The 57,671-nt window shown below is 70.6% G+C and carries 40 protein-coding genes, 1 pseudogene and 2 riboswitches (1 of these 43 running past the window's edge); of the genes and pseudogenes, 22 read left to right on the forward strand and 19 right to left on the reverse strand.

Annotated features, from left to right (window positions below; all coding sequences use genetic code 11):
- Nucleotides 1-164 precede the first annotated feature (164 nt).
- The 4 genes from IE286_RS19360 to IE286_RS19375 form a co-directional block, all read right to left on the reverse strand.
- Nucleotides 165-1,820 (reverse strand): M4 family metallopeptidase, encoded by a 1,656-nt coding sequence (locus IE286_RS19360; protein ID WP_189798035.1) that lies wholly within the window; start codon nt 1,818-1,820, stop codon nt 165-167.
- A 692-nt stretch (nt 1,821-2,512) separates the two neighbouring features.
- Nucleotides 2,513-3,157 carry a maltokinase N-terminal cap-like domain-containing protein gene (locus tag IE286_RS19365; protein WP_189798036.1) on the reverse strand — a complete coding sequence of 215 codons (645 nt, stop codon included), beginning with the start codon at nt 3,155-3,157 and terminating at the stop codon, nt 2,513-2,515.
- Nucleotides 3,158-3,432: 275 nt separating this feature from the next.
- Nucleotides 3,433-5,289, reverse strand: coding sequence for an ABC transporter ATP-binding protein (locus tag IE286_RS19370; protein WP_189798037.1), 1,857 nt, complete (start codon nt 5,287-5,289; stop codon nt 3,433-3,435).
- The gene (locus tag IE286_RS19375) at nt 5,286-7,175 is read right to left on the reverse strand and encodes an ABC transporter ATP-binding protein (protein ID WP_189798038.1); all 1,890 of its coding nucleotides are present in this window, start codon (nt 7,173-7,175) and stop codon (nt 5,286-5,288) included. Before IE286_RS19375 ends, IE286_RS19370 begins: the two co-directional genes overlap by 4 nt.
- A 424-nt stretch (nt 7,176-7,599) precedes the next feature.
- On the opposite strand from IE286_RS19375, the gene IE286_RS19380 reads away from it, so the two are divergent.
- The 4 genes from IE286_RS19380 (at nt 7,600) to IE286_RS19395 (ending at nt 10,913) form a co-directional block, all read left to right on the forward strand.
- Nucleotides 7,600-8,844, forward strand: coding sequence for a L,D-transpeptidase (locus IE286_RS19380; protein ID WP_189798039.1), 1,245 nt, complete (start codon nt 7,600-7,602; stop codon nt 8,842-8,844).
- Nucleotides 8,845-8,935: 91 nt separating this feature from the next.
- Nucleotides 8,936-9,703: an enoyl-CoA hydratase/isomerase family protein gene (locus tag IE286_RS19385; protein ID WP_189798040.1), complete on the forward strand. Its 768-nt coding sequence runs from the start codon at nt 8,936-8,938 to the stop codon at nt 9,701-9,703.
- 295 nt (nt 9,704-9,998) lie between these two features.
- Entirely contained in the window at nt 9,999-10,496 is a 498-nt protein-coding gene (locus tag IE286_RS19390; protein WP_189798041.1) for an ATP-binding protein, read from the forward strand.
- Between the two features lie 204 nt (nt 10,497-10,700).
- The gene (locus IE286_RS19395) at nt 10,701-10,913 is read left to right on the forward strand and encodes an EF-hand domain-containing protein (RefSeq protein ID WP_125496237.1); all 213 of its coding nucleotides are present in this window, start codon (nt 10,701-10,703) and stop codon (nt 10,911-10,913) included.
- A gap of 87 nt (nt 10,914-11,000) precedes the next feature.
- Here IE286_RS19395 and IE286_RS19400 read toward each other — a convergent pair whose 3' ends face one another.
- The 11 genes and pseudogenes from IE286_RS19400 to gcvT form a co-directional block, all read right to left on the reverse strand.
- A complete protein-coding gene (locus IE286_RS19400) occupies nt 11,001-11,555 on the reverse strand; it encodes a glycoside hydrolase family 25 protein (protein WP_189798042.1) in 555 nt (184 codons plus the stop codon).
- Nucleotides 11,556-11,697: 142 nt separating this feature from the next.
- A pseudogene (locus IE286_RS27285) lies at nt 11,698-12,119 on the reverse strand (His/Gly/Thr/Pro-type tRNA ligase C-terminal domain-containing protein); the annotation flags it as partial.
- Nucleotides 12,120-12,212: 93 nt separating this feature from the next.
- Nucleotides 12,213-14,552 (reverse strand): UvrD-helicase domain-containing protein, encoded by a 2,340-nt coding sequence (locus IE286_RS19415; RefSeq protein WP_189798045.1) that lies wholly within the window; start codon nt 14,550-14,552, stop codon nt 12,213-12,215.
- Entirely contained in the window at nt 14,549-21,271 is a 6,723-nt protein-coding gene (locus IE286_RS19420; RefSeq protein ID WP_189798046.1) for a DEAD/DEAH box helicase family protein, read from the reverse strand. Before IE286_RS19420 ends, IE286_RS19415 begins: the two co-directional genes overlap by 4 nt.
- A complete protein-coding gene (locus IE286_RS19425; RefSeq protein ID WP_189798047.1) occupies nt 21,268-26,757 on the reverse strand; it encodes a hypothetical protein in 5,490 nt (1,829 codons plus the stop codon). The genes IE286_RS19420 and IE286_RS19425 overlap by 4 nt, the downstream gene beginning before the upstream one ends.
- Entirely contained in the window at nt 26,754-29,930 is a 3,177-nt protein-coding gene (locus IE286_RS19430) for a DEAD/DEAH box helicase (RefSeq protein ID WP_229863172.1), read from the reverse strand. Before IE286_RS19430 ends, IE286_RS19425 begins: the two co-directional genes overlap by 4 nt.
- 110 nt (nt 29,931-30,040) lie before the next feature.
- The gene (locus tag IE286_RS19435; RefSeq protein WP_229863174.1) at nt 30,041-31,210 is read right to left on the reverse strand and encodes a serine/threonine-protein kinase; all 1,170 of its coding nucleotides are present in this window, start codon (nt 31,208-31,210) and stop codon (nt 30,041-30,043) included.
- 124 nt (nt 31,211-31,334) lie between these two features.
- Nucleotides 31,335-32,702, reverse strand: a complete 1,368-nt coding sequence (locus IE286_RS19440) for an L-serine ammonia-lyase (RefSeq protein WP_189798048.1) — start codon at nt 32,700-32,702, stop codon at nt 31,335-31,337.
- 99 nt (nt 32,703-32,801) lie between these two features.
- Complete coding sequence (glyA, locus tag IE286_RS19445) at nt 32,802-34,070, reverse strand: serine hydroxymethyltransferase (RefSeq protein ID WP_189798049.1); 1,269 nt, start codon at nt 34,068-34,070, stop codon at nt 32,802-32,804.
- 14 nt (nt 34,071-34,084) lie between these two features.
- The gene (gene gcvH / locus IE286_RS19450) at nt 34,085-34,465 is read right to left on the reverse strand and encodes a glycine cleavage system protein GcvH (protein ID WP_189798050.1); all 381 of its coding nucleotides are present in this window, start codon (nt 34,463-34,465) and stop codon (nt 34,085-34,087) included.
- A 110-nt stretch (nt 34,466-34,575) separates the two neighbouring features.
- Nucleotides 34,576-35,703: a glycine cleavage system aminomethyltransferase GcvT gene (gene gcvT, locus IE286_RS19455; RefSeq protein WP_189798051.1), complete on the reverse strand. Its 1,128-nt coding sequence runs from the start codon at nt 35,701-35,703 to the stop codon at nt 34,576-34,578.
- 47 nt (nt 35,704-35,750) lie between these two features.
- A riboswitch (glycine riboswitch) is annotated at nt 35,751-35,865 on the reverse strand.
- Nucleotides 35,866-35,977, reverse strand: a riboswitch (glycine riboswitch).
- A gap of 171 nt (nt 35,978-36,148) precedes the next feature.
- On the opposite strand from gcvT, the gene IE286_RS19460 reads away from it, so the two are divergent.
- The 10 genes from IE286_RS19460 (at nt 36,149) to IE286_RS19505 (ending at nt 47,338) form a co-directional block, all read left to right on the forward strand.
- Nucleotides 36,149-36,853: an AAA family ATPase gene (locus IE286_RS19460; protein WP_189798052.1), complete on the forward strand. Its 705-nt coding sequence runs from the start codon at nt 36,149-36,151 to the stop codon at nt 36,851-36,853.
- A 39-nt stretch (nt 36,854-36,892) separates the two neighbouring features.
- A complete protein-coding gene (locus IE286_RS19465; RefSeq protein ID WP_189798053.1) occupies nt 36,893-37,681 on the forward strand; it encodes an enhanced serine sensitivity protein SseB in 789 nt (262 codons plus the stop codon).
- Between the two features lie 173 nt (nt 37,682-37,854).
- Nucleotides 37,855-38,610 (forward strand): enhanced serine sensitivity protein SseB C-terminal domain-containing protein, encoded by a 756-nt coding sequence (locus tag IE286_RS19470; protein ID WP_189798102.1) that lies wholly within the window; start codon nt 37,855-37,857, stop codon nt 38,608-38,610.
- Nucleotides 38,611-38,951: 341 nt separating this feature from the next.
- Nucleotides 38,952-39,959: an ABC transporter permease gene (locus tag IE286_RS19475; protein ID WP_189798054.1), complete on the forward strand. Its 1,008-nt coding sequence runs from the start codon at nt 38,952-38,954 to the stop codon at nt 39,957-39,959.
- A gap of 69 nt (nt 39,960-40,028) precedes the next feature.
- Entirely contained in the window at nt 40,029-41,816 is a 1,788-nt protein-coding gene (locus IE286_RS19480; protein WP_189798055.1) for an ABC transporter substrate-binding protein, read from the forward strand.
- A gap of 134 nt (nt 41,817-41,950) precedes the next feature.
- Entirely contained in the window at nt 41,951-42,949 is a 999-nt protein-coding gene (locus IE286_RS19485) for an ABC transporter permease (RefSeq protein WP_189798056.1), read from the forward strand.
- The gene (locus IE286_RS19490; protein WP_189798057.1) at nt 42,946-44,043 is read left to right on the forward strand and encodes an ABC transporter ATP-binding protein; all 1,098 of its coding nucleotides are present in this window, start codon (nt 42,946-42,948) and stop codon (nt 44,041-44,043) included. The genes IE286_RS19485 and IE286_RS19490 overlap by 4 nt, the downstream gene beginning before the upstream one ends.
- A 14-nt stretch (nt 44,044-44,057) precedes the next feature.
- On the forward strand, nt 44,058-45,548 hold the full coding sequence (locus tag IE286_RS19495) for a dipeptide ABC transporter ATP-binding protein (protein ID WP_189798058.1): 1,491 nt from the start codon (nt 44,058-44,060) through the stop codon (nt 45,546-45,548).
- Nucleotides 45,549-45,703: 155 nt separating this feature from the next.
- Nucleotides 45,704-46,360 (forward strand): trimeric intracellular cation channel family protein, encoded by a 657-nt coding sequence (locus IE286_RS19500; RefSeq protein WP_189798059.1) that lies wholly within the window; start codon nt 45,704-45,706, stop codon nt 46,358-46,360.
- A 117-nt stretch (nt 46,361-46,477) separates the two neighbouring features.
- A complete protein-coding gene (locus IE286_RS19505; RefSeq protein ID WP_189798060.1) occupies nt 46,478-47,338 on the forward strand; it encodes a thioesterase family protein in 861 nt (286 codons plus the stop codon).
- A 210-nt stretch (nt 47,339-47,548) separates the two neighbouring features.
- Here IE286_RS19505 and IE286_RS19510 read toward each other — a convergent pair whose 3' ends face one another.
- Nucleotides 47,549-48,175, reverse strand: coding sequence for a TetR family transcriptional regulator (locus IE286_RS19510; protein WP_189798061.1), 627 nt, complete (start codon nt 48,173-48,175; stop codon nt 47,549-47,551).
- 120 nt (nt 48,176-48,295) lie between these two features.
- Here IE286_RS19510 and IE286_RS19515 point away from each other — a divergent pair, with 120 nt between their 5' ends.
- The 3 genes from IE286_RS19515 to IE286_RS19525 all read left to right on the forward strand — a co-directional run bounded on the left by IE286_RS19515 (nt 48,296) and on the right by IE286_RS19525 (nt 50,082).
- Nucleotides 48,296-48,460, forward strand: coding sequence for a hypothetical protein (locus IE286_RS19515; protein ID WP_189798062.1), 165 nt, complete (start codon nt 48,296-48,298; stop codon nt 48,458-48,460).
- Nucleotides 48,461-48,536: 76 nt separating this feature from the next.
- Complete coding sequence (locus IE286_RS19520) at nt 48,537-48,803, forward strand: DUF4190 domain-containing protein (protein WP_189798063.1); 267 nt, start codon at nt 48,537-48,539, stop codon at nt 48,801-48,803.
- A gap of 109 nt (nt 48,804-48,912) precedes the next feature.
- Nucleotides 48,913-50,082: a cysteine desulfurase family protein gene (locus IE286_RS19525; RefSeq protein ID WP_189798064.1), complete on the forward strand. Its 1,170-nt coding sequence runs from the start codon at nt 48,913-48,915 to the stop codon at nt 50,080-50,082.
- Between the two features lie 3 nt (nt 50,083-50,085).
- Here IE286_RS19525 and IE286_RS19530 read toward each other — a convergent pair whose 3' ends face one another.
- Entirely contained in the window at nt 50,086-50,742 is a 657-nt protein-coding gene (locus IE286_RS19530; RefSeq protein WP_189798065.1) for an N-acetylmuramoyl-L-alanine amidase, read from the reverse strand.
- Nucleotides 50,743-50,802: 60 nt separating this feature from the next.
- Here IE286_RS19530 and mnmA point away from each other — a divergent pair, with 60 nt between their 5' ends.
- Entirely contained in the window at nt 50,803-51,933 is a 1,131-nt protein-coding gene (gene mnmA / locus IE286_RS19535) for a tRNA 2-thiouridine(34) synthase MnmA (protein ID WP_189798066.1), read from the forward strand.
- A 134-nt stretch (nt 51,934-52,067) separates the two neighbouring features.
- Here the strand turns inward: mnmA and IE286_RS19540 are convergent, their stop codons facing one another.
- Complete coding sequence (locus IE286_RS19540) at nt 52,068-52,847, reverse strand: alpha/beta fold hydrolase (RefSeq protein ID WP_189798103.1); 780 nt, start codon at nt 52,845-52,847, stop codon at nt 52,068-52,070.
- A gap of 56 nt (nt 52,848-52,903) precedes the next feature.
- Nucleotides 52,904-53,227: a DUF427 domain-containing protein gene (locus IE286_RS19545; protein WP_189798067.1), complete on the reverse strand. Its 324-nt coding sequence runs from the start codon at nt 53,225-53,227 to the stop codon at nt 52,904-52,906.
- A gap of 256 nt (nt 53,228-53,483) precedes the next feature.
- Here IE286_RS19545 and IE286_RS19550 point away from each other — a divergent pair, with 256 nt between their 5' ends.
- The 4 genes from IE286_RS19550 to ligA form a co-directional block, all read left to right on the forward strand.
- Nucleotides 53,484-54,023: an LOG family protein gene (locus IE286_RS19550; protein WP_189798068.1), complete on the forward strand. Its 540-nt coding sequence runs from the start codon at nt 53,484-53,486 to the stop codon at nt 54,021-54,023.
- Nucleotides 54,024-54,038: 15 nt separating this feature from the next.
- Nucleotides 54,039-54,737, forward strand: coding sequence for an SDR family oxidoreductase (locus IE286_RS19555; RefSeq protein WP_189798069.1), 699 nt, complete (start codon nt 54,039-54,041; stop codon nt 54,735-54,737).
- 104 nt (nt 54,738-54,841) lie between these two features.
- Nucleotides 54,842-55,849, forward strand: coding sequence for a methionine synthase (locus IE286_RS19560; protein WP_189798070.1), 1,008 nt, complete (start codon nt 54,842-54,844; stop codon nt 55,847-55,849).
- A 15-nt stretch (nt 55,850-55,864) separates the two neighbouring features.
- Nucleotides 55,865-57,671, forward strand: the 5' portion of a protein-coding gene (gene ligA / locus IE286_RS19565; RefSeq protein ID WP_189798071.1) for an NAD-dependent DNA ligase LigA. It continues 389 nt past the right edge of the window; the window shows 1,807 of its 2,196 coding nt (coding positions 1-1,807); it begins with the start codon at nt 55,865-55,867; its stop codon lies off the right edge, out of view.

Consider the following 57,671-nt stretch of genomic DNA (forward strand, 5'->3'; position numbering starts at 1 on the left):
TACCCCAGCCGAGCGTCTACGTGATCTACTCACCACCTGAAACCAAGTGGTGTTGCGACGACCCCTTGAACCCAAGCTCCCGGGGGCCGCGTGGCCGTCACTCCTCACACGTGGCCGTCACCCGTCGCCCCGGGGGGGCGGGCCGCACGTGCAGGTGAGGCGGTTCAGCTGACGTTGACCGCGGACCAGGCCGCCGCCACCGCCTTGTACTCGGTGCTGCTCGAGCCGTACAGGTCCGCGGCCGCGTTGAGGGTCGCGGTGCGGGCGCCCTTGTAGTTGGTGGTGGACGTCATGTACTCGGTCAGCGCCTTGTACCAGATCTGCAGCGCCTTGTCCCGGCCGATGCCGGTGACCGTGGAGCCGTCGTACGTCGGCGAGTTGTAGCTCACGCCGTTGATCGTCTTGGCGCCGCTGCCCTCGCTGAGCAGGTAGAAGAAGTGGTTGGCGACACCGGACGAGTAGTGGACGTCCTTGTTGCCGAGGCTGGAGGACCAGTAGTCGGCCGAGGCGCCGTCCTTGCTGGGCTTGTCCATGTAGCGCAGCGGGCTGCCGTCGCCGTTGATGTCGATCTGCTCGCCGATCAGGTAGTCACCCGGGTCGGACGGGTTGTTCGCGTAGAACTCGACACCGGTGCCGAGGATGTCGGAGGTGGCCTCGTTCAGGCCGCCGGACTCACCGGAGTAGTTGAGCCCGGCCGTGACGGAGGTGACGCCGTGGCTCATCTCGTGGCCGGCCACGTCCAGCGCGGTCAGCGGGTGGGTGTTGCCCTGGCCGTCGCCGTAGGTCATGCAGAAGCAGCTGTCGTCCCAGAAGGCGTTGACGTAGCCGCTGCTGTAGTGGACGCGGGAGTAGGCCGCCTTGCCGTCGTTGCGGATGCCGTTGCGGCCGAAGGTGTTCTTGTAGAAGTCCCAGGTCTCCTGCGCGCCGTAGGCGGCGTCGGCGGCGGCCGTCTGGTCGGAGGAGGAGCTGGAGGCGGTGCCGGTGCCCCAGACGTCGTCGGCGTCGGTGAACAGGGTGCCGGTGCCGGAGGTCCTGCGGGCGAGGTTGTAGGTCTTGTGGCCGCCGCGCGAGGTGTCGTACAGCTGGTACGTCGAGCCCGACTTGTAGGTGCCGAGCGTCACCGTGCCCGAGTACAGCGTCTTGCCGGTGCCGGTCTTGATGCCCTGGTACTCGTAGAGCTTCTCGCCGGTGGCGGCGTCGGTGATGACGTGCAGCTCGTTCGGGGTGCCGTCGTCCTGCAGGCCGCCGACGACGGTCTCGTAGGCGAGGACCGGCTTGCCGGTGGCCGCCCAGATGACCTTGCGCGGAGCCTGGTCGGCGGTGGTCTGCGCGGAACCGGCGTCCTTGGCCAGGCTCACGGCCTGCTTCTCGGCGGTGGCCGCGGCGACCTTCGGGGTGAGCGAGGCGATCTTGATGGACGCGTTGGTCGCCTTGGTGACGCCCTCGGTCCTGCCGGCCGGGGAGGTGTGCACGACCAGGTCGCCGCCGAGGACGGGCAGGCCCGCGTAGGTGCGCTCGTACCGGGTGTGCACCGTGCCGTCGGCGTCTCTGACGACGTCCTTGGCGACCAGCTTCTCCTCGGACCCCAGGCCTATCTGCTGTGCGGTGTCGGCGGCCTGCGCCTGCGCCTGCTGCAGCAGGGAGGTGCGGGCCGCGGCGGACAGAGCGGTGGGAGCGGCGGCCGGCGTGCGGACCTCGGAGGCGGCCGTGGTCTGGGCCGAGGCGCTCGCGGCCACACCCGTGCTCAGCAGGGCTCCGGCGGCGACGGCGGTGGCGATGGCCAGCGTGGTGCGCTTGTGACGCGCGTAGCGGGGAGTCACACAAGCTCCTTCTGTGGGGGAGTCCGGCCGGCGTGGGGCACCGGGCCGGAGCGGATGTCAGGTTGCTGTGCTCGTGCGGCGGGTGCTGGAAGAGTGGCACCGCAAGCGTGTTCATGTCATGACCCCCTCGTGATGTTGGCCGAAAATGGTCTGTCCGACATGTGTTTCAAACATGTGAACGGGCGGCGTTTCGGGAGTCGTCACGGGCCGGTGGCCCAGTGTTCGCACAGTGTTTGACGACTCGTCGGCAAGCCGTCCGTCGGTCACGGAAACGTCCGTGTCCTGGCCGGACTTCGCAGCCCACACCGCGGATCGGCGCCGTACGGGACCGCGTGCCGCGGGGTGGTGAACGCGCCGGGCCGCAAGCGCGCCCGGTGGAGTTCGGCCGCCGGACGTCAGCCGCCGGGCGGGATTGGGCCGGGCGAGGAGAGGTGGGACAACTGGCGCGCCGTAAGGTTGCGTTCCGCAGGGAACGTTGGCCGGAAACCGTTCGTTGACCGGGAGTGCATGTCCGCTATACGGACCGGCACGGGACCGCTCCCGCCGGGCGCGTCCCGTGCCGCTCGTGCCGCCCGTCCGTCTCCCGGGCACCGGCCGCCGCGCCCCCTGCCGCCCCGCCCGGGCGGGCTTTCCCGGCACCACGGTGCTGGTGCCGTCACGGGCAGCGGCTCACGCGCCGTCCGGCCGTTGTGTCAGCGCAGGACGAAGAACACCCCGTGCACGCGGGTGCCGTCGGGGAGGGCCCAGGCGCCGGTGACGTGGCCGGTGGCCCCGGCCGGCGCCGGAACGGGGTGCTCGGCGGCCGGCCGCAGAATGCGCAGCACCCGCAGGACGGTGCCGTCCGGGGCCGTCAGGTCGGTGTGCTCGGCGGTGTCCGTGGCGGTGAACCCGGCCGGCAGCGGGCCCGTGCCGGTGAAGGAGCGGGCGACCTCGTGGTCGGGAGTGTTGCTGATGCTTTGCGCCTGAGGCTGGGCGCGGCCCTCGATCAGGGCCGTCACCTGGGCCACCAGGACCGGGTCGTGGCAGCCGTCGTAGATCCAGCGCCGGCCCAGGACCCCGTGCTCCGCGGTGCCGAGCAGTGCGTGCCCGGCGCCGTCGAGCGGGGCGCCGCGGTAGGTGAGCGGCACCAGATAGGTGGTGGGCTCGGCCGTGGAGGCGTCCTCGACGACCATGAACTCGATCCCGACCTCGCCCTCCGGGTCGTCGAGACGGAAACCGCCGGCCTTGGTGAGCTTCGGCTGCGCCTTGTCGCCCCGGTACCACGGGCGGGAGGGCAGCCAGGAGGCGAGCAGCTCCAGCTTGGTGGGCTGCAGGGTGGTCTTGTGGATGACGGACATGTCCGGTGCTCCTCGTCGGTCAGCTGCGGTCGTATCGCTTCGTGCGGAACCCTGTCACGTCCGGCCGCGGGGTGTGTGCCACGGGCCGGGCGACGGCGCGCTCTCGTCGCCGCTGTGCGCAGCCGCTCGTTCCGGATTGCCGCCACCCGGCCACGCCGTCACTCCCGAACTCCCCCGCTCCGGAAGTCCCTCACTCCGGAAGTCCGTCACTCCGGAAGTCCGTCACTCCTGATTCCGTCGCCTTGGAACTCGGTCGCTCCGGAGCGTCAGGAGAGTCACGCCAGGCTGTCCCGCCACGCCCGGTGCAGTCCCGCGAACGGGCCGGTGCCGGCGATCAGTCCGGACGGTGAGCCGTCCTCGACGATGCGGCCGTGCTCCATCACCAGCACCCGGTCGGCGATCTCGACCGTGGACAGCCGGTGCGCGATCACCACCGCCGTGCGGCCCCGCAGCACCGTCGCCATCGCCTGCTGCACGGCCTGCTCGCCCGGGATGTCGAGCGAGCTGGTCGCCTCGTCCAGGATCAGCACCCCCGGGTCGGCGAGCAGCGCCCGGGCGAAGGCGACGAGTTGGCGCTGGCCGGCGGAGATGCGGCCGCCGCGCTTGCGGACGTCGGTGTCGTAGCCGTCGGGCAGGGCGGTGATGAAGTCGTGCGCGCCGATCGCCTTCGCGGCCTGCTCGATCTCCTCCCGGCTCGCCTCGGGCCGGCCGATGGCGATGTTGTCGGCGACCGTGCCCGAGAACAGGAACGCCTCCTGCGTCACCATGACCACCCCGCGCCGCAGCTCCGGTGTGGCGAGGTCGCGCAGGTCCACCCCGTCCAGCAGCACGCGGCCCTCGGTCGGGTCGTAGAACCGGGCCAGCAGTTTCGCCAGCGTCGACTTGCCCGCGCCGGTGGAGCCGACCACCGCGACCGTCTGCCCGGCCGGGATGGTCAGGTCGAAGCGGGGCAGCACCTCGCCGCCGGTGCGGTAGCCGAAGCGGACACCCTCGAAGACCACCTGACGGCCGGGCAGCCGCGAGCGGGCCGGCGGCAGCGGACGCGGGCGGGCCGGTTCCGGGACCGAGGGGGTCTGCGCGAGCAGGCCGGCGATCTTCTCCAGGGAGGCCGCCGCCGACTGACAGTAGTTGAGGAACATCCCCAGCCGGTCGATCGGGTCGTACAGCCGGCGCAGATACAGCACCGCCGCGGCGAGCGACCCCAGCGCCAGCGAACCGTCCGTCACCCGCCAGGCGCCCCACAGCACGATCCCCGCCACCGCCGTGTTGGCCACCAGCCGAGAGCCGACCACATAGCGGGCCATCTCCAGCAGCGCGTCCCCGTTGGTGCGTTCATGACGCCGGTTCAGCTCGCGGAACTCGGCGTCGTTGGCGGCCTCGCGGCGGAACGCCCGCACCGGCCGGATGCCGTTGACCGTCTCCACGAACTTCACGATCACCGCGGCGATCGCCGTGGACCGCTCGCGGTAGACCCGCGCGGCACGCCGCCGGTAGCGCCGCACCAGCAGCGTCAGCGGGCCGAACGACGCCACCGCGACCGCGCCCAGCCCCACGTCCAGCCACAGCAGCAGCACCGAGATGGACACGAAGGACAGCGCGATCGTGACCAGTTCCTGCAGGCCTTCGTTCGTCAGCTCCCGCAGCGACTCCACGTCCGTGGTGGACCGGGAGATCAGCCGGCCCGAGGTGTAGCGCTCGTGGAAGTCCACGCTGAGCGCCTGCGCGTGCCGGAAGATGCGGCCCCGCAGATCCAGCAGCACGTCCTGGCTGACCCGGGCGGAGGTGACGGTGAACGCCCACTGCAGGGCGCCGGAGGCCGGTGCGCACAGCAGAGCGCCGGCCGCCACCGCGACCAGCGGCCCCGTGTCATGGCGGCGCAGCGCCGGGACCGCGGTGTCGATCGCATACGCCACCAGCAGCGGGCCTGCCTGCACCGCGGCCTGCTGGAGCAGCAGCAGGACGGTGGCCAGGGCGACCCGGGCCTTCCTCGGCGCCAGCAGCGAGCGCAGCAGGGCGGCCGTGGCGCCGGGCGGAGCGGGCAGCACGTCCCGGTCGAAGGGGTTGCCGTCCTGCCCGCCCGGTGCGCCGCCGGTGCCCGCGCCGGCCGGGGCGGGCGTCGTCGGGGCCGTCATCGCGCCTCCTTCGCCGGCCGTCCTCGGCCGGTACCGTCCGGCTGCGCCCCCGCCCACGGCCGGCCCGACATCAGACGGGCGTACTCGGCGTTGGTGCGCAGCAGTTCGTGATGGGTGCCCACGGCGGCGATCCGGCCCTGCGACAGCAGGGCGACCCGGTCGGCCAGCAGCACCGTGGACGGGCGGTGCGCCACGATCAGCGCGGTGGTGCCCGCCAGCACGTGGCGCAGCGCGGCCTCCACCGCGGCCTCCGTGTGCACGTCCAGCGCGGACAGCGGATCGTCCAGGATCAGAAAACGCGGGCGGCCCACGACGGCACGGGCCAGCGCCAGGCGCTGACGCTGCCCGCCCGACAGGCTCAGGCCCTGCTCGCCGACCTGGGTCGCCGTGCCCTGGGGCAGCGTGTGCACGAAGTCCGCCTGCGCCACGGCGAGCGCACGGTGCAGCTCGGCGGTGCCCGCGGTCCCGTCGCCGCCCATGAGGACGTTGTCGGCCACGCTCGCGGAGAACAGCGTCGGCTCCTCGAACGCGACGGCGACCAGGGCGCGCAGCTCCTCGCGGGGCATGGCGGTGATGTCCCGTCCGTCCAGGGTGATGCGGCCCTCGGTCACCTCGTGCAGGCGGGGCACCAGCGCGGTCAGGGTGGTCTTGCCGCTGCCGGTCGCGCCCACCAGGGCCACGGACTCGCCGGGCCGGATGTGCAGGTCGACGCCGTCGAGCAGCGGCGGGGAGCCGGGCGGGGCATCGGGGTAGCGGAAGCGGACGCCCTCGAACCGCAGGCCCGTGGCGGCCGGTGACGCCCGCACAGCACGGCTGCGGCATCCGCCCGTCGGCACCGGCGTGCGCCCGCCGGCGGCCTGCTGATCCTCGGTGGGCGCGTCCAGCACCTCGAAGTACCGTTCCGTCGCCGTCGCCGCCTCCTGGCACATCGCCAGCAGGAAACCGATGGACTCCACCGGCCACCGCAGGGCCAGTGCCGTGGACAGGAACGCCACCAGCGTCCCCGCCGACAGGGTGCCGTCGGCGACCTGGACCGCGCCCACCACCAACGTGGCGCCGATGGCGGTCTCCGGCAGGGTCACGATCACCGCCCAGATCGTCGCCAGCAGACGGGCCTTGCGCAGTTCCGTGCCGCGCAGCCGCCGGGACAGCTGCCGGAACGCGCGGGCCTGGCTGCGGTGCCGGCCGAAACCCTTGACGATGCGGATGCCGAGGACGCTCTCCTCGATCACCGTCGTGAGGTCACCGACCTGGTCCTGTGCCTGCCGGGCCGCCCGCGCGTACCGCTTCTCGAACACGGAACTGAACGCGACCAGCGGGACGGCGGGCGCCAGCATCACCAGCCCCAGCGTGAAGTCCTGCAGCAGCATGACGACCACGCCCACCACGATCGTCACGCCGTTGACCAGCAGGAACGTCAACGGGAAGGCGAGGAACTGGCGCAGCAGCATCAGGTCGGTGGTGCCCCGGGACAGCAGCTGCCCCGACGCCCACCGGTCCAGGAAGGCCACCGGCAGCCGCTGCACATGCGCGTACAGCCGGGCCCGCAGATCCGCCTCGACGCGGGCCAGGGGGCGGGCCACCAGCCACCGCCGCACCCCGAACAGCAGCGCCTCCGCGACCCCGAGCAGCAGCAGATACAGCGCGCCCAGCCACACCCCGGCCGTGTCCCGGCCGGCGACCGGGCCGTCCACCAGCCACTTCAGCACGAGCGGGATCACCAGCCCCACGCAGGAGGCGATGATCGCGACGAACGCCGCGGTGAACAGCCGGACGCGCACGGGCCGGACGTGGGGCCACAGCCGCAGCAGGGCGCGGACGGCCGAACGGCCGGTCGGCTCGTCGGGGCGGCGGTCCGGGGGCGGGGAAGGGGGTGGTGTGGGCATCAGGGGTGAGCGTACGGTCCGTCGGCTACCGCTCACACCGGATTTTCCGGCCCGCCCGCGCACCGTCGTCCACGGTCCGCGGGGCGGGTCAGGCCGAGGCGGCCGTGCGGTCTCCCCGGTGTTCTGCCCACCGGGCCACGCCCCCTCACGTCGCACGGGAGCGGGTCGGTCGCCGGGCGGCCCGCACGGCACGCGGCGGGGCGCACCGGAGTGCGCACGAGGCGCGTACGCGACGCTCCCGCGCAGCACGGAGCCGGCCGGGCGCCGACGCGCCGGCCAACGGACGCGAGCGGTCCCGAAGTTGGGACACAACAGTGACAATCGCCGGACGCACCGGCTCTGACCATGCGGTTACCATGCGTATGCGTGTGTGACACACGCCGCGGGGATCCGGGCCGGACCCGCTCGGGGAGGGAGAGTCGACGTGAACGTGCGGCCGATATCGGGGGCGTCGGTTGACGCGAACGTCCGGCGTGGACGGCGGAGCATCAGAAGTCTGCCCGCACTGGCCTGTGCGGCGCTGCTGCTCACGGTCACCGCGTGCGGCGGCGCCGGCGGCTCGGGGGCCGGACACGGCAAGGGCAAGGCCGCCGCGAGCGCGGCGAGCAAGCAGTCGCAGGCCGTCGTCACGATAGCGCCGAAGGACGGGGCACGGTCCGTCGACACCACGGGCGCGCTCAAGGTCACCGCGAGCAAGGGCACGCTCACCCAGGTCGTCGTCAAGGACGCCAAGGGCACCGAGATACCCGGGCGGACAACCGGCGGCAGCTCCTGGACGCCCTCCACCCACCTGGCGGCCTCGACCCGGTACACGGTCCACGCAGTCGCCCAGGACTCCGCCGGCCGCAAGGTCACCCAGGACACCAGCTTCACCACCCTGACGCCGAAGAACACCTTCGTCGGCGTCTTCACCCCCGAGGACGGCTCCACGGTCGGCGTGGGCATGCCGTTCTCGCTCCGCTTCACCCGGGGCATCACCCACCCGGAGGCCGTCGAGCAGGCCATCCGGATCACGACCGAGCCGAAGGTCGAGGTCGCGGGCCACTGGTTCGGCAACGACCGCCTCGACTTCCGCCCCGAGCACTACTGGAAGCCCGGCACCAAGGTCACCGTCGAGCTGAACCTCGACGGCGTCGAGGGCCGCCCCGGCGTCTACGGCAAGCAGTCCAAGACCGTCTCCTTCACCATCGGCCGCAGCCAGGTGTCCGTCGTGGACGCCGCCAAGCACACCATGAAGGTGATGCGGGACGGCAAGGTGATCAAGACGATCCCGGTGACGACCGGCAAGCGCGGCTACGACACCTGGAACGGCAAGATGGTCATCAGCGAGAAGCTCCGGGTGACCCGGATGAACGGCGAGACGGTCGGCTACGGCGGCGAGTACGACATCCCCGACGTCCCGCACGCCATGCGCCTGACCACCTCCGGCACCTTCATCCACGGCAACTACTGGGGCGGCGGCGCCTTCGGCCACTACAACGCCAGCCACGGCTGCGTCGGCCTGCGCGACGTGCGCGGCGGCAACGACCCCGACGCGCCGGCCGCCTGGTTCTTCAGCCACTCGCTCGTCGGCGACGTGGTCGAGGTCAAGAACTCCCACGACCGGACCGTGTCCCCGGACAACGGGCTCAACGGCTGGAACATGTCCTGGGCCGAGTGGAAGAAGTGAGCCGCGGCCGAAGACCGTGCGGGCGACGGGCCCGGTGCTGTGACGGACGGCACCGGGCCCGCCCGCGTTAGTGGCCGTTAACCTGCTTGCCATGACCGTAACTCTGGAAGTCGCCGAGGGCGTCGGCACGCTGCGCCTGGACCGCCCGCCCATGAACGCGATCGACATCGCCACCCAGGACCGGCTGAAGGAGCTGGCCGAGGAGGTCTCCCGCCGCGACGACGTGCGGGCCGTGGTCCTCTACGGCGGCGAGAAGGTGTTCGCGGCGGGCGCGGACATCAAGGAGATGCAGAGGATGGACCACACGGACATGGTCCTGCGTGCCCGCGCCCTGCAGGACTCCTTCACCGCCGTGGCCCGCATCCCCAAGCCGGTGGTCGCCGCCGTGACCGGCTACGCCCTCGGCGGCGGCTGCGAGCTGGCGCTGTGCGCGGACTACCGCATCGCCGCCGACAACGCCAAGCTCGGCCAGCCGGAGATCCTGCTCGGCCTCATCCCCGGTGCGGGCGGCACCCAGCGGCTGGCCCGTCTGATCGGCCCCTCCAAGGCCAAGGACCTCATCTTCACCGGCCGCCACGTCAAGGCCGACGAGGCGCTCGCCCTGGGCCTGGTGGACCGGGTCGTCCCGGCCGCCGAGGTGTTCCAGGAGGCACACGCGTGGGCCGCCCGGCTCGCCCAGGGGCCGGCGATCGCGCTGCGCGCCGCCAAGGAGGCGATCGACACCGGGCTGGAGACCGACATCGACACGGGTCTGGCCGTCGAGCGGACCTGGTTCGCGGGCCTGTTCGCCACCGAGGACCGCGAACGGGGCATGCGCAGCTTCGTCGAGCAGGGACCGGGCAAGGCGAAGTTCCGCTGAACCGTTGCCGGCACCACGACGAAATCGCGCCAAAAAAGCCTTGCAATTGACACGGTGTCTGACCCGCGTCCCCCGCAGAAGCGGACCGTCCGGCACGGCCCGCCGCTGCGCGACCTCGTCCGGTGAGCCGTCTCGCAGCCACCGGCCCGGACGTCGGTGCAGGTCGCGGCGGGTGACGCGGGCATCCGGCGTCCGAAGGCGCCCCCCGAGCGCACGTGGCCGAACACCGGCGCTCGAGGGGCGCATTCCGCTTGAACGGCCACCGTGCCTGCCGTGTCCCGTCATGATGGGGAGCATGGCGGGGCTGGAGAGCATCGAACAGCCGCGGGGGCATGCGGCCGCGGCACGGTGGTCGCCCGGGACGGAGGACGAACGGGCGCTCACCGCACTCAACCGGTACGGCAATCCGGCGGAGCAGGAGATCTCGCTCCCGTCCCGGCCCCAGTCCGCCGCCACCGCGCGCCGCCTCGTCCAGGCCGTCGTCTCGCGCCAGTGGGGGCTGGCCCCCCGGCTGACGGAGGACGCGGTGCTGCTGGTCTCCGAACTCGTCGGCAACGCCGTCCGGCACACCGGTGCGCGGGTCTTCGGACTGCGGTTGCGGCGCTCCCGCGGCCGGCTGCGCGTGGAGGTGCGCGACCCCTCCCGCGCGCTGCCGTGCCTGCTGCCGGTGTGCGAGACGGACGTCAACGGGCGCGGCCTGCTGCTGGTGTCGAAGCTGGCCGACCGCTGGGGCGTGGACCTGCTGCCCCGGGGCAAGACGACCTGGTTCGAGATGCGGGTCGCGGACCGCTGAGCGCCGCCCGCCGAACCGGCGCTCGGCGAGTGCCGCAGCAGCCCGCACTGCCGTCCCTGGCACTGAGCCGTACTCGTCCCGTCGCCGTCGCCCCTCTTCCCTCGGCCGCCGCACCGCCGGTACCACCGGACCGTTAATCTGACCTGCTGTGCGTACGACAACCGGACGCGCAGCAGATCAGAACCGACGACAAGGGGCCGACCCGTGGCGGACATCGAGGAAGCACGCAAGCAGTTCCAGCGGATCGACGCGGACGGCGACGGATTCATCACTGCCGCCGAGTTCAAGTCCGCCCTGGCCCAGGGGGGCGACTGGCACGTCACCGACACGGTCGCCGAGGCCGTCATCGCCAGCCGCGACCTCAACGGCGACAAGGTCCTGTCCTTCGACGAGTTCTGGGCCTACCTCAACAAGTGACCCGCGGCCGAGCCGCACGCACGAGGGCGCCCGCCGGCCCGGCAGGGCGCCCTCGCCCGTGCGGCCGCACGGTCGGCCGCACAAGAACTACTTGTTCGCCCACTTGAGCAGGGCGTCCTTGCTGGCGAAGTTCGCCACGTTCTTGTCCAGCGGGTCGTCGGTGTACTGGTGGAAGCGCCACGAGGCCTTGATGCGCGGCTTGCCGGCGGTGACGTAGTCGGCGATCCACAGCCCGTCCCCGGCGTAGGACGTGGTGTCGATGTTCAGCCAGAAGTGGCGGTTGCAGTACAGGATCACCCGGTTCTTCGGCCGCAGTTGCTTCACCTTGCGGATGAAGGCGTCCTTCTCCGCGTTGCTCGCGTGGGTGCCCTCGCCGGTGGTCTCCCAGTCGACGGCGAGGATGTCGCCGGCCTTCTCCGGGGCGTGCGAGACGAAGTACTCGGCCTGCGCGGTGATGTTGCCCGGCCACAGGAAGTGGTAGAAGCCGACCACGAGCCCCGCGTCCCGGCCGTGCTTGGTCTGCGCGGTCAGCCGAGAGTTGACGTAGGAGCGGCCCTCCGTCGCCTTGATGAAGACGAAGGAGAGGCCGCTCGTGCTGTAGTCGGAGGACTGATAGGCACTCACGTCGATGCCGTGCAGCATGGGAACTCCCTCTGATGCCGTGGGGGGAGGAGTCGTCGCTTGAGTTCTGCCCCGCGTCCCCGGCAGCTGATCCTCCACAACGTCCGAACTTGTGCGTCAACGAGTCCCCGCACGGGTGTCACGGGCGGCCGGACATAGCCGCTCAGCAGGCGCGCGCCAGGACCGCCACGTTGCCCGGCTGGTCCTCGCTGCCGGGCACCGAGCCGTCCGCAGCGACCAGGCACCGCACTGACACGCCCAGCCCGGCGAGCCTCTCCTCGCCCTCAGGACCCAGCGCGGCCCAGGGCATGCGCGCCCACCCGGCGCGCGGCCTCGGCCGCCTCCTCGACCGTGGTCATCTCGACGGTGCGGCTCTCCCGGTGCTCCCGGGACTGCGCCAGCAGCAGCGCCTGGTCCTCCTCCAGGATGCCGGGCAGCAGCGCGGCCACGGCCTCGACCCGCACCGGTTCTTGCCGCCGGGGACACGTCGGGCCAGCGTCTCGGTGCCGTTCTTCACCTCGCGCGGCCCCACCTCGATCCGGATCGGCCCCCCTTGAGGTCCCAGCCCACGATCCGGCATCCGAAGACGCGGCCCCGGATCCGGCAGCCGCCTCCTCAGGTGTCCGGCCATGCCGTGTTTTCCGGCGCCCACGTACAGCCCGCATTCTCTGTCGCTCCCTATTCACCAAGGCCAGAGCTTCTCTGTTCCTGCAAGGGCAGGAAAGGGCTGGGCCTGCCGTGCCACGAGATGCGCAATGCGTCGCGGGCACGCGTGGCGGCCACGAAGAGCTGATTACGGCTCTTCTTGAGTTCGCGTTCATACCGCTTGGGGTCGCTTGTCTCGTACTTCTCGACAACTGCAGTGCGTGGGAGGATGCCGGCGCTCGCGCCGACGATCGCTAGTTTCTGGTATTCGAGCCCCTTGAAGCGGTGCATCGTGCCGATGTGGACCTCGCCGCTGCCCTGTGGGCCGTCCTTGGTGAGGGTGGCCGTGGTGATGCCATGCTTGAGCTCCAGGTCGGCAGCGACGCGGCCGGCCATGTCGCCATCAGCGACACAGACCGCCATGGTGCCGCTGGGGTCACGTACGGTGCCGTCCTCGGCGGGGTGCATGATTTCCTCGCGCCACCTCTTGAGGGCCTCGGCGAGCTGGGTGATCTCGTCGGTCCAGTCGTCGCAGGCAACGTACTCGGGGGCCGGGCCGTGCAGCAGAGAGTGGTAGCCGTTGAGGGTCTCGGTGCCGTCGTCGAGGTCGTCGTAGGTGACTCCGCGGACGACCTTGGCGGCCTGGTCGAGGATCTCTTGGGTGGTGCGGTAACTGAGGGTCAGTTTCGAGGAACGGCCGCGGATGTTGATGCCGACTGTGGACAGGGTGACCTGCCGGTCATAGATCCGCTGGTGGGTGTCGCTCGCGATGAACAGGTCGTTCGAACCGGGGGCGACCATGGCGCGCAGCATCTTCCAGTGAGCGGGGCTGAGGTCCTGAGCCTCGTCGACGACGATGTGCCGGTAGCGGTGACGCAGGTAGCGCATCGCGGAGCTGTTGTCGTCGAGGTGGGTCAGGTCACCACCGCCGATGTCCTCCTTGCGTTCGGCCCGGAGCTGAATCTTGCGGGCGCGTTCCATCTCGTAGCGGGCTGCCCGCTCGGCAGCCTGCGCCCAGGTCTCACGGCCCAGCCCGTTCAGGCGCAGGGTGAACTGTTCGAGCAGCTTCCAGATGACGGCGCGTTCGGGACGGCTGAGGGCGCGCCCCATACCGGCGCGGCGGGCCTTGAAGTAGTCCTGGCGGGTGGCAAGGGACTGGCCGAGGACGATCTGTTCCCATTCGTCGAAGAGGAACTCGGCGTCCCAGCGCTGCTCGTCGTGTTCGAAGAGGACTTCACGCAGCACGTCCAGGGCCGCGTCATCGGTGATCAGGCTGCGCTGTGAGCCAGGGGCCGAGTTCTCGTTGAGGACGCTCTGGGCGAGCTGGTCGATGTGCTTGATGTCGACCCGGCTCAGCAGCGCCGGATCCATGAGCGAGGTGAGCCGGGAGCGCAGGTCGGCGGTGAGGTTCTTGGTGTAGGTCGTCAGCAGGATCGGCTTGCCGTGGCCGGGTGGCAGAGCGGCGGCGAGACGGGCGACGCGGTGCAGGGCGACGATGGTCTTGCCCGTGCCGGGGCCACCGCTGACGCGGGCGGGACCGCTGTAGTTCCGCTCGACGATCTTGCGCTGGGTGGGGTGGAGATAGACCTTCCAGGCGCGGAAGTCGCCCTCGGCGAGGACGTTGCGGATGTCGTCGTCGACTGTGGTGACCGCGGTGCGGGTCAGGGCTGCCGCCATGTCGTTCTCGAAGCCAGGTTCGAGTTCGGTGGAAGCAGGCTGGGTGATCTCGCGTTCGACTTCCTCGACGGACATGCCGGAGCCGAGCCCGGTGAGGACCTCGGCGGTCAGGCGCGGTGCACCGGCGATGAGTTGGTCGAGTTCCTCCTCGGTCGTGACGGCGAGTGCGAGGTCGATGAGGGCGTCGGCGACACCCAGCCGGCGCAGGTCCTCAGGGGTGCAGACGAGAAGTGGTTCGGCAGGGGTCGGCGGTTGATCTGCTACGACGGGCGCGGGTGTGGGCTCCGCCGCGGGTGCGGCTTGCTCGTCCGGGGCCGGAGTGAGCTGGAGTCCCGCCCGCTGAAGGACACTTTGGCCGACTACACCGAGGTCGACGAACTCGATCTCACCAGTGATCCGGTTGATGGCGACGCTGAGCTCTTCGTAGACGTCCTTGCGGTGGCGGACGGCGACGATCAGCCACTGCTGCACGCCGTCGGCGCCGACACCGGCACGAGCGAGAAGGGCCCGGTAAGAGCGGTCGATCTTGGCGCGGAAGATGCGGCCGTCGCCCTTGAGGGGCCTCAGATCGAGGCTCGGATGATCGGGGTCACGGCGGAACTGGTGACAGAAGTCGTAGAACTTCGTCTTGACCGACGAGTCCATCCTGTAGAGCTCGTTTTCGGCCTTCTGGTAGAGGCTGAGACGTGCGGTCATCGTGCGGCACTCTGTTCGTCGGAGGCGGGGCGGGTAGTGGCGTCGGGGAGAGTGGCCAGGAGAGCGTCGAGGTCGGCGAGCCAGTCGTCGGCCGAGCGGATGGTGAATCCGGCGTTGCGGTAGGCGCGCCAGGTCTTCTCGCTCTCGTCGTCGTCCTGGTCGTACGGCTCGGCCATGACGGCGATGCGCAGGTCGCCGTGGTCCCAGGCGAAGTCGGCGAGCCAACCGCGTTCGCCGAGCTCGTAGCCGTATGCGGGGGCCTTCTTGCCGCCGTCGGCCAGGGCATGGGCGAGGCGGGTGAGGGGAGCGTCGGGTTCGTCCTCGTCGAGGTATACGAGGATTTCCCGGTCCCACAGCAGATCCCGCAGCGCCGCTTCGAGGGGTGTGTCGCTGGACGCCTCCACGGGGGACATCTGCGCGGGCACGGGCAGTGGCACGGGTCCGCCGGTGCCGTACCGCACAATCAGGGACTCGAGTTCGCCGACTCCGCCGAAGGCCTTGAGTATTGCGGTGTCGAAGCGACCCGCGGTTGCGGTGGTCAGCTGGACGCCGTCACCGCCGTCGTGGGCGAGGAACTGCAGGATGTTGGACCACTGGAGCCAGGCGCGCCACCGCGTCTTGTGCTCGGGTGTGCCGAGCTGGTCGGGCTCTGTGTCGTCCAGGCAGGCCAGGGCGGTCCAGTAGCCGGTGGCAGCGTCGACCAGAAAGGCGACGGGCAGACCGGACTGGTCGCGGGTCTGGAACAGGTTGAGCGTGCCGGTGCCCTGGACGGGTACCGGGGCGATGCCGTCGGCGCGGCCCCAGGCGCCGAGAAGCAGGTCGAGCATCCGGCGCGTCTGGTCTGGGGTGCCGTTGCCGACGAGAATCTCCTGGCCGGTTCCGAGGAGCCCGCCCACCACGGCTGCCGCCCGCTTGCCCCAGGCAACGTCGTCGGGGTTGCGCAGGTAGGCGAGGAGCATGCTCATCGGGTCGGTGAAGGCGGTGGAGGCGAGGTCGTCACCACCACGCTCGGCGTAGAGCTGCTTGGCTACGTCCTGCGCACTGGCCGGGTAGGGCGGCCAGACCGGCTCGGCCGGCTCCCGGTCCGCCGACGACTCGGACGTGTTCGTGAGTCGTTCGAAGGCGTCGAGGTCGTCCCAGGTGAGCTGGAAGACGGTACGCCCCTCGGCCCGGAGCCGATTGCGTTTGTCGGCATCTCCGGCAAGCCGGTTGTGGCGCCGGGTGGCGTGGAAGCGGTGTCCGTCGAGATAGACGGTGATCTTCTGCTTGGGCCCGTCAACGCGTTCGAAGGTGAAGTCGGTACGAGTGTAGCCCTCGTTGCGCTGGGCGGTCAGACGCCATCCGTGCACGGTGCCGACCTTGTTCAGACGCAGATAGGCACTGTTGTCGCCGCTCTCCTCCAGTACGGCGTCGGCGCGCTGTCCCGCCCACCCGCGCAGGGCCTTGAGGAAGCGTGCTTCGAGGTCGGACTCGACCTGTCCGTCCAGCCCGATCTGGTCGGTGTTGCCGACCGGTTCGGTGTCCCAGGCGTCGGTCTCGGTGCCGAGAAGTTGATCGAGGATCTCCAAGGCGGCCTGGCGGGAGACCCGCTCGATGTGCTGTTCGTCGGCGTAGCGATAAAGGCAGCGGTGGCAGGCCGGCCCGCCTTCTCCTTCGCAGGGGCACTCCAGGAGGAGCCGGCGCGCCCCTTCGAGCACCTGCCGGAAATTCGCGGGGTCGGTGAGCCGGTCGAGGTAGCCGGTGCCGTGCGGAAGACGGTCGTACAGGACGAGGAAGTGCCGCTTTTCCGCGGTGTCACGATCCGGCATGGTGGCGAGGGTGGTGTCGAGGTGCTGTGGGTCGCCGCCGAAGGCATCGTCCACGCCTAGACGCAAGGCAGCCTGGAAGGAGTGGACCTTCTCGTCGACGAGCACGGTCGCCGCGGGCAGCAGGATGCGCAAGGCTTCGGTCTCCAGCTCGTGAGCGAGCAGGACCGGCTCCTGGGGTACGCCTTTCTTGCCGCGCCGCAGCGGGCACCACGGGGTGTGGTGCTTGAGGTCCCGCCGGCGATTGGCGGAATTGTCCACGGCATCGCGGTCGTCGTCGAATACCGGACGGCCGTCGGCGCTCGCGGCCCCGCAGGCGGTACACACATGGAACGGAGCGATACGTACGCGCCGCCCGGCGAGCTGGTCGCTGTCCTGGGCGCCTACGCTGAGCGGTCCCGTGTTGACGCGGCGGATGACAGCCCGGCGGGTGTAGTCGACGCCGAAGATCTCCTTGGTGTGCCGCCACGACTTGCCCACTGCGAAGTGCTCGGGATCGATGTCCACCATGTCGACGACTGAATAGAAGCGGTGATCGCGCTCGTCGCTCTCGTCGCCGATCCTGGCGTCCTCACGCTTCTCGCGGGCTGTGACGACACGGGGCTGGACGATCTGCCACAGACAGCCGGAGTCAGCGATGCCCGCCTCCCCGCAGCGCGGGCAGGGCGCCGTGTCGGCCTCGGCGTTCTCGGTGCGGACATAGCCGCACGAGGGGCAGAAGCGCCAGTAGCGCCAGTCCTGATCACCACCGGTGACGATGTCGATACCGGTGATGCGGTGCTTGTAACCCTCGGCGTAGAAGGTGTTGCCGGGGGCCAGCTCCGAAAGGGCGTAACCGCGCGGCCGGTCGTAGGAGAAAGACTTCGACTTGTAGCGGACGCGCCCCTCTGACGTGCTGCCCTCAGGCCAGAAGACGGTGGAGTGCAAGGTGGTCGTGGCATCGAGCAGCGCGTAGTTGGGCAGCAGACCGAGGTCGCACAACACGGTTTGGGCGGGCCGGCGCTGACGTTCGGCGCCCTTCCGGGACAGGGCTCCCAGCTCGGCCTCCAGCTCCGCCTTCGTACGCGCCTGATCGTCGTCGCCCTCCTTGAGCTCGTCGATCGCGGAGCGGATGGCTCGGATACGCGTGCGCAGCTTCTGGTTTTCGCGCTCCCACTCGCGTTCGGCCTTCTCGATCGTGCTGCGGATGCGGCGCACAGCGTACTTCTTCAGCTCCTCCTTGGCGGTGTCGTCCACGCCGGTCGGGAAGAGCGCAAGGAAGTCTGCGACGAGTTCCTCGCCGTGGGCGAGGGCGGCCTCGGTGAAGTCGGCCAGGTAACCGGAGGGACCGAACAGTTCATCGACGCGACGCGGCAGTGCGGCGAGCGGTCTGCCGTCCTCGCGCAGCAGACGGCCGCGAGCCGCGAGGTCGAGGAGGTGGGCGGTGTACTGACGGCGCAGGATTTCGATGGCTGACAGGTACGAACCAGGCGGCACGATCCGGCCGTCGATCATGTCGCGTGGCCGGTCGAGGAAGTACAGGTCGCGCCGGGAGCGGTCGGGGATGGTCAGCAGAAAGGCGTTGCCGGTGCGACGTCCGGCACGGCCCGCCTGCTGGGCGTAGTTGGCCGGCCGCCGCGGCAGGGCACCGAGGACGACGGCGGAGAGGTCGCCGATGTCGATGCCCATTTCCAATGTAGGTGTGCAGGACAGCACGTTGGGGTCGTTGAAGCCCTCGCCGCTGCGGAAGGCCTCCTCGACGCGTTCGCGCTTGCCGCGGGAGAGCAGGCCGGTGTGCTCGGCGGTGATGACCTGGTAGGTACCCGCTCGCCGATACAGGCTGCGGTAGTAGTCGTCACGGTAGTCGCGGTCCCGGTCGTGCCGGTCGACGGTCTCCAGCCACCGGTCACCGGCGACCAGCCGCCCGTTCGTGCAGCGGTACGCCTGACAGGGCTGATCGTGGTACTGCGCCAGCAGCGAGGGGTGGACCGTCTGCTCCCAGAAGCACTTCGGGCAGCGTACGTACGCCACGTTGACCTGCGAGTCCGACAACAACTGAAGTCGCACGGCGCCAGGTTGGAGGCCGTACAGCCGGGCAGTCGTATCGCCGGGGGTGCGTGCCGCGAGCAGTCCCGCATCGGTGAGTCGAGGCAGCAGCCGCACCCAGAACTCGTCGGCCTGTTCACGGGTCATGTCGAAGCAGCGCTGCGCCCAGGTCTGGTACCAGGACAAACGCCCGGCGGCGAAGTCGAACTCGCTGCCCTGCTTGGGGCGCGCGAGCAGGAAGGTCGGCGCGGAGACGCCCTTGGGGAACGCCTTCATGCCGCGCGGGCGGCCGCCCCAGATGTAGTAGCGGCTGGTGCCCGCCTCGTCGAGAAACCTCTCCAGCCACCGGTGCCCGACCGCTCCCCGCGTGCGCAGCCGTTCCACCAGGCCGCGCAGGAAGGCCAGATAGCGGGCGTCGTCGTGTTCGGTGAGGGCCAGTCCACGGTGCGTGGCTTCTTCATGAGCGGCGCGTACGATCGCCACGGCCTCCCGCTCGTCAGGGATGTCAACCCAGGCGGCTGCAGTGCGGGTCAGTTCGAGGGTACGGCCGTTGCGGGACCGGTGGCCGAACTCCATCACGGCCTCGAATGCGAACCGTTCACCGATCAGGTCCCAGGTCTTCTTGTCTCCGCCACGGCCCTTGCCCGACAGCAGACGCGCCACACCCGTGTCGTCGTGCAGGTCCGGAGGGACGACCGCGGCGAGCGTCTCGCGATCAGTGGTGGCCGCGACGACGTCGGCGACGAGATCGTTGAGCGCGCTGGGTCGCTCCTCGCTCAAGTGCTTGGCGAACAGTGCCCGCAGGGAGAACGTGTACGAGCGGGAGGCGACGAATCCGGCCCGGTGCGCGGCGTCCTGCACCGAGTCGTTGAACATCAGCGTCTTGGTCTCACCCTGCTCCTTGTCCATCTCCCCGCCGGTGAACAGCTGGGTGACGGACGCGGCCGCGAGCGCGGCGGCTCCGGTACCGAGAAAGCGGATCGCGTTGTGCGTGCCGCACGCGGGGCACCAATCGTCCTTGGCGGCACGTTCCGCGGTGTCGCCGAGCTGCACGAGGACGAATGCCGAGTCGGGACCGGCAGGCTGAGGGTTGCCCTCGTCGTCGTAGTCGGCCCGGGGGTCGGGCAGACGCAGACGCCGCGAGGGCCCGTCGAGGACCATCAGCACACCTGCGCCGCCGGTGGTCAGCGACCTCTGCGCCGCCGGGGCCATGGCTGTACGGCCGTTGCCTTCACGGGCCTCGCTGTCGGTGGCCGCCACCAAGGTGCGTACTTTGGCCTTCTCGGCGGTGACGGTGGCGCGGCGGATCTTGTGAGCCTCGAACTCCAGCTCCTCCAGGTCCGACTCCGGAGCCAGAACCGACCATCCGGATCGCCCGCACTCACGGCAGTACACGGCGGGCAGGAAGATCCTGGTGTCGCGTGAGGTGGTCGTGTCCGGCGTGGTACGCAGTCGGCTCTGAGCCCCGGTGGTGTCCCAGGCGAACTCTGCTTTCGGCCACGGCAGTACACCACGCAGCACGCGTGTGACGGACCGCGCCCACTGGTGCACCTCGACCTGCACGAGAGGACGGCTGAGCGCGGCCGGTGCGTCCGGGTCACGTGCCACGGACAGCAGTGCGACGAAGCGGGCGAGCGCCAGGGCGGCGATCTGCGGCCGTGTCGTGATCGCCTCGTCCCAGCTCTTGGCCCCGCTGCGGCGCATCACGTCGAGCACCTCGTCGTACGTGCGCACGGTCCCGTCGAAGGCCTTCAGCACCGCGTACGTGAGCCGGTTGCGCTTGAGCGTGGCACCGAGGGTGACCGGATCGGCCGTACGGGTTCCGGTGACGGCCTCGGCGAGGTCCGCGAGCGCTTCGGGACCGGAGGCGGGATCCGGCAACGCGGTCAGCGTCTCGGGGGGCGTGGCCTGGCCGGGCAGGAACTTCGCGTCCGGGATCGACGCGTCGAGCATGAACTCGTCGACCGTCAGCCGGTCCTCCCCGATGATCGCGTCCTCGGTGAACTCGGTGCCGAAGACGTTGGTGGCCACGGAGAGAAGCCGGCGCACTCCGTCCTCGTCGGTGCTGGAGGCCAGGGTCGCGGACGTGGCGACCGGAGTGATCGTGCCGAGCGGACTACCGGGCCTCGTGGCGCCGACGGCGATGGCGAGTCGGCGCAGCAGCATGGCCACGTCGGTCCCCTGCGCGCCGTCGTAGGTATGGAACTCGTCGACGACCACATAGCGGATGTCGCTGCCGTCCCACAGCGGTGCGTCGGCGGCACGCTGGAGCAGCAGGTCGAGCATCTTGTAGTTGGTGATCAGGATGTCCGGCGGGGACAGTTGCATGTCCTGGCGGCGGGTGTAGACCTTGTCGTAGTGCGTGGCCGCCTTGTCCCCGATGTACAGGCCGGCGCGTACGCCGCTCAGCTCGGCGTACTCGGTGAGCAGTCCGTTGATGCGGGCCGCCTGGTCGGTGGCGAGGGCGTTCATCGGGTAGAGGAAGACCGCCTTGATCCCGCCGTTCCCGGCGGCGCGCTCGCGGGCACAGTGGTCGAGCACGGGGTAGAGGAAAGACTCCGTCTTACCGGACCCGGTGCCCGTGGTGACCACCGTCGGTTGAGGCGTGTGGCCGTCCTTCGAGGTGAGCCGGGCGAAGGCGCGGGCCTGGTGCGCGTACGGCCTCCAGCCGTCGGTACGCACCCAGTCCAGGTGCTGCTGCCAGCCGTCCTCGGCCGGGGTGAAGGGCGTACGCAGCCGCAGGAACGGGCCGCGGAACATGCCTGTCGTCTCGTCCTCGAGAAAGGCGTGCAGGGCCTTGCGAGCGCCCTCGTCCGCGAGGCCGTACGTCGTGGACAGGTACTGGAGCAGGCTCTCCTTCAGCCCTTGTGCTTCGAGGGTCGGTCTCACTTGCCCGGGACCTCCATCTTCTCCGGGTCCCACAGACCCTTCGCGACGGCTTCGTCGAGACGCTGTGTGAAGTAGGCGTGTGCTTCCCGCATCTCGCGCTCACGGTCGGCTTTGTAGAAGGGAGCGGTGTATCCGTCGGGGACCGGGGCGGTCTCGGGATCCTTGAGGTAGGCCTCGAACTGGGTCCAGTGCTCCTTCGTCTGGTCGAATCCGTACGTGTACCGGTCCCCGGCGATCTTCCGCTCCTCGGCGTCGAACCACGTCACCCGGTCGAAGTCCTGCATGATCGGGAAACGAGCACGGTACATGGCGATGAGCGTGTCGGCGTCGATTCCGAGCCACACGGCCACGAGCGCGTCGATCTCGACGAGGGCGGCGCGTCGGGCGTACTCGGTGCGCAGGGGGGTGTCGCGCTGCCAGGTGGGGGTGACCTCGTGCAGCTCGGTCTTCATGTGGGGCCACTTGATCGCCCAGGGCTCATAGCCGGGCCACTCGGGGTCGTACAGCTCGGCCCAGAGGTCGGCGTAGGCGGTGGTGAGGGCGTTCAGGCGGAGGGTGCGGAGGATGAGGGCGGGGGCCAGGGGGTGGTGCTCTTGGGTGGCAGGCATCGTGCGAGCGCCAGCTACTTGGAGGTCAGACCGCCCGGAAGTGCGCAGCAGATAGTCGAGCGGTAGAGAAGCCCAGAAACCAGCATTAAGTGTTGTAAGGCGCTCGTTCTTGACCCGGGCGCTGTGGACCATATGGACGTGAGAAACGCCAGGCGGAATCAACGCTGCGTAGAGGGCGCGCTCCGTATCGGGCGCGATCTGCCGCCGCCACGCAAGCCGATAGTCCTCGGTATACCGATGACTCGCCTGCGCCAGTAGGAACTTCTCCACCTGCTCGTTCTCGATTTCCTCCGGCAGCATCTTGCGCTTCTCTGCGACCCGTAGCCGCGTCCGCTCCCGCTCCTCCTCCGACGCGAGAAGCGCCTCGTACTTGTCCCAGTGGACCCATCGGTCCTGTTCCCCCAGGAAGACATCGCGAGGAGCCACACACCGGTACTCGGACTCCGGCACGGCGTCATCCGCGAGCGCCCTCGGGTCGAGGCCTCGGACCTCTCCGCCGCCCTGGCTGGGCTGCTTGAACATCGGGTTGGCGACGCCGATCTGCGGCCCCTTGAGGATGACGTCGCTCCACGTCTTCGCGTGGTAGTCCTCCTGGCCGACGACGCCGGTGTTGTAGTCGATGAGTCGCTGCTTCTTGTCCGGGCCGAACTGTGCCACCTTTGACGTGGTTTCGTTGTAACCCTGTGTGATATCGGGTTTGAAACTTCCAAGACGCAGGGGGTATGTTCCCAGCGCGTCGATGGCCGGGTCCTCGGCCGTACTCACTGGTGTGAGCAGACGCGTGTGCTCCAGTGGTCCTTCGTCACCCGTCAGCCGACGCCACCGCGCGAGGGTGTCGCGGGTGACGCGGATGACACGCTTCGGATGGGGGCGTTCGTCCCAGTCTCCGTCGTACTTTACGCCGGGATCGACCCCGGCGTTCTCGGCGGAGGCGGACAGGCGAAGCGAGTCGACGGTGAAGAGCCACGACAGAGAGTCAAAGGAGATCTCCCCTTCGGTGCCGTAGATGTGCACACCGAAGTGACTGGACCGACCCACCGGCGGCGGGAAGAAGCGGTTGCCCGCGTTGACGAAGTCACCGTGCACGCGCAGCCGCCGGTACGCCGCCGCCCGCAGCTCGGTTTCCGCGTCACCCGCGAAGTGGGTGTCGGGGTGAACCATGCCGGCCGTACCACCGCGCCCGGCGTGGTCCCACACCTCGCACATGAACGCTCGATAAAGGTCCGGACGGCTACCTGAGATCAGCGGGTAGACAGGCGAGGCAGACAGATAGCTGGCCACTGTCACCGTGTTCGTCACCTCGCCGAGCAGATACTCCTGCACCTCCTTCCGCGCCAGCTCGGCCTCCCGTCTCCGGTTCTTGTCCTCCGCCTTCGGCTTCTCCGTGAGCATGAACCACGGCTCGTACTCTGCGAGGACCGAGTTTTCCTTCCATTCCGGCCGCACCCACGGCGGGTTTCCCACCTGGAGGTCGAAGCCCCCGGACTCGCCGGTGAAGATGCCGGCGAAGTCCAACTCCCAGTGAAGAAAACCCTGTTCATCAGCGATGTCGCGGACGATCCGCATCCACGGATAGCGCGTCTCCACCGCCTTGCGGGCGTCGTCCATGCCCATCTCGGCCTGGATCAGGTCTTCGAGAGCCTTCAGTTCCTCGAGGGAGTCGACGGCCGTGGCGAAGGTGTTCTCCGGGATCGGTCCCGTGCCCACCATGGACTCCAGGAAGGCGATCCAGTCGTCCAGGCTCGCGAGCGGGATGACGTCCCGGCGGCGCGTCACGCCTGCGGGCTTCCTGGGGCTGGATGAGCCACGCCCCTTTTTGATCTCCTTCTTCACCACGAGTGCGTCGTCGTCCCCGCTCTCGCCGAAGGACATCTGGTCACCGTCCATGGTGAACAGCGGTCTGTTCTCGACGAACTGAGGTGCGGGTCTCGGCGCAGGCACTGGCTGCTGCCCGGTCTGGACGGACTGCCCGGCCACCGACGACAGCAGCGCATCCAGGTCGGCGCCCGTTTGTGCCGTCACCACCGGGGCCGTGGCGTACTCCGCGTCCGACCCGTCCAGCAGGCCCACCTTGTCCAGCGGCCAGAACCACAGCGCGCACCAGGCGTCCATGACCTGCTTGAGCCGCCAGTACGGGGAGCCTTCTGCGTCGAAGAGGTCCTTGAAGACCTGCTCCTTGGTCATCGGCAGGCTTCGGTCCGCGTTCTGCTTGTCGCGACGGAGGAAGGCGTACTCCTCCGCGTCCTCCGCGCGGTCGGTACCCCATACGTCGATCGTGCGGGCGATCTCCCGTTCGCTCAGCTCCATGCGCTTGGCCACCAGCTGCCACAGGAACTCGACCCGACGGGCCGCAGCCTGCAACCGGGCGAGTTGGCTGCTCTTGCCACCAGTCGACTTGGGCTTGGTCAGGATGCCCTTCTTCCAGGTCTTCAGCTGCTCCGCCTGCGGCCCGGCGAGCTGCTCGACCAGCTTCTTCGCATCGCCGCTGGCCCCTGCGACCGCACCCCAGCCGGGCGTGGGCAGAAGAAACTGATGCACAGCCCCTTCGGGCAGCAGTTGTTTCGCACCGTCCTTTGGCGCTCGGAAGGGCAGCTTGGTCGGCGTCTGGGCGCCGATCGTCCGCTCCTTCATGATGCGCTCCGCCTCGTACACCCATCGCCGCGCGCCGATCAGCGAGTTGCCGCGCCGCAGGTGCAGACCGAACCACGGCGCCCGCATGCCCGGGTGCATGGTGTTCAGCCAGAGGGACACCTCGGCCAGCTCCACACCCGTCGCGTTCAGGTCGACCCCGTACGCGTTGTGGAGGGCGATGTACGCCTTCACCTTCTGCTTGGCGTCCAGGGCCTTCGAGGTGTCCAGGCTGACGCCCAGTTCCTCCTGGCGGCGTTTGAGGTACTCCTCGGCGACCTGGTTGATCGCCTCGTTGAGGAACGCGCCGGATCCCAGGGCGGGCTCGCAGATCGTGTAGCGCAGCAGCTCGCTCGCCCGTGTCCGGATCGTGTTGCCGTCCGCGTCCTTTTCCTGGTCGAGGCGGTGTTTGAGAGCCAGTTCGACGGTGACCTTGGTGAGGGACTCGGGGGTGTAGTACGAGGCGGAGGTCTCTCGGTCACGGCCGGCCAGGCGGTAGACGAACGTGCCCGGATCGTACTTCTTCGGGCCGCGCAGACCGTACTGTTCGGCATCCTGGGCGGAGTACACAACATGCGTGTTCTCCGGGTAGTCCTTCAGCCGGTCCGCGGGGATGAGCCAGGAGCCCTTCTCCGGGTCGCCGTACTGCTTGCCTCCCTTTTTCGCGCCGGGCTTGGCGACCTCGGCCAGTTCTTCCTCGGCGATGATGCCGGTGTAGGACATCAGGCCCTCGTAGACCGCGCCGAGCTGGTTGATGCCGAGGTTGCGGTAGGAAATGAACCCGCCTTGCCGCCCCTTCCGACTGGCCTCCTTCATGGTCAGCAGACGCAGCACCTGGTGCAGGGCCTCATTGCGCAGGCGCAGGTCGAGCCACCGAGGCTGCTCGTCCCCGTCCTCGTCCCACCGCGGGTCGAGGACGTGCCGGCCGATGAGAGTGATCGCCTTCGGGTCGAACAGCTCGCTGCGCAGCGCCTCGAAACGCAGGCCGCGTTGCTCGCTGCGCTCGGCGGCGGGCTTGTGGTCGTCCGGTTCGGTGCCGTGCGGACGGTGACCGTAGTTGACCTTGTTGAACAGAACGTCCAGCGAGGTGTACAAGTGGAAGCCCTTGCGGCTCTCCTCGTCGGCCAGCTTTCGCTCCCGCGCCACCAACTCGCGCAGCCGGGCGATCGAGTAGCCGGCCTCGTACGTGGAGTCCTCGACGGGCAGGATGCCCAGCTCGGGGCGTGCCTCCGCGTACAGAAGGAAGAGGATGCGGTAGAGGTAGCGCAGCGATTCGCGGGTGAGCTGCTTGGCGAACGGTCCCTGCTTGGGGTCCTCGATCTCCCGTGGCTCGACCCCCGCCTCACGCAGACGGGCCAGGACCTCGTTGGCGATGATCTCGACCGAGCGCTGGAGTCCCTTGCGCAGCTCGGAGTTGACTCCGACGGCGTTGTCGCGGGACGCCTTCAGCAGGTCGTCGATGCGTCGGCCCTTGCCGTCGGGACGGGGCGCGAGCATGTCGTGCGAGAAGAGGGCGGCGAGCAGGGCGAGTTCGCCGGCCTTCGCTGTGTCATTACGGGCGAAAGCCGTGTCGAGGCTGACGGCGAGGTAGCGACCCTCGGCCCAGGCACTTCGGTCGGCAAGGACGAGGACGCCGCCGCAGAGCAGCAGAACGAAGCGAGGGGCGTCGCCGCCGGGCTCGTGCAGTTCGCTCTGGAAAAGCCAGCTGGCCAGCTTCTCGCCTGCTTCGAGGAGACCGTCGGCGGTCTTGAGGGGGTGGAGGAGCCGCCCTGCCTTGTCGGGGTCGAGTGCGTGGTCGAGCGTGGCGGTCCAGCCGCAGTCGAGGGCAACGATGCCATCTCCGTGCCAGGCGGTCTGAAGCTCGTAGTCGCGGCCGGCGTTGTGCACGGTGATCGGTTCGGGCCGGTCACCGCCGTAGCCGAGGGCCTTGAGCACGGCGGTGTGCCAGGTGGTGAGGTGCTCGGCCCACTCGCCCGTCGGGTCGTCGTAGGTGCTGCCGGGTTCCTCCCGCTGGGCGCGGGAGGCCAGGAAGGGACGCACGGTGGCTTGGTACTCACCGCGGAGCCGGGGGAGCAGTTCGCGGGGGGTGGGACGGGGGTCGTGCGGGTCGGTCTCGCGGCTGGTCCAGAGGGTGAACAGACCTTCTTCACCCGCCTTGCTCTTCTTGAGGGTGTACTCCAGCTCCTCGCTGAAGTAGTGGGCGGAGAGGTATTCGCCGCGATTGGCGAAGGAGTCGTAGGTGTAGCTCATCGTGCGGGCTCCTCGGCCTGCGCGGTGGACGCGGTGATGTGAAGGGGCTCGAGAACGGCGAGGACCCGCAGCATCGGGTCGCCGTCGGTACGCAGGCGGCGTACGAGGTTGCGGCGGCGTGCGGCTGTGTCGTACACCTGCCGACGCCGGCGCTCCTGGTTTCCTACGGCGATCAGGGCGCCCTGCTCCCAGGCCTGCACGCGGTTCTCGTAGGGCGCCAGGTAGGCATCGACCTGCTTGTCGTAGTCGGCGCGGCGCTCGCGCAGGTGGGTCTCGGCCGCGTCGACGGCCGCCGGGACCAGCGTTTGAAGGAGGTCGGGGTTGACGGGGCGGCCACGGCCGGGCATGTCGGGGCCTACGCCGCAGGCGGCGAGGAAAGCCGAGTCCATGCGCCATACGCGGGGCGCGGCCTCAGCGAGGCCGGTGACGGCCATCCACTCGACGACCGTCGGCTTGCCCGCTGCGTTGGAGTAGACGCCCTGGAGGAGGCAGACCGGACCGGTGAGTGCCGCGGGGAGGGCGGCGTCGATCCGTTTGGCCTTGTCCACATCGGGGTGGTAGGCGAGTACGAACGCTTCGTCGTAGCGGAGTTTGGCGAGGACCTTGTCCGTCACCCAGTCGAGCACGGGGTGGATGTCGGAGACATAGGAGACGTTGGGCCACTGGGAGGTGGGGTGGCCGGTCTTGCCCTGCTTGGCGTTGCGGGCGGCTTCCAGCCGGTCCGCCGCGTACTTCTTGTCGAAGGTGATGCGCAGCGTGCCCTCGTGCTTGGGGGTGGTGAGGATCTTCTCCTGCTCCAAGTACGACTTCGGCAGTTCCCGGAGGCGGTACTGGAGATCGTCGGGCGGAGTGAACTCGATGCGCCCACCCGCCGTCTCGGGCTTCCAGTTCAGGGCCTCGCGCTCAGCCGCCGGGTAGATGAGCTCCACCGCGGCCTGAAAGTACGCCTTGGTGTTCGCGAACACATGGGGAACGTCCGCTTCGGGAACCGGGGCCCTGCCGACGGTGGCCGGGGCAGCCGCCGGGTCGGCCAGCCGGGCGTTGGCACCGGCGAGCAGTCCGGCGAGGACACCGCCGGACTCCTGCCGGGACTGCTTGAGGGAGCGTTCGACGGTGCCGCCCTTGATGAGGTCACGGGTGAGACGGTCCTCTTCCTTCTTGTCGTTGTAGAGGCCAGTGACAGCCTCGGCGCTGCCCTCGCCGGTCTCGATCTCGTGCGCCTGGGCCTCACGCCGCAGCAGACGAGCGCCGACGAGCCGGTCGTCGAGCGTGAGCATCTCGCCGCTCTCCTCGTCGCGGCGCCAGGGCACGTCGGCGGTCAGGATGAGCGCACGGAACTCGGGGCTGACCGCCTGTCCGTAGCGGTCGATGCGTCCATTGCGCTGCTCGATCCGGATGAGGGACCAGGGCAGGTCGTAGTGGATGAGATCGTGGCACTGATGATGCAGGTTGACGCCCTCGGAGGCGATGTCTCCGGTGAAGAGCAGCCGCACCGGTTCCTCACGCCGGCCGAAGCGGTCGACGATCTCCTGCTGCTGCTGGTCGTTGGTGATGTCACCGTGCATGACCTCAACGGCGCCGTCGTACGCCTTCCACGGACGCGCCTCGTCCGGCTTGGCTTGGTGCTTCTTCTTGAAGCCGAGGCGGGCCGGAACCACCTGGGCCAGCCAGTTCAGCGTGTCGACCCGCTCGGAGAAGATCACGACGCGCCGCTCGGAGGCCGGTCCGACACCGAGGTCGTCCCTGAGCGTGCGTACGAGTGTGTCGAGCTTGGCGGAGTCCTCGTCGGTGAAGTCCGAAACCAACGCCTCCAGCTCGGTGAGGGCCTTGCTCTCGGCGGCGAGAGCGGCGCGGCGGGCGTCGTCGTCCGCCGCGGTCTTGGCCTTGCCGCCTTTCGCGGTGCCGTTCTTCCGATTGTTCATGTACTCACGGCGCCTGGCGAGGGACTCCCGCAGGGCGACATGGGAGGAGAGGAACGCCTTGAGGAAGTTGTAGCCGACCAGCGGGTCGGCGCAGACCGACGCACGATTCGGGTCACCAGGGGTCCACTCGCGCGCCAGCTTCTCGAGGATGGCGATTTCCTTCGGCGTCGCGTGCGCGGGCACCGGCAGCGAGGGACCGCGTTCGGCCCACGGTTTGTCCTTGAGGCCGTCGCGTACTTCGCGGTCGGTCTTGGTCCGCCTGATGTAGAGGTGGTCGAGGTCGGCGACCTTGTAGTTCTTGGGATCGGCGATCGCCGCCGGGTCGAGCATCCGGATCAGCTCGGCGAAGGATTCGGCGTCGCCGTTGTGCGGGGTGGCGGAGGCCAGGATCAGCGCATCGGTCTGCTCGGCGAGACGGCGGGCGAGGGCGTTGTTCCGGGTGCCCTTGTTCACAAGGTTGTGTGCCTCGTCGATGACCACCGCGTCCCAGGTGATGTTCTCCAGGTGGTGCGCGTACGTCGCCGACTTGAGGGTGTCGACGGAGACGATGACTCGTTTGAAGTGGGCGAAGGGGTTCCGGCCCGCAGGGATCTCCTGCTGGATGCGCTGGATACCGGTGGAGTCCAGGCGCACCAACGGCAGGGAGAAGCGGGTCCACAGCTCGCGCTGAAACTGCTCCAGCACATGGGCGGGCGTGACCACGAGGATGCGCTCGCCACGCCCGCGCCGGATCAGCTCGGCGAGCGTGATGCCGATCTCCAGGGTCTTGCCCAGGCCGACCACGTCGGCGATCAGCAGCCGCGGCTGTGGGTTCCGCATCGACAGCGCCAGCTCGGCGGGACGCAGCTGATGCTCCTGCCGGTCCATGAGGAAGGAGTCGGCGAGGGCGATGCCGTGCTCGGTCTGCGGCAGCGCAGTCTTTCGGATGACCGCCTCCAGATAGAGGCGGGCTTTGGCGTGCTTGGAGGTGTCGTCGGGAACGAGCCGGGTCTTGCGCGGATCGAGTACGTCGATCTGGTCCAGGCCGGAGTAGAAGACTGCGTCCGTGCCACGGACGAACGCGGAGACCCCGCTGACCTCGACCATGAGCCCGTCACGGGACTCCGCGACGGACTTCACGAGCCACTGCTCGTCCCGGATGCGCACCTGGGCACCGGGGGCCAAGGCCGGCCTCGTGCCGGCCGGATACGCGAACTCCGTCGCCTCGGCGTCGCGTGCCTCAGGAACCTCGGGCTGCATCGCCGTGGTCACGTGGTGCTCCTCTGTGGACTGTGATCGGTGATGTGCAGTGTGCACGTATGGGGCGCGAGGTGATCAACGCCCTGAACCGGCCCCCGTCGCTGACAGACGGGGGGAGTGGATCAACGCTTCGACCAGGCAAGCGTCGGCTTGGCCGCGTAGCGCTCGCGCAACTCCTCGGCGACCCTGCGGGAAGCGGGAGGACGGCCCCTTCGGGGTGCGGGCTTGTCCGGGCTTCCCCTCCTGGACCCCGGCTCGTGCCCGGATGCCGCGCCCGGAGCCGATTGCGGGCCCGGCGCGGGGACAGGAACGCTCTCCGCCGGAGATTCCGACTCTGCGCGCAGCTGCCGTTCCAGCGAGTCGAGCCGGTCCAACATCCGCGCATCAGGTTGCGGCAACACCATCGTCGGATGGTCCGTCGCCGTCGTCTCCTGGATGAGAGCGCGCCGGGCACGGGCTGGACTCGTTCCCAGCAGACGGAGGAGATCGGTACACTGCCGGATCACCTCCTCCAGGGAGGGCCGGTCGTCCGCCCTGTGCGCCAGCATGGTCGTCACGACGGGCACCAGTTCATCGGGCAGCCCGGACAGATCGGGGCCGACCTCCGGGTTGACCACCTGCGCTGCGACAGCCTCCCACCGGGCGCCGTCGTACGGGTAGTGGCCGGTCGCCGCGTACAGGAGTACGGTGCCCAGGCCGTACACATCGGCGGCCTGCGTCACCTCCAGCTCGCCCATGGCCTGCTCGGGTGGCATGCAGCGCACCGTGCCGATGACCGAGCCGGCTTGCGTCAGCGACCCCTTGGACGCCCCGATGAAAGCGCCGAGGCCAAAGTCGATGATCACGGGTCCGAAGTCACCGAGGATGACGTTCTGCGCCTTCAGGTCACGGTGCACCAGGCCTGCTGCGTGGACGGCGGCGAGCCCCTCGGCCAGAAGGGCGCCGAGGCTCGCCACGAGTGGCGCGGATAGTGGACCTTGATCCTTCACGACGTCGGAGAGCGGGCGCCCGGGGACGTAGTCCATGGCCAGCCAGGGCTGCTCGGCGAAAGGATCCGCGTCGATGAAACGGGCCACACGGCCTGTTCCCGAGATCGTACGCGCGATGGTCGCCTCGCGCTCGAAACGGGCACGCGTGTGCGGATCCGTGCGGTCGGGACGGATCACCTTGACGGCGACCGGTTCACCCGCGACGGAGTAAGCGAGGTACACCTCCCCCATCCCACCGGCGCCGAGCCGCCGCTCGACGAGATACGGGCCGATTCGCAGCGGCAGAGTCGCGCCGTGCACCACACCCCCCGAGACTTCCGCAACGACTGTGCGACCGCTACAGCCTACTTACTGATCGTGGTCGTACGAGTGTCGTACCAGTTGGCGACCCTACGACGCGTTCGGCCTTCCGGACGCACGCGTTTACTCAACACTCGATGATGTTCACCGCGAGACCGCCGCGCGCCGTCTCCTTGTACTTCACCGACATGTCGGCACCGGTCTCCTTCATGGTCTTGATGACCTTGTCCAGCGAGACCTTGTGGGAGCCGTCGCCGCGCAGGGCCATGCGGGCGGCCGTGACGGCCTTGACCGCGGCCATGCCGTTGCGCTCGATGCACGGGATCTGCACCAGGCCGCCCACCGGGTCGCAAGTCAGGCCCAGGTTGTGCTCCATGCCGATCTCGGCGGCGTTCTCCACCTGCTCCGGTGTGCCGCCCAGCACCTCGGCGAGCGCGCCCGCCGCCATCGAGCAGGCGGAGCCGACCTCGCCCTGGCAGCCGACCTCGGCGCCGGAGATGGAGGCGTTCTCCTTGAAGAGCATGCCGATGGCGCCGGCGGCGAGCAGGAAGCGGACCACACCGTCCTCGTCCGCGCCGGGCACGAAGTCGATGTAGTAGTGCAGGACGGCGGGGATGATGCCGGCCGCGCCGTTGGTCGGAGCGGTCACCACCCGGCCGCCGGCCGCGTTCTCCTCGTTCACCGCCATCGCGTACAGCGTGATCCACTCCATGGCGCGGGCGGCGGGGTCGCCCTCGGCGCGCAGCTGGCGGGCGGTCACGGCGGCACGGCGGCGGACCTTCAGGCCGCCCGGCAGGATGCCCTCGCGGGTCATGCCCCGCCGGACGCACTCGCGCATCACCTGCCAGATCTCGAGCAGGCCGGCACGGATCTCCTCCTCGGTGCGCCAGGCCCGCTCGTTCTCCAGCATCAGCGAGGAGATCGACAGGCCCGTTTCCCGGGTCAGGCGCAGCAGCTCGTCGCCGGTGCGGAAGGGGTACTTCAGGACGGTGTCGTCCAGCTTGATCCGGTCCGCGCCGACCGCCTCCTCGTCCACGACGAAGCCGCCGCCGACCGAGTAGTACGTCTTGGCCAGCAGCTCGTCGCCCGAGGCGTCGTACGCCCACAGGGACATGCCGTTGGCGTGGTAGGGGAGTGCCTTGCGGCGGTGCAGCACCAGGTCGTCGTCGAAGGAGAAGGCGATCTCCCGCTCGCCGAGCAGGGTCAGGCGGCCGGAGGTCTTGATCGCTTCCACGCGTGCGTCGGCGGTCTCCACGTCGACGGTGCGCGGGGAGGCGCCCTCCAGGCCGAGCAGCACCGCCTTGGGGGTGCCGTGGCCGTGGCCGGTGGCCCCGAGGGAGCCGTACAGTTCGGCCCGGACGGAGTGCACCGAGGACAGCAGGCCCTCCTTGTCCAGGCGGCGGGCGAACATGCGTGCCGCGCGCATCGGACCGACCGTGTGGGAGCTCGACGGCCCGATGCCGATCGAGAACAGGTCGAAGACCGAGATGGCCACGGTGACTCCTTGTGCGGAAGGACGCCCGCGAGGGGCGGCCGGTGCGCCGCGCACACGCCGGGGTGTCCGGAGGATGTGCGCGGCGCCCGAAGGGATGACTTACTTGTTCAGACCCGGGTACAGCGGGTGCTTGGCGGCCAGGGCCCGCACCCGGGCCGCGAGGGCCCCGGCGTCGTAGGACGGCTTCAGCGTCTCGGCGATCACGTCCGCGACCTCGGCGAAGTCCTCGGCCGTGAAGCCGCGGGTGGCCAGGGCCGGCGTGCCGATCCGCAGACCCGAGGTCACCATCGGGGGCCGCGGGTCGTTCGGGACCGCGTTGCGGTTGACGGTGATGCCGACCTCGTGCAGCCGGTCCTCGGCCTGCCGGCCGTCCAGCGCGGACTCGCGCAGGTCCACCAGGACCAGATGCACGTCCGTGCCGCCGGTCAGCACGTTCACGCCGGCCTCGCGGGCGTCCGGGGCCGTCAGGCGCTCGGCGAGGATCCTCGCGCCCTCCACTGTACGGCGCTGGCGCTCGGTGAACTCCTCGGACGCCGCGACCTTGAAGGCCACCGCCTTCGCCGCGATCACGTGCTCCAGCGGGCCGCCCTGGAAACCGGGGAAGACCGAGGAGTTCAGCTTTTTCGCGAAGTCCGTGCCGCGGGACAGGATGATCCCGCCGCGCGGACCGCCGAGGGTCTTGTGCGTCGTGGAGGTCACCACGTCCGCGTACGGCACCGGGTTGGGGTGCAGCCCCGCCGCGACCAGGCCGGCGAAGTGGGCCATGTCGACCCACAGGAAGGCCCCGACCTCGTCGGCGATCCGGCGGAAGGCGGCGAAGTCCAGCTGCCGCGGGTACGCCGACCAGCCGGCGATGATCACCTTCGGGCGGTGCTCCTTGGCGAGCCGCTCCACCTCGGCCATGTCGACCAGGCCGGTGGCGGCGTCCACGTGGTAGGCGACCACGTCGAACTGCTTGCCGGAGAAGTTCAGGCGCATGCCGTGGGTGAGGTGGCCGCCGTGCGCCAGGTCCAGGCCGAGGACGGTGTCCCCGGGCTGGGCGAGGGCGAACAGGGCCGCCTGGTTGGCGGAGGCGCCCGAGTGCGGCTGCACATTGGCGTACTCGGCGCCGAACAGCTCCTTGACCCGGTCGATGGCGATCTGCTCGGCGACGTCGACGTGCTCGCAGCCGCCGTAGTAGCGGCGGCCCGGGTAGCCCTCGGCGTACTTGTTGGTCAGGACCGAGCCCTGGGCCTCCATCACCGCGAGCGGTGCGAAGTTCTCCGAGGCGATCATCTCCAGCGTGGACTGCTGGCGGACCAGCTCCGCGTCGAGGGCCGCGGCGATCTCCGGGTCGAGCTCGTGCAGCGGGGTGTTGAGGGCAGTCATGCCAGGATCGCTCCTCAGCCCTCGTTCTGGGCCGCGTACTCGTCGGCGGTCAGCAGGTCCACCGGCTCCTCGGCGACCCGCACCTTGAACAGCCAGCCGCCCTCGAAGGGGGCGGAGTTCACCAGCGACGGGTCGTCGACGACGTCCTGGTTGATCTCGGTGACCTCACCGGTGACCGGCGAGTACAGGTCGGAGACGGACTTGGTCGACTCCAGCTCGCCGCAGGTCTCGCCCGCGGTCACGGTGGAGCCGACGTCGGGGAGCTGGGCGTAGACCACGTCGCCGAGCGCGTTCGCCGCGAACTCGGTGATGCCGACCGTCGCGACGCCGTCCTCGTCGGCGGGCGACAGCCACTCGTGCTCCTTGCTGTAACGCAGGTGCTGGGGGTTGCTCATGGCTTGAATTCTCCTGTACCGGGTCACGTGCTGATGACGGGGGCTGAGGGGAGCCGCCGGCGGGCGGCGGGCAGGCGCGCGCCGGCCCTGCGGCGACGCGCGCCCGACGGCTACTTCTGCCGCTTGTAGAACGGCAGGGCCACGACCTGGTACGGCTCGTGGCTGCCGCGGATGTCCACGCCGACGCCCGGCGTGCCCGGGGCGGCGTGCGCGGCGTCGACGTACGCCATGGCGATCGGCTTGCCCAGGGTGGGGGAGGGGGCGCCGGAGGTGACCTCGCCGATCACCTCGCCGCCGGCGACCACCGGGTACCCGGCGCGCGGCACACGGCGGCCCTCGGCGACCAGGCCGACCAGGACCCGCGGCGGGTTCTTCTCGGCGCGCTCGGCGGCGGCCAGCAGCGCCTCGCGCCCGACGAAGTCGCCCTCCTTGTCGAACTTGACCACCCGGCCCAGCCCCGCGTCGAACGGGGTCAGCTCGGTCGTCAGCTCGTGCCCGTACAGCGGCATGCCGGCCTCCAGGCGCAGCGTGTCGCGGCAGGACAGCCCGCACGGGACGACGCCGGCGTCCTCGCCCGCCTCGCTCAGCGCCTGCCACAGCCGCACCGCGTGCTCGGGGGCGACGAACAGCTCGAAGCCGTCCTCGCCGGTGTAGCCGGTGCGGGCGATCAGTGCGGGCACGCCGGCGACGGTGCCGGGCAGCCCGGCGTAGTACTTCAGGCCGTCCAGGCCGGCGTCGGTGAGGGAGGCGAGGACGGCGGGGGACGCGGGCCCCTGGATCGCGATCAGGGCGTAGGCGTCGCGGTCGTCGCGGACCTCGGCGTCGAAACCGGCCGCCCGCTCGGTCAGCGCGTCCAGCACCACCTGGGCGTTGGCGGCGTTGGCGACGACCAGGTAGGTGGTCTCGGCGGTCCGGTAGACGATCAGGTCGTCCAGGATGCCGCCGTCGGCCCGGCAGATCATGGTGTAGCGGGCGCGGCCGAGGGCGACCGAGGCGATGTTCCCGACCAGGGCGTGGTCCAGCACGGCGGCGGCCTGCGGGCCGGTCACGGTGATCTCGCCCATGTGGGACAGGTCGAACAGGCCGGCCTTCGTCCGCACGGCCAGGTGCTCCTCGCGCTCGGAACCGTAGCGCAGCGGCATGTCCCAGCCGGCGAAGTCGGTCATCGTCGCACCGAGCGAGCGGTGCACCGCGTCCAGCGCGGTACGGCGGAGCGGACGGGCGTCGGAACTGCTCATCGGGGTGGTCTCCCGGGCATGAGGGACGAGGACGGGACGGATCTGTGTCCTCCCCATCTGTCATCGGAACCTGAGAGGTTCGCCATGACCGCCGTCGGGCGGACGTCACGGCTTGCACCTTGGGTGGAGCCACTGCGGCAGCGGCCCGCTTTTCAGATGTGCCTCGCCCGCGCGGTAACGGTGCCTGAGAGATTCAAGGGAGGGACTTGCTCCTTCGGCGCCCCGGGCACACGTGCGGGTGACGTGCTGCCGGGAACTCTCCCGCGCGGATTCAAGCGGCCGGTATGCAGTTGGCGCGCACATCATCGCACGACCGGCCGCGTGGTGGCAGTGCCCCCTTTGTGACCGGGCTGTGGCAGAACGTGCACGGGACCGTGAGTACCACGCCATTACCTTCTCTTTACGCGCGATGGGCAGGTGAACCTCACCGCCCAGGGGAGGGACGATGACCTCGAACAGGACCGTGCCGGCGTACGCGGCGAGCCGGGGCGCACACTGCCTGGCCCTTCCCGCGGCGCACCGTCTCGCGGCCCGCGAGCGCGCCGGGCACCCCGCACCGGTCGTCCGCGACCTGCGGGACCGGGACGGCCGCGGGCCCCGCGTCCTGCTGTTCGGGCCCCGCGACGTGGTGGTGGTCACCGGCCTGCCCGGCGCCGGCAAGTCCACGCTGATGCGCCGCACGGTGTGCGGACCGGTGATCGACTCCCAGGACACCCGGGAGCGCTGGGACGCCCGCCTGGCCGGCCGGCTGCCCTACGCCGTCTACCGCCCCCTGGTCCGGCTCGCCCACTACGCCGGCCTGCGCCGCGCCCTGCGCACCGGGGAGGGGCTCGTCGTCCACGACTGCGGCACCCAGCCCTGGGTCCGTGCCTGGCTGAGCCGTGCCGCCCGCCGCAGAGGCGGCCTGCTCCACCTGATCGTGCTGGACGTCAGCCCCGAGCAGGCCCTGGACGGACAGCGCCGGCGCGGCCGCGGGGTGTCCCGCTACGCCTTCGGCCGCCACCGCCGCGCCACCGCCCGGCTGCTGCGGGACGTGGCGGCCGGGGAGCCGCCGGCGGGCTGCGGTTCGGTGACCGTCCTGGACCGGGACAGCGCGGACGGACTGCGGCGGATCGGGTTCACCGGCGGCCACGGTCGCATCACCCGATAGCCTTTCGATCACAGCAGTGTTGTTGAGCAGGCGGTGGAGATGGCTTACCCGGACTTCCCGGACTTCCCGGCACAGGCGCACCCTCAGCCGCACGGCGGCTGGCCCGGCAACGAGCTGGAGGAAGTGCTGTCCGCGTCCCTGGGCGTGCCGTCGGCCGCCGGCCGGATCGTCGAGGTGCTCGCCCGCAGCGACCTGTGGGTGCCGCTGCCCAATGGCGGCGGCCCCGACAGCGGCCCGCTCGACCTGCCCACGCTGGAGATCGACGGCCAGGCCTATGTGCCCGTCTTCAGCTCCGAGGGCCAGTTCCGCCAGATCGCCGGCTCCCACATGTCCTTCGCGGTCGCGCCCGCGGTGGAGTTCGCCCGAGGACTGCCTCCGCAGGCCGGCATCCTGATCAACCCCGAGGGCGTCGTCGGGATCCCGCTGCCCCCGGCGGCGGTGGCCGAACTGTGCCGGGCGGACCGCACCGAACTGGACGGTCCCGCGACCGGCGGCCGGGTCCGCCTCTTCGAACCCGACTGGCAGGACGACCCGGTGGACTTCCTGTCCGCCGCCGGCGCCGAGTTCGACGGCATCGGCGTGGTGCGCACCGCCCGCCGCTGCCTGGCCGCCGTCGAGACGGGCGACCCGCAGCTGTACATAGGCGTCGAACTCTCCCAGTGGGAGGGCGATCTGCGGGCCCTCCCACTGGAGGCTCTCGGCCGTGCGCTGGCCAAGGCGCCGGTCGCCTGGCCGGTCAGTCTCGTCCTGCTGGACGTGACCGACGACCCGGTCGCCACCTGGATGAGGGACACGATCCGGCCGTTCTACCAGTACGGTCAGCGATGACCCACCGCCCGCCGGCGCCCCTGCCGGCGGGCCCGCGAGCCCGACGGGGGAGTCAGGCCCGGTCCGGACAGGGCCTAAGCTGGACCCACGGCTCGGTCGAGACCTTGGAGCATGGAGGGGCGGTACAAGTGAGCGCCAGCGCAAGCGGCACCGCGACCGGGCACGTGGAGCAGATGCTGCGCCAGGTGACCCCCGGGCGCTACGACGCCTACGAGGCGCTGCTGCGCGCCCTCGCCACTCCCGACTCCGGCCAGGTCTGGATGCTGCTGTGGCAGGGGCAGGCCGGTTCGCCCGACGCCCAGTGGGGCCGCATGGAGGTCGACGGCCACGGCTACGCCCCCTGCGTCACCTCGGCCCAGGAGCTGTCGGCCAGCGGCTGGACCCGTTCCTACGAGGTGGTCGACGGACTCGACGCCGCCCGCGTCCTCTACCCCGGCCACTACGGGCTGTGGCTCAATCCGCACGCCCCCGGCGGCGGAGTCGGCATCCCCTGGCTGGATCTGCGCCGTATCGCCACCGGCCTGGACCGCCAGCCCGCCGGTCCGCTGCGGCTGTCGGAGCCGGTCGTGGACCTGTCGCACTTCTACGCCCTGCTCGCGCAGCACGCGCACCGCACCCCGGTGGTCCGTTCGCTGCGCCGGGCCTGGGTGCAGCCCGCGATCGGCGCGCCCTACCTGGCCATCGGCCTGGACCTGTACGACTCCTCGCCGGGTTCCGTCGAGGCGGTGCGGGCGATGATGCACCCCTGCACGAGCGCCCTCCCCGACGGACTGCCGGTGTCCACCGTGGCGATGGCCGACGACTACGACCCGGTCGCGATGTGGCTGCGGGCCAACGCCCGCCCGTTCTACGACCGCCAGGCGCACGCCGGCGCCGCGCCGAACCAGCCGGGCGGCTACGGCTACCCGCCGGCCGGCGTCGCGTACTGAGCCAGCTGCGGCGACCGCTGATTTCTCCCAACTCATCCCGAGTGCGGGCAGTTGATGCACCGCGGGTCTACGCGCGCAGCTGCGGCCGCATTGGTCCGCATCACACCCGGAAGGCCCAACTGGCCCTTGTCCGCCCCGCGTTACCCACTGTCCGCATAACGGATCCCCCCAGGGTGCATCACGGTTAGGCATCCTTTCGCCGACAGCTCTGGCACCGACTCGCCGTGGCGTTGAAGACTCCCGCTCCAAGGGGCCTGCGCCCCTTCGTACGACGGACTGATCATGCCGCCACTGCGGCAAGTGCGGGCCGGACACAGCCGGCTGAGAGGGGTCGCTGCCTGATGACGGCACCATTGCACGAGCCGGCCGCGGAAGCGGCCCCGAGCGCGGTCGACGAAGCGACCGTGGCGGCCACCGGCGCGACGGCCGTCCAGGGCCGCTCGCTGGGACGGATCGCCTGGGAGCGCCTGAAGCGGGACAAGCTCGCCCTGACGGGCGGGGTCGTCGTGCTCGTGCTCATCCTGGTCGCGGTGCTCGCCCCTGTGATCGCGCACCTGGTCGGCCAGGATCCGGAGACGCACCACGAGGACCTGATCGACCCGCTGTTCGGCACCCCGACCGGATCCCTCGGCGGCATCAGCGGCGAGCACCTCTTCGGCGTCGAACCGGTCAACGGCCGCGACATCTTCGCCCGCATCGTCTACGGCGCCCAGATCTCGCTGCTGGTCGGTTTCCTGTCCGCGGTCGTGGCGGTCGTCATCGGCACCGTCCTCGGCGTCCTGGCTGGCTTCTTCGGCGGCTGGGTGGACGCCGTGATCAGCCGGATCATGGACGGTCTGCTGGCCTTCCCGCAGCTGCTGTTCATCATCGCGCTGGTGTCCGTGATGCCCGACCGGCTGCTCGGCCTGACCGGGACGAGCGTGCGGGTGCTGCTGATGATCGTCGTCATCGGCTTCTTCGGCTGGCCGTACATCGGCCGCGTGGTGCGCGGCCAGACGCTCAGCCTGCGCGAGCGCGAGTACGTGGACGCGGCCCGCTCGCTGGGCGCCGGCCGCTTCTACATCCTGTTCAAGGAGCTGCTGCCCAACCTCGTCGCGCCGATCATCGTGTACACGACGATGATGATCCCCACCAACATCCTCACCGAGGCGGCGCTCAGCTTCCTGGGCGTGGGCGTCAAACCGCCCACGGCTTCCTGGGGACAGATGCTGTCCAGCGCCATCGACTACTACGACTCGGACCCCATGTACATGGTGGTCCCCGGCGTGGCGATCTTCATCACCGTCCTTGCCTTCAACCTCTTCGGCGACGGCGTACGTGACGCGCTCGACCCGAAGGGCTCCCGCTGAACCGCCGTACCCCCAAGCAACCCGTGGCACCGGCACGGGGTCTCTCATCTACTCCGGAGGATCCGAGACGTGACTACCCAACGCACCTCAGGGCGGCGCAAGCAGGCTTTGGCCGCTGCGGCCGTGGTCGCAGGGCTGCTGACCACGGCGGCGTGCGGCGGCGGCAAGGACGACGGCGGTGAGAACGGCGCGGCCGGTTTCAACGCGGCCAACAACAAGGTCGCCCAGGCCTCCCTGGTCAAGAAGGGCGGCGAGCTGAAGTTCGCGAGCACGCAGGACGCCGACTCGTGGGACACCACCCGCGGCTACTACGGCTTCATGTGGAACTTCTCGCGCTACTACAGCCGTCAGCTGCTGACCTACAAGGCGGCCCCCGGCGCCGCCGGTGCCGAGCTGACGCCGGACCTCGCCACCGACATGGGCCAGGTCTCGGACGGCGGCAAGACCTACACCTTCCACCTGCGGGACGGGATCACCTGGGAGGACGGCAAGCCGATCACCTCCAAGGACATCAAGTACGGCATCGAGCGTGTCTGGGCCCAGGACGTGCTCTCCGGCGGTCCCATCTACCTCAAGGACGTCCTCGACCCCAAGGGCACCTACAAGGGTCCGTACAAGGACACCAGCAAGGACCACCTGGGCCTGAAGGCGATCGACACGCCCGACGACAAGACGATCGTCTTCCACCTGCCCAAGCCCAACTCCGACTTCCTGCAGTTCGTCGCGCTGACCTCGGCGTCCCCCGTGCGCCAGGACAAGGACACCAAGTCGCAGTACGGCCTGCACCCCTTCTCCTCCGGCCCGTACAAGTTCCAGTCGTACTCGCCGGGCAAGTCCCTGGTGCTGGTGCGCAACCCCAACTGGAAGGCCTCCTCGGACCCGGTCCGCAAGGCCTACCCGGACAGGATCAGCATCAAGTTCTTCACCAACGCCAACGACATGGACCAGCGTCTGCTGGCCGGCGACTACGACCTGGACCTGGCGCAGACCGGCATGTCGCCGCAGGGCCGCACCACCGCCCTGAAGTCGCACAAGGCCAACCTGGACAACCCGGTCTCCGGCTACATCCGTTACGCGGTCTTCCCGCAGAGCGTGAAGCCGTTCGACAACATCCACTGCCGCAAGGCCGTCATCTACGGCGCCGACCACGTCTCCCTGCAGACCGCGCGCGGCGGCCCCGTCGCCGGCGGTGACATCGGCACCAACATGCTGCCGCCGTCCGTGCCGGGCGCCGAGGGCCAGTCGTACGACCCGTACGAGATCGCCGGTGCCAACAAGAACGGCAACGTCGCCAAGGCCAAGGAGGAGCTGAAGGCCTGCGGCAAGCCGAACGGCTTCAGCACCACCATCGCCGTGCGCAACAACAAGCCGGTCGAGGTCGCGACCGCCGAGTCGCTGCAGGCCTCGCTGAAGAAGGTCGGCATCAACGCCCAGATCGACCAGTACGACGGCTCCCAGACCGCCGGCATCATCGGCAGCCCCTCGAACGTGAAGAAGAAGGGCTACGGCATCATCATCATGGGCTGGGGCCCGGACTTCCCGTCCGTCCAGGGCTACGGCATGCCGCTGTGGGACAGCAAGTACATCCTGCAGAGCGGCAACAACAACTACGGCCTGATCAAGGACAAGACGATCGACGGCCTGTTCGACCAGTTCGTCACCACTCTGGACGAGTCGAAGAAGAAGCAGATCGCCACGGAGATCAACCACAAGGTCATGGAGGGCGGCTGGTACCTGCCCTTCACCTTCGAGAAGTTCATCAACTGGCGCTCCTCGCGCCTGGCGAACGTGTACACGTCGAACTCGTACAACGGCATGTACGACTTCGTGAACCTCGGCCTGAAGTCCTCGAAGTAGTCCCGGCACACCGGCCGTACGGCACGAAAGGCAGGTGAAGGCCGGCGCGGCGAGACCGCGGGCCGCCCCGGAGCCCCACCGCCGAAAAGGCGGGGAGCACCGGGCGGCCCGCGGCCCGCGGCGGGCCGCAAGCTGTGCTCGCTTACCTCATCAGGCGGTTGTTCGCCGCCGCAGTGATGCTCGTGGTCGTCATCCTGGCGGTCTTCTGCATCTTCTTCGTCTTCCCCAAGTGGGCGGGCGTCGACATCGCCAGCAGCTTCGTCGGCAAGCAGGCCGACCCGGCGGCTGTCGAGGCGGTCCGGGCCAAGCTCGGCCTGGACGACCCGGTCTACAGCCAGGTCTGGGAGTTCTTCAAAGGCATCTTCGTGGGCCGCACCTACGTGGGCGGCGGGGACGTCACCCACTGCGCCGCGCCGTGCTTCGGCTACTCCTTCCGCACCGAGCAGGCCGTCTGGCCGGTACTGACCGACCGGTTCCCGGTGACCCTCGGTCTGGCCCTGGGCGCCGCCGTGCTGTGGCTGGTCTTCGGCGTCGCCGCGGGCGTGCTGTCCGCCCTCAAGCGCGGCAGCCTGTGGGACCGCGGCGCGATGGTCGTCGCGCTGGCGGGCGTGTCCCTCCCGATCTACTTCACCGGACTTCTCTCGCTGGCGATCTTCGCCTACGGACTGGGCTGGATCGACGGCCAGTACGTGCCGATCGGCGACAGCTTCTCCGGCTGGCTCGGCGGCATGCTCCTGCCGTGGATCACCCTTGCCTTCCTGTACGCGGCCATGTACGCCCGCATCACCCGCGCCACGATGCTGGAGGTGCTCGGCGAGGACTACATCCGCACCGCCCGCGCCAAGGGCCTGAAGGAGCAGGTGGTCATCCGCAAGCACGCCATGCGCTCCACCCTGACGCCCATTCTGACCATGCTCGGCATGGACCTCGGCGCCCTGATCGGCGGCGCGATCCTCACCGAGACCACGTTCAGCCTCCCCGGCCTCGGCCAGAAGGTGCTGGACGCCATCAAGAACCAGGACCTGCCCTTCATCCTGGGCGTCACCCTGATCACCTCCCTGGCGGTGCTCATCGCCAACCTCGTGGTGGACATCCTGTACGCCGTGATCGACCCCCGAGTGAGGCTCGCATGACCGAACTCAGCAAGAGCGGAGCGGCCGTGGGGGAACCCACCACGGCGTCACCCGCCCCGACCGCCTTCCTGGAAGTGCGCGACCTGAAGGTGCACTTCCCGACCGACGACGGCCTGGTGAAGTCCGTCGACGGGCTCAGCTTCCAGCTGGAGAAGGGCAAGACCCTCGGCATCGTGGGCGAGTCCGGTTCCGGCAAGTCGGTGACCTCGCTCGGCATCCTCGGCCTGCACACCGCGGGCCAGTACGGCAAGCGCAAGCCGCAGATCTCCGGCGAGATCTGGCTCAACGGCACCGAGCTGCTGTCCGCCGACCCCGACGAGGTGCGCAAGCTGCGCGGCCGGGAGATGGCGATGATCTTCCAGGACCCGCTGTCCGCGCTGCACCCCTACTACACGATCGGCGCGCAGATCGTGGAGGCGTACCGCCTGCACCACGACGTCTCCAAGAAGGCCGCCCGCCGGCGGGCCGTCGAGATGCTCGACCGGGTGGGCATCCCGCAGCCGGACAAGCGGGTGGACAACTACCCCCACGAGTTCTCCGGCGGCATGCGCCAGCGCGCGATGATCGCCATGGCGCTCGTCAACAACCCCGAACTGCTCATCGCCGACGAGCCGACCACCGCACTGGACGTGACCGTGCAGGCGCAGATCCTCGACCTGATCCGGGATCTGCAGAAGGAGTTCGGCTCCGCGGTCATCATCATCACCCACGACCTGGGCGTCGTCGCCGAACTCGCCGACGACATCCTGGTGATGTACGCCGGCCGCTGCGTGGAGCGCGGTCCCGCCGAGAAGGTGTTCGACGAGCCCCGCCACCCCTACACCTGGGGCCTGCTCGGCTCGATGCCGCGCCTGGACCGCGAGCAGCAGGAGAGGCTCATCCCGGTCAAGGGATCGCCGCCCTCGCTGATCAACGTCCCCTCCGGCTGCGCCTTCAACCCGCGCTGCCCGTACGCCGACGTACCCAAGGACAACGTCACCCGTACGGTCCGTCCCGAACTGACCGAGGTCGGCAGCCGCCACTGGGCCGCCTGCCACATGACGCTGGAGCAGCGGGAGCGGATCTGGACCGAAGAGATTGCGCCGAAGCTGTGAGCGAGGACAAAGCCGTGACCACTCCCGCGAAGAGCGACGGTGCCGCCCTCACCAAGGACGCCGCAGGCGGCGAGCCCCTGCTGAAGGTGACCGGGCTCAAGAAGCACTTCCCGATCAAGAAGGGGCTCTTCCAGCGCCAGGTCGGCGCCGTGCACGCCGTCGACGGGCTGGACTTCGAGGTGCGCGCCGGGGAGACCCTCGGTGTCGTGGGCGAGTCCGGCTGCGGCAAGTCGACGATGGGCCGGCTGATCACCCGGCTGCTGGAACCCACCTCCGGACGGATCGAGTTCGAGGGCAAGGACATCACGCACCTCGGCGTCGCGGGCATGCGCCCGATGCGCCGCGACGTGCAGATGATCTTCCAGGACCCGTACTCGTCGCTGAACCCGCGCCACACCATCGGCACCATCGTCGGCGCCCCCTTCCGCCTCCAGGGCGTCGAGCCCGAGGGCGGGATCAAGAAGGAGGTGCAGCGGCTGCTGTCGGTGGTCGGGCTCAACCCCGAGCACTACAACCGCTATCCGCACGAGTTCTCCGGCGGCCAGCGCCAGCGCATCGGCATCGCCCGCGCGCTCGCCCTCAAGCCGAAGCTCGTGGTGGCGGACGAGCCGGTCTCCGCGCTGGACGTGTCGATCCAGGCGCAGGTGGTCAACCTGCTGGACGACCTGCAGCAGGAGCTGGGCCTGACCTACGTGATCATCGCGCACGACCTGTCCGTCGTCCGGCACGTCTCGGACCGCATCGCGGTGATGTACCTCGGCAAGATCGTCGAGCTGGCCGACCGGGACGCGCTGTACAAGACGCCGATGCACCCGTACACCAAGGCGCTGATGTCGGCCGTCCCGATCCCGGACCCGCGGCGCAAGAACGCCAGGAGCGAGCGCATCCTGCTCAAGGGCGACGTGCCTTCGCCGATCTCCCCGCCGAGCGGCTGCCGCTTCCACACCCGCTGCTGGAAGGCCACGGAGATCTGCCGCCGCGTCGAGCCGCCGCTGAAGGAGCTGCGCCCCGGCCAGCGGGTGGCCTGCCACCACCCGGAGAACTTCGCCGACCAGGCACCGCAGGACACGGTGCTGCTCTCGGCGGCGAAGGAGGCCGCGGGACCGGTGGCCAAGGACGCCCTGGCCACGTCCGACGCGACCTCGGCGGCGGTGAAGGCGGCCACGAAGGAGGACGGCACGGAGTCCGGCGAGAAGTCCGGCAAGGAGTCCGCCGAGAAGCCCGGTACGAAGTCCGGCGAGAAGCCCGGCACGGAGTCCGGCAAGGAGCCCGGCAAGGAGTCCGGCGAGAAGCCCGGCAAGGAGTCCGGCAAGGAGACCGGAAAGGAAGCCGCCGGGCAGGACACCGAGCCGGATGCCGGTGACGCCCCCGTCGTCATCGACGTGGAGAAGACCGGACCTGCCAGGGAGGCGGACCCGTCCGGCGCGGACCACGGCTCCGGTACCTCCCACGGCTCACCCGACCCGGAAGATTCCCACGACTCGGACGACATCGACGACGACTGACGCGCCTCGCCGGGCGACGCCGCGCACCCGGCGAGGCGGGAGAGCACGCGGCCGTCCCCGTCCGTGCGGTCCGCCGAGCCGCGCGCGGGCACGACAGGACGGCCGCACAGGCGCTCTCCCGTCCGGTGCGCCCGGCAGCCACGTAACAATGGGGGGTGCTTCAGCAACTGTTCAGTCCCTCCGTCCAGCACACGCTCGACGTCGTCGGCATCTTCGTGTTCGCCATCTCGGGCGCGCTGCTGGCCGTCCGCAAGAACTTCGACGTCTTCGGCATCGCCGTGCTGGCCGAGGTGACGGCGCTGGGCGGAGGTCTGTTCCGTGATGTGATCATCGGGGCGCTGCCTCCGGCCGCCTTCACCGACCTCGGCTACTTCCTCACCCCGCTGTGCGCCGCACTGGTGGTCTTCTTCCTGCATCCCCATGTCGAGCGCATCCAGACGGCCGTGCTGGTGTTCGATGCGGCCGGGCTGGGCCTGTTCTGCGTGACGGGCACCACCAAGGCCTACGACTACGGCCTCGGTCTGACCGCCTCCGCGACACTGGGCCTGGCCACCGCTGTGGGCGGCGGCGTCCTGCGCGACGTCCTCGCCAACGAGGTGCCCTCCCTGCTGCGCTGGGACCGCGACCTGTACGCGGTGCCGGCGATCGTGGGCGCCACCATGGTGGTGCTGTGCATCCACTACGACGTGCTGTCCCCGCTGACCAGCGCGCTGGCCGCCGTCACCGCCTTCGTGATCCGTCTGCTGGCGATGCGGTTCCACTGGCGTGCGCCGCGGGCGTGGAACCGGCGTTCGACCGTGCGGGAGGAGTAGCCGGGACGGACGTGCGGTGGGGCGGCGGTGCCCGCCGGGCAAGGGGCGACGGTACCCGCTGGGCGGGGTGGCAACACAAAGCTACCGCTTAGTAATTGCGTGTTGTACTGTTCTGGCATGTCAGAAGCAGCTTCCGCCCCGGCCGGCCAGGCCGCCATCGGCGACAGCGAGTTCGACCGGGACACCGCCCTGGTCCGGCGTGCCCCCGGCGTCTACGACATCGACCTCTCGGCCGGCTGGGCCATCGGCAACGCCGTCAACGGCGGCTATCTGCTGGCCGTCCTCGGCCGTGCGCTCGCGGACGCCCTGCCGCATCCGGACCCGTTCACCATCACGGCCCACTACCTCACCGCCTCCAGGCCAGGACCGGCCGTGGTGCGCACCGACGTGGTGCGCACCGGCCGCACCCTGTCCACCGGCCAGGCCTGTCTCGTCCAGTACGACGAGGACGGCAGCGAGGTGGAGCGCATTCGGGTGCTCGCCTCCTACGGCGACCTGGACGCCCTGCCGGACGACGTGCGCACCAGCGCGAAGCCGCCGGCGATACCGCCGCTGGAGCAGTGCGTCGGGCCCGAGGACGGCCCGGCCTCCGTCTCCAGCGGCTCGTCCATCACCGACCGGCTGATGCTCAAACTGGACCCGGCCACCGCCGGCTGGGCCGTGGGACGGCCCTCCGGCAAGGGCGAGATGCGGGCCTGGTTCGGCCTGGCCGACGGCCGCGACGCCGACCCGCTCTCGCTGCTGCTCGCGGTGGACGCGCTGCCGCCGACCGCCTTCGAACTGGGCCTGTCCGGCTGGGTGCCGACCGTGGAACTGACCGTCCATGTGCGCTGCCGCCCCGCACCCGGCCCGCTGCGCGTGTCCATCACCACCCGCAACCTGGCCGGCGGCTTCCTGGAGGAGGACGCCGAGGTCTGGGACGGCGCGGACCGGCTGGTGGCCCAGTCCCGGCAGCTCGCCCGGGTCCGGCTCGGCTGAGAGGGCGCGACGAAGGCGTCGTGTGGAGGGGTGTGCGGGGTGCGAGCGGCCGCGCCCCGCACATGCTCCGTGCCCACAGCCCGTACGGCGTGGCTCCTGCCGCGACAGGTGTGACATGGAGCGGGCCTGCTTGCCGGACGGCACGCCCGTCGGCGACCGGTGCGTCGATGCGGGCACCGGCGGCCGGCGCGCATCCCGGCCGAGGACCCGTCAGTCGAGCCAGTGGCGGCGGCCGATGCTGATCAGCCGCAGCTGCCGCCTGGCCAGCCGGGCGACCTGCTCGCGGGCGGACGCGGGCCCGTCCAGCGCCTCCAGGAACAGCGACGCGGTGATCAGCATCTGGTCGACGTAGAGGTGCGCGAGCATCAGCAGGTCCTCCTCGCTCCAGCCCGCCGCCTGCTCGTCCTTGGCCAGCTCCTCTTTCAGTTCGCGGGCGAAACGGGCCAGTTGGCCCTGGATCGCCTCCCGCACCGGCTGGACCCCGCCGTGGCGCTCCCGTGCGAGGAACCGCACATGCGCCGAATGCTCGTACACATGACGCGCGATCAGGTCGACCGCCCGCGCGATGCGTTCTTCGCTGTCCGCCGCCGGGGACATCGTCGTCCGGATCATCGGATGCAGGCTGCCCAGCGCCTCCTCGACCAGGGCCACGCCGAGATCCGCGATGGAGCGGAAGTGCCGGTAGAAGGCGGTCGGGGCGATGCCGACGGCCCGGGTGACCTCGCGCAGGCCCAGGCTGCTCAGGCTCTGCTCCTCCAGCAGAGCCAGCGCCGCGTCCAGCAGGGCCTGGCGGGTCCTGAGCTTTTGGGCCTGCCGGACGCCGAGGGTGTGACTCATGCCATGCAGTTAACAACTGTTCTCTGGAATTTCCAAGGGCTGTGTGACGCTAGACTCGGCAGTCAGTGAACAACTGTTACCGCAGCGTTCGTCCCGTGAACGCCGGAGGGGGACCACCACATGCTGTTCCTCGTCGCCTCACTGCTGCTGCTCGGCGTCGTCCTGGGCACCGTCGCCCACGCGCCGCTCGGCTTCACCGTCATCGCCGCCGCCGTGATCGCCGTCTGGCTCGGCATCTTCGGCCTGCGTGAGCGCCACGCCCGCAGGCGCGGCACCTCCCACTGACGCCGGCCCGCCGCCGACGGCGGTCCGCCGCGCATCCACCGTCCGAGAAGTCCGAGAACAGCCGGGAGTCCGCCCCATGCATCTGACCGCACCGGCCACGCGCCGCACCGCCGCCCGTGACGCCGACGGCATGGCCGTCGCCTCCTTCGTCCTTGGCCTGGTCGGCGTGCTGGTCCTCAACCTCTTCCTGGGCCCCGTCGCCATCGTGCTGGCCTTCGTCGCCCTGCGGCGCGGCACCGCGCGCCGCGGCCGCGCCCTGCTCGGCCTCACCCTCGGCATCGCCGACCTCGTCGTCCTGTTCGCCTTCATGCAGGCCGACCACACGGTTTCCTGGAGCTTCTGACCCCTTCCGGCACCGCCCGCGCGCCGTCCCCGCGCACGGTGACGGGCGGCGATATGGCGAGACCGCGATCCCGGTTCCGGGGCGGACGCACCGTAGAATCGGCCCCACCATGGCTTACCTCGACCACGCCGCGACCACCCCGATGCTCCCGGAAGCGGCGCAGGCACTGACCGCCGCGCTGGGCGTGACCGGCAACGCCTCCTCCCTGCACGCATCCGGCCGTCGTGCCCGCCGCACGGTCGAGGAGTCCCGCGAGACCCTCGCCGAGGCCCTCGGCGCCCGGCCCAGCGAGATCGTCTTCACCTCCGGCGGCACCGAGGCCGACAACCTCGCCGTCAAGGGCCTGTACTGGTCACGCCGCGACGCCGACCCGGCCCGCACCCGGGTCCTGGCCAGCCCCGTGGAGCACCACGCCGTCCTCGACGCCGTGCACTGGCTGGGCGAGCACGAGGGTGCCACCGTCGAGTACCTGCCCGTCGACCGCTACGGCCGGGTCCACCCCGACGCCCTGCGCGAGGCCATCGAGCGCAACCCCGACGACGTGGCCCTGGTCACGGTCATGTGGGCGAACAACGAGATCGGCACCGTGCTGCCGGTCCGCGAACTCGTCGACGTGGCCGCGGAGTTCGGCATTCCTGTGCACTCCGACGCGGTCCAGGCCTTCGGCCAGATCCCGGTCGACTTCGCCGCCTCCGGCCTGGCCGCGATGACGGTGTCCGCCCACAAGATCGGCGGCCCGTACGGCATCGGCGCCCTCGTCCTCGGCCGCGAGCACACCCCCGTGCCCGTGCTGCACGGCGGCGGCCAGGAACGGCATGTGCGCTCCGGCACCATCGACGTCCCCGCCGTCGCCTCCTTCGCGGTGGCCGGCCGGCTCGCCGCCGAGCGGCGCGAGGACTTCGCCCGGGAGATCGGCGCCCTGCGCGACGACCTCGTCGCCGCCGTCCGCGCCGCCGTGCCCGACGCGGTCCTCGGCGGCGACCCGTCCCCCGAGGGACGCCTCCCGGCCAACGCGCACTTCACCTTCCCCGGCTGCGAGGGCGACTCCCTGCTGCTCCTGCTGGACGCCCAGGGCATCGAGTGCTCCACCGGCTCCGCCTGCACCGCCGGTGTCGCCCAGCCCAGCCACGTCCTGCTCGCCACCGGTGCCGACCCGGACCTGGCGCGCGGCACCCTGCGCTTCTCCCTGGGCCACACCTCCACGCGTCAGGACGTCGAGGCGGTCGCCAAGGCCATCGGCCCGGCGGTGGAACGGGCCCGGGCCGCGGGCCTGACCTGACCCTCAGGCCACCGCCTGCCGCACCAGCCGCATGTACCGGTCCCAGTCCCAGTACGGCCCCGGATCGGTGTGGTCGGCGCCCGGCACCTCGGAGTGGCCGACGATGTGCTCACGGTCGACGGGTATGCCGTACCGCGTGCACACCCCGGCCGTCAGCCGTGCCGAGGCGGCGTACATCGCGTCGGTGAAGGACGAGGCCCGCTCGACGAAACCCTCGTGCTCTATGCCGACGCTGCGCTCGTTGACCTCCCGGTTCCCGGCGTGGAACGCGACGTCCAGCTCGCGGATCATCTGCGTGATCCGGCCGTCGGCGCCCACGATGTAGTGGGCGGCGGCCTGGTGCGCCGGGTTCTGGAACGCCTTCACCGCGCTCGACCGGCTGCCCTGGGTGACATGGATCACGACCATGTCGATCGCGTAGTCGTCCGGGCGGTCCGCCCGCCGGTAGTTCGCCGGGGAGGCCGCCAGCCACCGCGCACCCCGGAAGTCCACCGCGCCCGCCACCCGCGGCCGCTGCGCACCCGGCAGCTTCCACCACAGCCGCGCCAGCCGCTCACGCTCCAGCGCGGCCGTGCCCGCGACCACCGCCGTCGCCGCACCGCCGACGATCAGTGCCCGCCGTGACGGCCGCCGCCGTGTGTCGCCCTGGTTCTCCCCCATGCGCTGGGAAACGGATATCCGGCGTCCGCGGTTCCCGCGCACCCGTACCCTGAAAGAGCTATGACTGACACCCCGCAGCGCACCCGCCCCCTCCGCGTCCTCGCAGCCATGTCGGGCGGCGTCGACTCCGCCGTCGCCGCGGCCCGCGCCGTGGACGCGGGCCACGACGTCACCGGCGTGCATCTCGCGCTCTCCGCGAACCCGCAATCCTTCCGCACCGGCGCGCGGGGCTGCTGCACCATCGAGGACTCCCGCGACGCCCGCCGCGCCGCGGACGTCATCGGCATCCCCTTCTACGTCTGGGACCTCGCCGAACGCTTCCGCGAGGACGTGGTCGAGAATTTCGTCGCCGAGTACGAGGCCGGCCGCACCCCCAACCCGTGCCTGCGCTGCAACGAGAAGATCAAGTTCGCCGCGCTGCTGGACAAGGCGCTCGCCCTGGGCTTCGACGCGGTGTGCACCGGCCACTACGCGAAGATCGTCACCCGCCCCGACGGCACCCGCGAGCTGCACCGCGCCTCCGACCTGGCCAAGGACCAGTCCTACGTCCTCGGCGTGCTCGACGACCAGCAGCTCGCGCACGCGATGTTCCCGCTCGGCGACACCGCCACCACCAAGGAGGAGATCCGCGCCGAGGCCGAGCGGCGCGGGCTCGCGGTGGCAAAGAAGCCCGACTCGCACGACATCTGCTTCATCGCCGACGGCGACACCCGGGGCTTTTTGGCCCGGCGGCTCGGCACGGCCGAGGGCGACATCGTCGACGAGACCGGCAACAAGCTGGGCACCCACCAGGGCGCCTACGGCTTCACCATCGGCCAGCGCAAGGGCCTGCGGATCGGCACCCCGGCCCCCGACGGCAAGCCCCGCTACGTCCTGGACATCTCCCCGGTCACCAACACGGTCACGGTCGGCCCCGCCTCCGCCCTGGACGTGGAGGCCCTCACCGCGATCCGGCCCCGCTGGTGCGGCACCGCCCCCGCGGGCCCCGGCACCTACACCGCCCAGCTGCGCGCCCACGGCGGCGAGACCGAGGTCACCGCGGAGCTGGTCGACGGCGAACTGCGGGTCACCTTCACCGAGCCCGTCCGCGGCGTCGCCCCCGGCCAGGCCATCGTGCTCTACGACGGCACCCGCGTGGTGGGCTCGGCGACGATCGCGACGACCCGGCGTGTCGCGGCGGCCTCCGTCTGATCGGACGGGGCGGGACGCACCCCCCGGGACCGGCGGCCGCCGGACGGCGATACGCGGCCCGGCCTGCCGCGGCGGCCGCCCGAGCCGGTGACGCGGCCGCGGACCGCCCGGCCGCGCCGGGGCGGGTCCGCCGGTCAGGCGGTGAAGAACTCCGCCAGCACCGGGGCCAGCATCTCCGGCTGCACCGCGTGGCTCTGGCCCTCGATGACCCGGTAGGTGCCCTGCGCGACCGCCTCGGCCACCTGGCGGGCCGCCGTGCGCATCCACGGCGGGCTGGCGCCGCCCGCGACGGCCAGCACCGGCACGCCCACCGAGGCCAGCAGGTCCCGCGGGACCGGGCCGTCGCCCAGCACGGCGTCGTCGTGGGCCAGCGTCGGCGCCATCGCCTCCAGGCCACGCCACATGGGGGAGCGGCGCGCGTTGGCGATCATCTGCTCGGCCAGCCCGGTGAGCCGCAGGAACAGCTCCACCGCGTCCCCGCGCCGGCCCTCGGCCAGCGCCCGGTTCAGGTTCTCGGTGTAGGCGGCGCGCTCCCGCAGCCGGTCCGGGCGGACCTCGTACGGCGGCTCGTACACCGCCACCCGGGGCACCCGCAGGCCGGCGGCCACCGCGCGCAGTGCCAGCGCACCGCCGGAGGACATGCCGAACAGCGCCGCGTCGCCGCCCACCGCACCGACCACGGCCGCGAGGTCCTCCACCTCGCGCTCCACCGCGTACGGCGGTGTGTCACCGCTCTCCCCGCGGCCGCGGCGGTCGTACACCACCGCGCTGCACCGGTGGGACAGCGCGGCGGCGAGCGGCGCGGCCGTCGCCCCCGCCGACATCGCACCGCTCACGAGGACGACCACCGGGCCCTGACCGGTGCGCTGGTAGGCGATCGGGGTGCCGTCACGCGAGATGGTCTTTTTGTCCATGAATATGAAGACTGCCACGACAAGACCATCTCGCCGGGGCACAACACCGCTCCGGGTCACACCACCTCGGTGTCGTAGAAACACAGATGGTCCTTGAGCGCCGCCACGTCCGGCTTGGGGTCGGGGTACGCCCACACCAGGTCGGGCGCGTCCGGCAGGGACCAGTAGGACGCGGTGCCCTTGTAGGGGCAGTAGGTGTGCGTCCCGGAAGGGGTCAGCAGGTCGAGACGCACGTCGTCGCGCGGCAGGTAGTAGCGCGGGGGACAGCCGGTTTCGCGCAGCACCAGCGGGCGGCGGCTCTCCGCCAGCACCTCCCCGTCGTGGACCACGCGCACATGCGCGTCGCTCTGCTCGATACTGATCGTGTGTCCTTGGGCCATACAGGGACAGCGCACGACAGCGCGCGGTTCTTCCCGCGCTCCGTATCCCGTCCTCCGCTTCCTCCGGCGTCCCGCTTCCTCCTCCCGCGTCCCGCTTCCTCCTCCTGTGTCCCGTTCCTCCCGTGTCCCGCTTCTTCCTCCCGCGTCCCGCTGCGCACCGCGGCCCGCGCCGTCCCGGCCGCACACGCGCCGCCTTTCCGCCCGCGCCGCACGGGGTGCGCCCGGCGGAGGACGGCGCGCCGCTATGGTGAGGCGGGTGAACATCTGCGTCTTCCTCTCCGCCGCCGACCTCGACGACCGCTACACCCGTCCCGCCCGTGAATTCGCCCGTCTACTCGGCAAGGGCGGCCACACCCTGGTCTGGGGCGGCTCCGACTCGGGCCTGATGAAGGTGGTCGCGGACGGCGTGGAGGAGGCGGGCGGCCGCCTCGTCGGCGTGTCCGTGGACTTCCTGTCCGCGAAGGCCCGCCCCGGCGCCGACGAGATGGTGATCGCCCGTGACCTCGCCGAGCGCAAGAAGCTGCTGCTGCAGAAGGCCGACGCGGTGGTCGTCATGGTCGGCGGCACGGGGACGCTGGACGAGGCCACCGAGATCATCGAGCTGAAGAAGCACGGGCATTCCGACATGCCGGTGGTGATCCTGAACACGGCCGGCTACTACGACGGCCTGCGCGAGCAGTTCCGCCGCATGGAGGAGGAGGGCTTCCTGCCGCGGCCGCTGAGCGAGCTGGTGTACTTCGCCGACGAGCCCGTGGCCGCGCTGGCCCATCTGGAGGAGTCGGTCACCGGCCGCTGAGCGGCGGGTGCGAGCATGGCGGGCATGGCTACACATGTGATCACCGGCGCCGGATCCGGCATCGGCGCGGCCGTCGCCCGCCGCCTGCACGCACGCGGGGACCGGCTCGTGCTCCACGCACGCGACGCGGGCCGCGCCGAGGAGCTGGCCGCCGAGTTCCCCGGCGCCGAGACGCTGGTCGGCGACCTGGCCGACCCCGAGGCGCTGAGCGAGGCCCTGTCCCAGCAGACACTGCCGGACCAGGTGGACTCCCTGCTGCACATCGCGGGCGTGGTCGACCTGGGCGCGGTCGGTGAGCTGAGCCGCAAGGCCTGGCGCCGGCAGCTCGACGTCAACCTGATCGCCCCGGCGGAGCTGACCCGCCTGTTCCTGCCCGGGCTGCGTGCCGCCCGCGGCCACGTGGTGTTCGTCAACTCCGGAGCCGGCCTGAACGCCCACGCCGGCTGGTCGGCGTACGCCGCCTCCAAGCACGGCCTGAAGGCGCTGGCCGACGCCCTGCGCGAGGAGGAGCACGGCAACGGGGTGCGGGTCACCACCGTCTACCCGGGCCGCACCGCGAGCCCCATGCAGGCCAAGGTGCACCAGCAGGAGGGCAAGGAGTACGACCCGTCCCGCTGGATCGACCCCGAGTCCGTGGCCACCACCGTGCTGACGGCCCTCGACCTGCCCCGCGACGCGGAGGTCACCGACCTGTCGGTCCGCCCCGGCCGCTGAGCCCGGACCACGCCCGGCCGCCGCACCCGGTACCCGGGCCGCGGGCGCACGGCCGGGGGCGGCGGGCGCGCCGGCCCGCCCCGCCGGCGGCATACGCTTCTCGGGTGAGCGACAACAGCCAGTTCAGCTTCGGTGCCGCCACCGGAGTCGGGTCGATGCCCGGCGAGGACGTCCGCGAGGCCGTCAAGACCGTCACCGGCACCTTCGAGGACTTCCCCTTCCTGCCCGAGCTGCCCGCCCGGGGACCCGGCGCCGACATGATCGGGCGGACGGCCGGGATGCTCGTCGAGCTGTACGCGCGCGTCGAGCCCAGCGGCTGGCGGATCGGCGACCGGCCCGGCCGGGACACCCGGCGGGCGCGGTCCTGGCTGCGGGAGGACCTCGACGCCCTGGAGGAGTTCACCCAGGGCTACGAGGGCGCGCTGAAGGTGCAGGCGGTCGGCCCGTGGACGCTCGCCGCCCAGCTGGAGCTGAAGAACGGCGAGGCCGCCCTGTCCGACCCCGGCGCCTGCCGGGACCTGGCCGCCTCGCTCGCCGAGGGCCTGCGGCTGCACCTGGCCGAGGTGGCCCGGCGGGTGCCCGGCGCCCGGATCGTCCTCCAGCTCGACGAACCCTCGCTGACCGCGGTGCTGCGCGGCCGGGTCCCCACCGCCAGCGGCTACCGCACCCACCGGGCCGTGGACCGGCAGATCGTCGAGGCCGGCCTGCGCGAGGTCATGGCCGCGCACGACGGCGGCCCCGTCGTCGTCCACTCCTGCGCGCCCGGCGTGCCGTTCGCGCTGCTGCGGCGGGCCGGCGCGGCCGGGATCTCCTTCGACTTCTCGATGCTCACCGAGCGTGACGACGAGGCGATCGGGGAGGCCGTGGAGGGCGGCACCCGGCTGCTCGCCGGTGTCGTCGCGGGCACCGACCGCCCGTTGTCAGACCCTGCCGGTAGCGTCATGGGTGTCAGAACGCTGTGGCGCAGGCTGGGGCTGCAACCAGGGCTTCTCGCCCAGGCCGTCACCGTCGCCCCGGCGTGCGGGCTCGCGGGTGCTTCCCCCGCGTACGCACGCCGGGCGCTCGCCCACTGCGTCCGGGCGGCGAAGTCCCTCGCGGACGACCCAGAGTAACGGGAGGACAACACGGTGGCCGGTGACGAACAGCAGGCCGAGACGGCGGTGCCCGCCGAGGCCCGGGAGAGGCACGCGCACCTGGCGGAGCAGATCGAGGAGCACCGCTTCCGGTACTACGTCAAGGACGCTCCCGTCATCTCCGACGCCGAGTTCGACGAGCTCCTGCGGTCCCTGGAACAGCTGGAGGAGCAGTACCCGGAACTGCGCACGCCCGACTCGCCGACCCAGAAGGTCGCGGGGGCGTACGAGACGGAGTTCACGGCGGTCGAGCACCGCGAGCGGATGCTGTCCCTGGACAACACCTTCAACGACGACGAGCTCGCCGCCTGGGCCGACCGCGTCGCCCGCGAACTGGGCGACCAGGACTACCACTTCCTGTGCGAGCTGAAGGTCGACGGCCTCGCCGTCAACCTCACCTACGAGCACGGCCGGCTCGTCCGCGCCGCCACCCGCGGCGACGGCCGCACCGGCGAGGACATCACCCCCAACGTCCGCACCATCGCGGAGATCCCCGACCGGCTGCGCGGCGACGACGTCCCCGGCCTGGTGGAGATCCGCGGCGAGGTCTACTTCCCGATGGAGAAGTTCCTCGAACTGAACGAGCGTCTGGTGGCCGCCGGGGACAAGCCGTTCGCCAACCCGCGCAACGCCGCGGCCGGATCCCTGCGCCAGAAGGACCCGAGGGTCACCGCCACCCGGCCGCTGCACATGGTGGTCCATGGCATCGGCGCCCTGGAGGGCTACAGCGGGCTGACCCGCCTGTCGCAGGCCTATGAGCTGCTGCACGGCTGGGGCCTGCCCACCTCCCCGCACAACCGGGTCGTCGACGACCTCGCCGGCGTGCGGGAGTTCATCGCCTACTACGGCGAGAACCGGCACTCGGTCGAGCACGAGATCGACGGCGTGGTCGTCAAACTCGACGAGATCCGGCTGCAGGGCCGCCTGGGCTCCACCGCGCGCGCACCCCGCTGGGCGATCGCCTACAAGTACGCGCCGGAAGAGGTCAACACCAAGCTGATCGACATCAAGGTCGGCGTCGGCCGCACCGGCCGGGTCACGCCCTACGCCCAGGTCGAACCGGTCACGGTGGCCGGCAGCGAGGTCGAGTTCGCCACCCTGCACAACCAGGACGTCGTCAAGGCCAAGGGCGTCCTCATCGGCGACACCGTGGTGCTGCGCAAGGCCGGTGACGTCATCCCGGAGATCCTCGGCCCGGTCGTGGACCTGCGCGACGGCTCCGAGCGGACGTTCGTCATGCCGACCGAGTGCCCCGAGTGCGGCACCCCGCTGCGCCCCATGAAGGAGGGCGACGTCGACCTCAGGTGCCCCAACGCCCGCGCCTGCCCCGCCCAGTTGCGCGAGCGGGTGTCCTACCTGGCGGGCCGGGAGTGCCTGGACATCGAGCACTTCGGCGAGGTGGCCGCCGCCGCCCTCACCCGCCCGCTGGAGCCGGCCGACCCGCCGCTCGTCGACGAGGGCGACCTGTTCGATCTGACGGTGGAGAAGCTGCTGCCCATCAAGGCCCATGTCCTCGACCCGGACAGCGGCCTGCCCAAGCGGGACCCGAAGACGGGCGAGCCGAAGGTCGTCCGTGTCTTCGCCAACCAGAAGGGCGAGCCGAAGAAGAACACCCTGGCGCTGCTGCGGAACATCGAGGCGGCCAAGAAGCGCCCGTTGGCCCGCTTCCTCAACGGCCTGTCCATCCGGCACGTGGGACCGGTGGCGGCCCAGGCGCTGGCCCGCGAGTTCCGCTCGATCGACCGCATCGAGCAGGCGAGCGAGGAGGAACTGGCCCGCATCGAGGGGGTCGGCCCCGTCA

This window comes from Streptomyces thermodiastaticus (assembly GCF_014656135.1).
Taxonomy (GTDB): domain Bacteria; phylum Actinomycetota; class Actinomycetes; order Streptomycetales; family Streptomycetaceae; genus Streptomyces; species Streptomyces thermodiastaticus.

Bases quoted from the DNA above. Each gene is read 5' to 3' on its own strand.
- IE286_RS19365 (WP_189798036.1), bottom strand. From the start codon at position 3,157: ATGTCCGTCATCCACAAGACCACCCTGCAGCCCACCAAGCTGGAGCTG.
- IE286_RS19370 (WP_189798037.1), bottom strand. From the start codon at position 5,289: ATGACGGCCCCGACGACGCCCGCCCCGGCCGGCGCGGGCACCGGCGGC.
- IE286_RS19375 (WP_189798038.1), bottom strand. From the start codon at position 7,175: ATGCCCACACCACCCCCTTCCCCGCCCCCGGACCGCCGCCCCGACGAG.
- IE286_RS19385 (WP_189798040.1), top strand. From the start codon at position 8,936: ATGACCGTAACTCTGGAAGTCGCCGAGGGCGTCGGCACGCTGCGCCTG.
- IE286_RS19390 (WP_189798041.1), top strand. From the start codon at position 9,999: ATGGCGGGGCTGGAGAGCATCGAACAGCCGCGGGGGCATGCGGCCGCG.
- IE286_RS19400 (WP_189798042.1), bottom strand. From the start codon at position 11,555: ATGCTGCACGGCATCGACGTGAGTGCCTATCAGTCCTCCGACTACAGC.
- IE286_RS19415 (WP_189798045.1), bottom strand. From the start codon at position 14,552: ATGACCGCACGTCTCAGCCTCTACCAGAAGGCCGAAAACGAGCTCTAC.
- IE286_RS19425 (WP_189798047.1), bottom strand. From the start codon at position 26,757: ATGAGCTACACCTACGACTCCTTCGCCAATCGCGGCGAATACCTCTCC.
- glyA (WP_189798049.1), bottom strand. From the start codon at position 34,070: ATGACTGCCCTCAACACCCCGCTGCACGAGCTCGACCCGGAGATCGCC.
- gcvH (WP_189798050.1), bottom strand. From the start codon at position 34,465: ATGAGCAACCCCCAGCACCTGCGTTACAGCAAGGAGCACGAGTGGCTG.
- gcvT (WP_189798051.1), bottom strand. From the start codon at position 35,703: ATGAGCAGTTCCGACGCCCGTCCGCTCCGCCGTACCGCGCTGGACGCG.
- IE286_RS19460 (WP_189798052.1), top strand. From the start codon at position 36,149: ATGACCTCGAACAGGACCGTGCCGGCGTACGCGGCGAGCCGGGGCGCA.
- IE286_RS19465 (WP_189798053.1), top strand. From the start codon at position 36,893: ATGGCTTACCCGGACTTCCCGGACTTCCCGGCACAGGCGCACCCTCAG.
- IE286_RS19470 (WP_189798102.1), top strand. From the start codon at position 37,855: ATGCTGCGCCAGGTGACCCCCGGGCGCTACGACGCCTACGAGGCGCTG.
- IE286_RS19475 (WP_189798054.1), top strand. From the start codon at position 38,952: ATGACGGCACCATTGCACGAGCCGGCCGCGGAAGCGGCCCCGAGCGCG.
- IE286_RS19490 (WP_189798057.1), top strand. From the start codon at position 42,946: ATGACCGAACTCAGCAAGAGCGGAGCGGCCGTGGGGGAACCCACCACG.
- IE286_RS19505 (WP_189798060.1), top strand. From the start codon at position 46,478: ATGTCAGAAGCAGCTTCCGCCCCGGCCGGCCAGGCCGCCATCGGCGAC.
- IE286_RS19510 (WP_189798061.1), bottom strand. From the start codon at position 48,175: ATGAGTCACACCCTCGGCGTCCGGCAGGCCCAAAAGCTCAGGACCCGC.
- IE286_RS19515 (WP_189798062.1), top strand. From the start codon at position 48,296: ATGCTGTTCCTCGTCGCCTCACTGCTGCTGCTCGGCGTCGTCCTGGGC.
- IE286_RS19520 (WP_189798063.1), top strand. From the start codon at position 48,537: ATGCATCTGACCGCACCGGCCACGCGCCGCACCGCCGCCCGTGACGCC.
- IE286_RS19525 (WP_189798064.1), top strand. From the start codon at position 48,913: ATGGCTTACCTCGACCACGCCGCGACCACCCCGATGCTCCCGGAAGCG.
- IE286_RS19530 (WP_189798065.1), bottom strand. From the start codon at position 50,742: ATGGGGGAGAACCAGGGCGACACACGGCGGCGGCCGTCACGGCGGGCA.
- mnmA (WP_189798066.1), top strand. From the start codon at position 50,803: ATGACTGACACCCCGCAGCGCACCCGCCCCCTCCGCGTCCTCGCAGCC.
- IE286_RS19540 (WP_189798103.1), bottom strand. From the start codon at position 52,847: ATGGACAAAAAGACCATCTCGCGTGACGGCACCCCGATCGCCTACCAG.
- IE286_RS19545 (WP_189798067.1), bottom strand. From the start codon at position 53,227: ATGGCCCAAGGACACACGATCAGTATCGAGCAGAGCGACGCGCATGTG.
- IE286_RS19555 (WP_189798069.1), top strand. From the start codon at position 54,039: ATGGCGGGCATGGCTACACATGTGATCACCGGCGCCGGATCCGGCATC.